The following is a 57012-nucleotide window of genomic DNA, read 5'->3' on the forward strand; positions in this document are numbered from 1 at the left end:
TTTATCCGATGTGTGGTTTTCAAGGGGCAAACAATTCCCATATGCACTCATATAGGATTGTTGAAATCTCCTTGCCGTTGTTCCTCGATAGCTCAACGGTAGAGCAACCGGCTGTTAACCGGTAGGTTGTAGGTTCGAATCCTACTCGAGGAGCCATTGTCGCGGGGTGGAGCAGTTGGTAGCTCGTCGGGCTCATAACCCGAAGGTCGCAGGTTCAAGTCCTGCCCCCGCAACCAAGACGTTATGACGCCTTCAGGAAATTCCTGAAGGCGTTTTTCAATGCTTGTTTCACTCTTCACGTCAAGGTAAAATATGATGCGAGCCCGATTCCGATTGAAGTATAGAAGCGCAAAGTTTAAAAGATGATGGCAGAGACAGGGACATTAGGCTTAAAACATAGGGATAAAACAATAGGCTTAGAAAAACAGAAGAAAAACGTGAGAGCAAGGAAACGTCGGGGTGTGATTCGATGCGTATCGCGGTGATTGACGGACAAGGCGGAGGCATAGGCAGGCATATCGTCGAACGGCTCCGGCAGGAACTGCCTGATCATATCGAGATATTAGGACTAGGCACCAATGCGATGGCGACAGCGGCCATGCTGAAGGCCGGCGCCAATGACGGGGCGACGGGAGAAAACGCGATGGTGCAGAACCTTCCGGAAGTCGACATCATCGCCGGTTCTGTCGCCATTGTGATGGCCCACAGTATGCTCGGCGAGTTGACCCCAGTCATGGCGGAAGCCGTCGGGAGGGCCAAGGCAAAAAAAATCCTGATTCCATTAAACAGAAGCCGCATCGAAATTGCCGGGGCAAAATCGGACCCGCTGCCTCATCAGGTGCTGGGCTTGGTTCGTCGCATCAAGGAACTTGTGGAGGAGGAGCGTCATGTGTGAGGCTAACGCCTATATCCGGAGAAACGGACAGGATCAACTGATCCTGGAGGCAGTCGATAAATTGATCCCCCAAGCCGGTCAGGTATCGATGATCAACATCTTTGGCCAGCAAAAGACGATCAAGGCGCGCATCATCGAACTGGCGCTGGTCGATCACAAGATTATACTAGAAGAGTTACAGGAGGAAAGATAGTCACATGGCTGGACATTCCAAGTGGGCGAACATCAAACACCGGAAAGCGAAGGTAGACGCTCAGAAGGGCAAGATCTTCACCAAAATCGGACGCGAATTGATTGTAGCGGCACGCCAGGGCGGGGCTGATCCGAACAGCAACTTCCGCCTGAAAATCGCCATCCAAAAAGCGAAAGAAAACAATATGCCCAATGACAACATCAACCGGGCGATCCAACGGGGCGCCGGCGGCGCCGAAGGGGCCAACTATGAAGAACTGACATATGAAGGATATGGTCCTGGCGGCGTGGCCATCATGATTGAAGCGATGACAGACAACCGCAACCGCACTGCCGGTGAGATCCGCCACCTCTTTTCCAAAAGCGGGGGCAACCTCGGCGAGACCGGTTGCGTCTCCTGGATTTTTGAGCCAAAGGGCGTCATCCGGTTGGCAGTCTCCCCCGAAGCAGGCGGGAAGGTCGTCGACGAGGACGAACTGATGCTGGTCGCCCTGGAATCGGGCGCCCTGGACATCGCCGTGGAAGAGGACGAAGCGGAAGTGTTCACGCTGCCGGAGGAATTGGAGGGCGTCCGCCAAGCTTTGGTAGACGCCGGTTATACCGTGCTGTCAGCGGAGGCGACCCTGGTTCCCCAAAACACCATGGAGGTCACCGATAAAGACATTGCCGCCAAGTTGATCAAGCTGATGGATGCACTTGAGGATCATGACGATGTGCAAAACGCCTACGCCAATTTTGACATTGATGACGCGGTGATGGAGCAAATCGGCTGATCTTGACCCGATTGTCATAAACTAAAAAACGTTCACGCCCTGTCGGTTCACAAGCGATGAAGAAAAAGGCTTCTCATAAAACATGAAACATCGCAAACGAAAGATGGCAAAGAAAATAAGAAACAGAAAAGGAGTCCCTAAACAGGGACTCCTTTTTGCTGCATTTTTTATCGCTTGAGGCGTCTGCTTCCTTTAAGAGGCATTGTCGATAGGACCCACTTAAAAAGTTTATATGATACCCATCTCAAAAACAAAGAGTTCAGTCCGATTGTTCTTCCGTAGGAAGGGGTAAAACCGTCTCCTCTTTGGGGGTGGCCAGGGCGATGGAGGTGCGCGTATGGCTGACACCGGGCAAGGACAGGATCTGAGTCGTCAAAATCTGTTCCAGTTCCATCGTGTCTTTGACGCGGATTTTCAAGAGAAAGCCATCTTCGCCGGTGACCCGGTGACACTCCAGTATGTAGGGGCAACCCACGATCTGTTCGACAAACTGCTGATAGGAGTTAGGATGGTCCAACCGGAGGGAGATGAATGCGGTCAGACCCAGGTCGAGGGCTTTCGGATTCAGACGAGCCTGAAACCCTTGAATAACCCCTTTTTCCTCCAACTTTTTAATGCGTTCTGCGACAGCAGGAGACGAGAGGCCGACAAGCGATGCCAGTTCGGTCTGTGTTACTCGTCCGTTGCGTTGGAGGTGCTGAAGTATTCGGCAATCTACGGCATCATACATAAATTTTTGGCCTCCTTGCCTAAAACCACCAACCATTTGATAAGAATATATAAAAAATTAGAGGGGAAGTCAAGGAAAACCGTATTTTTGTTCGAAAAACCTTGGAATGACTCTCTGTTTTCCCTGTTGGTTAGAATATCTACTGCGAAATAGAAAATATTTTACAAGCAATCAGTAGTAAGTTCTTACCAATGAGGAAACGGGGTTACTTCAGTGTTATTCCCGATAAAAACCCTCGCCACAGGAAAAACGGTGGCGACAGCAAGCGCGCCTTCTTTGGAATGGTCAGCAATGCGGACGGTCTTCTTGGCAGTTTTTATCGTCTCCTTCAGCTTGACGGTCTTGTCTGTTTTCGCCTATGATTTGATGGTCGTCAAAAGTGACGGCGCTTGGGCGAACCGGTACGGCGAGGACATGCTGGATCGCCCTATCGCGCCGGGCGTCGTCATCACGATTGAAAAGAGCTACAGCATCTGCGGCCATCAGGTTGAGGAAAACTTGGAACGGCCGGAAGACTGGACTGGCCGACCTTTTCGTGAATTGCTGCAACGGTATCCAGAAGGGGACGGATGGCGCTGGGAACTTCGCCCAGGCCAAATCCGCTTGCATCGAAACGACCATAGCCTTTGTCCGGAAGACGCTGCGAAACGTCATCTCGGCGTTGTCGGCGGGGTCGTGGCGGTCATCGTCGGTCCGCCGGGTGTCTTTGGCGGGATTGACCGGTTGACTGACCTGCCCGCCGACCGTTTCCCTGCGCCGTTATTCCGGTTGGCGGAACAGGGGTGGCTGGATATGATGACACTGGAAGAGCTCTCCCTGCTTCTGGATGGCATGGACGAATCTAACGGTCATAAAGAAAAGGATTCAACCGAAGGGCGTCGAAAACCTTAAAACGTATCGAATCAGGGAGGTGGCGGGTTGGTTATCCTGGGGATCGACCCGGGAACAGCCATTTGCGGATACGGTCTGATTGAGGCGCAGGGCAACCGGCTCTCTGCCATTGCCTATGGCGCTGTGCGCACACCGGCCCACACATCCCAGGCTTCCCGGTTACAAACGATTTTTACCGATCTGGAGGCGATCATCGCCACCTATCAGCCAAACCATGTTGCCGTAGAGGAGCTTTTTTTCAATCGCAATGTCACCACGGCCCTCACTGTCGCGCAAGCCAGGGGCGTCGCTCTGCTGGCTGCGGCCCGGGCCGGTCTGTCTGTCCACGAATACAAACCGTCCCAGGTCAAACAGGCCGTTGTCGGTTACGGAAGGGCGGAAAAACAACAGGTGCAACAGATGGTGCGCGTCCTCCTGGCGCTGGAGGAGACTCCAAAGCCCGATGACGTGGCCGACGCGCTGGCCGTGGCCATCTGTTGCGCCCATAGCCTGACCTGGGGGGTGGCCTGCCGGTGATCGCTTTTTTGCGCGGGCGCCTCGCCGGCTTGGGCGACGATTGTCTGCTCTTGGACGTGGCTGGCGTAGGCTACCGAGTCTTCGTTCCGGCGACGATGCTATCCGCGTTGCCCCGAGCGGGTCGGGAGATATTGATCCATACCTTTTATCATACACGGGAGGATCAGGTCAGCCTCTATGGCTTTTTGACGGAGGAGGAGTTAGAGTTCTTCCGCCTCCTTTTGGAGGTCAGCGGCGTCGGGCCAAAGGTGGGTCTGGCGATCCTTTCCGCTTATTCAGCCGTGGAGGTCCAGCGGGCCATCATCGCCGAAGATGTGCTCGCCTTGACGCGGATCCCGGGCATCGGGCGCAAGACGGCCCAACGTCTCGTGATCGAGTTGCGGGACAAACTGCTCAAACAGGGGCTCCGCGTTGTACGTGTCCAACCGTCATCACAGGAGCAGAACGGGCAAGATCATTTGCAGCGAGAAACATCGCCTGAATCGCTAGAGGAGCTATCGCCGGAAAGGGCGTCCTTACAGGATCATTCGCTGAAGGAACCCTCCCCGGACCAGCGCGCCTCCGAAGGGACAGCGCAACCGGCGCGCAGGCGGAAAAAAGCGGTCCCTGCCGAAGCGGGCCGGATGTGGAAGACTCTCCCCCGCGACGAGGCCTTTTCGGCCCTGCAGGTCTTGGGGTACACGGCCAACGAAGCCAGGGACGCCCTGGTGGAGGCGGCCGCCCACGTTTCGCCAGACGCTGACGTGGAGGCCTGGATCAAGGGAGCGCTTCGCTTCCTTGGGTCGCAGTGAGGGGGTGAGTCCGCGTGGATGAACGGATGATGACCTCGGCCAAGCGGCCTGAGGATCGGGAGGCCGAATGGAGCCTGCGGCCGCGAACGCTGCGGGAATACATCGGCCAGGACAAGTTGAAAGAGAATCTGACCGTCTTCATACAGGCGGCTCTGGGACGGCGGGAACCGCTGGATCACGTCCTGCTCTACGGACCGCCCGGTTTAGGAAAAACGACGCTGGCCCAGATCATCGCCCAGGAGTTAGGTGTCCAGTTACGGGTCACCTCCGGGCCGGCGATTGAACGGCCGGGCGATCTGGCCGCCATTTTAACGAATCTGCAGCCGATGGACGTCCTTTTTATCGACGAGATCCATCGTCTCAACCGGGCCGTCGAGGAAGTGCTCTACCCGGCTATGGAGGACTTTTGTCTGGACATCGTCATCGGGAAGGGACCGGCTGCCCGGTCAATCCGCATCGACCTGCCCCGGTTTACCCTGGTGGGCGCCACGACGCGGGCGGGGATGCTCACGTCTCCCCTCCGGGACCGCTTCGGCGTCATCCACCGCCTGGAATACTACCGGCCCGACGAGTTGGAGTTTATCATCCTGCGGGCCGCCACCATCCTCGGCGTCACTGCCGAGCCAGAAGGCGCCCGGGAGATCGCGCTCCGTTCGCGGGGAACGCCCCGCATCGCCAACCGGCTGCTCAAGCGGGTCCGCGATTATGCTCAGGTGCTTTCGGACGGTGTGGTCACGGCGGAGGTGGCGCGGGAAGCCTTGCGGCGTTTGGAGGTCGATCCGCGCGGCCTCGATACGACAGACCAGCGGCTGCTAGAGGCGCTGATCCGCAAATTTGCCGGCGGGCCGGTCGGCGTGGAGACCCTGGCGGCTTCGGTCAGTGAGTCGGTGGATACGGTCGAGGATGTCGTCGAACCCTACCTGATGCAACTCGGATTCTTGAACCGGACGCCCCGCGGCCGGATGGCCACCATCGCTGCCTGTGAGCATCTGGGGTTGCCTGTGCCCGCAGGATTGCTGGCGCTCCAGGATGGGCGCCCGGCCGTTTTGCCGGCGGGAACAGGCGAGACGGCCTCAACGGCTGCCGGCTTATCGGCGGAACAGGCGGCCTTATCCTTTGACGAGTAGGTGACCGTGATGCGGCTACTCTTGCACACCTGCTGCGCCCCTTGCGGCATTGTCCCCTTCGATGTCCTGCGCGAGGAAGGGCATGCAGTGACAGCCTATTACTACAACCCGAATATCCACCCCTACAAGGAGTTTCTCCGGCGCAAAGAGACGTTGGAAGGCTATGCCGCATCGATCCGCTTGCCCTTGATCGTGGAAGAGGAGTATGCGCTGGAGGACTTCCTGGGGCGGGTGGCCGCCGATCCGGCGGGCCGCTGTCCCCACTGTTACGACCTGCGCCTTCGCAAGACGGCGCAAAAGGCGCGGGAACTTGGTATGGAAGGCTTCAGCACCACCCTGCTGATCAGCCCATATCAGGACCATGAGACCCTGCGCCGCGCCGGTGAGGCAGCCGGCCGCGAGGCGGGCGTGCCCTTCGTCTATGCCGACTTCCGGCCCCGTTTCCGAGAAGGCCAGCAGCGGGCGCGAGAACTGGAACTCTACCGGCAGCCCTACTGCGGCTGCATCTATAGCGAGAAGGACCGGTACTACAAGCCCAAAGGAGGGTCAAAGCGGTGATCGACGGAGGTTCCTTCGGCAAATGGCTCATGGTGGCCGGCGCCGGACTGCTGCTGCTGGGCGGATTGTTCTGGCTGCTCAGCCAGTTCGTCTCCCTTGGGAGACTGCCCGGCGACATCTCTTGGCAGAAGGGGAACTTCAGCTTCCACTTCCCCTTGGCCAGCAGCCTCCTGATCAGCCTGTTGTTGACGATCCTGTTGAACCTGTTTTTTCGCAGATAGGATAATTTACCCCTAGAAAAATTGTCCTGGACCCGAACAAATATAATAAAGAAGGTGACACCTTGGCATCCCTGTTTGGCAGCAGCGTCTTCGCATCGAGGAATCAGGAGCCTGAGAACCTTCTTGTTCGAGCCCGGGAGGGGGACGAGTGTTCCCGCAACGCCTTGATCCGGAAGTTTACCCCTTTTGTGCTGAGGGTCACCTCCCAGACGAGCGGACGGTATGTTCGCTTGGGCAGCGATGACGAGGCAAGCATCGCTCTGATTGCGTTTAACGAAGCAATCACAAGCTACCGGGAAGAGAAGGGTGTTTCCTTTTTGTCCTTTGCTGAGACGGTGATCCGTCGTCGCTTGATCGATTATTTTCGCAAGTCGACGCGGAGCCAGAAGGAGATCCCGCTGTCGGCCTTCGATTATGAATCGGAGGATGACACGGGGGAGGAAGGGAACAACCGGATGGAGATCAGGCAGGCGACGGCGGCCTATATGGCTGAGTCGGAAGCGAACGACCGCAGGACCGAGATCCTCTATTACAACAAACTGCTGCTGGAATACGGCATCCGGTTCAGCGATCTGGTCGAACTGGCGCCGAAGCATGAAGATGCCCGCAGGCGGGCGATTCAGGTGGCCCGGCAAGTCGCCGAAACACCGGCGTACCGCGAATACCTGAAACTCAAAGGCTCGCTGCCCCTGAAGGAACTGGAGCGGGATGTCGATGTGAGCCGAAAAACGCTGGAGCGACAGCGGAAATACATCATCGCCGTCGCCATTATTTTCATGGAGAAACTGGAGCATTTAAAGGAATACATAGACAAGGAGTGATTCCCGGCAAGGGACGGAGAACGTCCACCGGGATACACCGTGTCTGATGATTCCAACGACAGGAGGTCGGCCGCCAAGTGGATCAACGCGGCGTGGTGCTGGAGATTGAGGGGGATGAGGCGATTGTCCTCACCCCCAGCGGCGAATTCCGGCGCCAGCGCATTTCCCATCCCAAGCCGGAGATTGGCGATGAAATCCCCCTGTCTTCGGGAAAGAAGAATCATGTTCACACAAAGGGGCGGTGGTCCAGCGCGCCCTGGCACTGGATGACGACAGCTGTCGCCGCTGCAGTGCTTCTAATGGTCAACCTGACTGGTTTCGGCGGGCTTGGCAGTCAGCCCCTTCAGGAACCTGCCACAGACGGTGAGGCAGGCGCCGTCCTCCTTGTGACGGATCAAGCGCCGCCGCAAGGACTGGCCGTCAAGTTCGTCACTGTCGACATCAACCCGTCCATTGAACTGGCATTGAATGAAGAAAACAGGGTTATCGTCTCCCGTCCCCTCAATGATGACGGAAAAAAACTGCTCCAGGCGGAAACGCTGGACGGGCTTGACGCGGAAGAAGCGGTTTCCCGGATCACCAATGAGGCGATCCAGCAGGGGTTCCTGTCTCCTTCTCGCGATAACGCTGTAGTCATCGCCGTCGCCGGAGAGGATCGTCCCGTTGAAGGGAAGGGCAGCCTGGAATCCCGGTTGCGTGATTCGACGCTGCGCCTGCTGCCGCAAGACACGTCATCAACCAAGCGGGTTCAGGTCGTCCGGGCGCCTGCCGACGCCAGGGAAAAAGCGAGGCAAATCGGTTTGTCTGTCGGCAAGTACGCTGTTTTCTTGGAAGCCCTCGATCGCGGGCTGGATGTGCAAGCAGCCGATTTGAAAAAGGCGTCCATCACCAATGTCATTGCTGCTGCCGGCGGGGATCCCCTGGATGTCCTGCAAGGCGCTGCCGTGGAACAGGACCTGGCAGGCAAGGAGGCAAGGCATCAGGAACGTCTCAAGGAAGCCCTTCAGGAAGAGGCCGAGAGTGCAACGACCGGTGTCAGCGTGAATTTACCGCCGGCCCCATCATTGCCAGGCGCTTCTCAATCCGCCCCCATCGCCGCTGGAGCGAAGACGCCCGAAGAGACTGCGCCTTCGAGTGAGCCGGCGATTGAACCCCCGACTGAAACTCCAGTCGACTCCCCGATTGATCCCCCAGCTAACCTCCCGAGTGAACCTCCGTCTGCCCCCCCGGCTGAACTTCCAGTTGATCCTTATAACACCCATTTGCCCGAAGTTACTGCTCCCGAGCCTGGCGCTCCCCTTTCTGGCCCCGAATCAAGTCCTGGGCAAACCGATCAGGCGCACCAGGCCGGAATGTCCGGTCTTCCACCGGAAGAGTCCACTGCGCCTCCCCCTGTTCCCGATGATAAGCCTCCAGAATTTTCGGGGGTTGCAGGTTCTCGGGAAACGCATCAACAAATAAAGAGAAAAGTCATGTAGGTTCCCCATCGTTTCCAAAATGGCCAATTATTCCATTGGAAGGACTGCTGAGCGATTCGGCAGTTCTTTCTTTTTTGATGAAAAAGGCGGGCGGACAGGAAAGTGCCGCCAATTTGTCGAAAGCAAAGGAGGGTGATTCTGCCGAAAGGAGACCAGTGACGAATGAGCGTCAACAAAAGAACAGCATTGGCGATACTTCTGGCCCTTTTTTCCGTTTTCTCCCTGTCAACCGGCCTAGGTCCCGCCGTCGCAGCCGACAGGGAGGACAGGTTCGAACTCCGCGTGCTGATCGATCAGCGCTCTTCCGTCGATATCAGAGTGTTGTCCGGTACATATCAGTGGTATGATGAGGACTTGAAAACCCAGGTGGAAACCGTCTCTCCCTCCGATGGATGGCGCGCTTCCGCTGCCGGCTCGACCGTCCGATTGGAGAAAAACGGCCGTTCGCTGGCCAAGGCCTATGGCGGTCCCTTGTTGCTTCAAGCCATGGGCGCCGGCGAGAATAAGATCGAAGTGAACGGTAAAAAATACCGGGGTAGTTTGCGTCTCTATCACCTCCGCTCCCAGGGCGCCAACAGCATGGCGCTGATCAATGTAATCGATGTGGAATCCTATCTCTGCGGCGTGGTCGGGCAGGAAATCGGAATGAACGCCCCGGAAGAGGCGATGAAGGCCCAGGCTGTTGTCTCTCGCACCTACGCCTTGCAGCAGCGGGAGCGTCGAAGGCAGACCGGCGAGTATTACGACCTGCGCGCCGACCAGGGGAGCCAGGTGTATAAGGGTGTCGATGGAGAACAGGCAAATGTCCTCAAGGCTGTTGATGACACGCGCGGACAGGTGATCACCTTCGATGGAACCATCATTGAAGCCGTTTTTCATTCCAACAGCGGAGGGTATACGGAAGACGCCCGCTTGGTCTGGAACAGCGACGTGCCTTACCTGCGCGGCGTCCCTGCTCCGGAAGACCGGTATGCCGAAGAGTGGGGCGGAACAGCGGCGCTCGCCTACCACTGGCGGAAAAACCTCACGCCGGCCGAGATTGCCCGGAAGACCCAATCCCTGACCGGGAGGGATCCGGGAGAGGTTCAGCGCTTGCGCATCGTTGAGACAAGCCGCTCCGGCCGTGTAACCCGCCTGGAGGTCGTGGGAACGCGAGGAACCATCTCAATCGACCGGACGAAAGTTCGCCAACTGTTGGATACGCCGTCCACCAAGTTTACCCTCGCCGATGACAGTGGCAACTATGTAGCCCTGGGCTACGGCGCCGAAGGCATGAAAAAGAACGCCCTCCCCGCAGGCGGGACCTACGCGATCAACTCGTCGGGAGTGGCGGCGGTGAGTGGTGACTTTTATGTCATCACCCCTGATGGAATCGGTCCGGCGCCCAAAGCGCAGTCGACGACGGCTGCGGGGACCATTGTCATCGACGGTTACGGTTACGGTCATGGCGTGGGCATGAGCCAGTGGGGCGCCATGGGGCTGGCCCGCAACGGCAAAAGATACACGGAAATCATCGAGCATTATTACAACGCTGATCGCCGCGACGGAAGGCTGCTGATCACAAGCAACTGGGGGAAATGATGGAAGTCGCGCTTTATGATTACGAACTGCCCAAGGAAGCGATCGCCCAAACGCCGGTGGAGCCGAGGGACGCTTCTCGCTTGATGGTCCTCCAACGGCGGACCGGCGCCGTTGACCACCGGATCTTTCGAGATCTCGTCCATATCCTGCACCCCGGAGACCTGTTGGTGGTCAACCGCACCCGGGTGATTCCTGCCCGCCTGTATGGGAAAAAACGCGACAGCGACGTGACCGTCGAGATCGTCTTGCTGACGCCCAGAGGCGATGATCGCTGGGAGGTGCTTGTACGGCCGGGGCGGCGGCTGAAACCGGGGGTTTTTGTCGACTTTGGAGAAGGCCGCTTGGCCGCTGAGATTCTGGAGACGACTGATTTTGGCGGACGGGTCGTCCGCTTTCATTACAAGGGGGACTTCGATACCCTCATCGATGAGATCGGCCAGATGCCGTTGCCGCCGTACATCGAAACCGCCTTGCCCCAGCAAGAGGCGGAACGCTATCAGACAGTGTACAGCCAGGAACGGGGCTCCGCAGCGGCCCCCACAGCAGGGCTCCACTTCACCCCGCAACTGCTGGAGGATCTGAAAATGCGGGGGATAGAAACCACCTCGGTGCTGCTTCACGTGGGGCTCGGCACCTTCCGGCCGGTGCAAGTCGACCGGATTGAGGAGCACAAGATGCACTCCGAGTTCTTTCAGGTCGACCCTGAGGCCGCCGAGGCTATCGCAAAGGCCAAGCAGGAAGGGCGCCGCGTCATCGCCGTCGGCACCACCGTCGCCCGCACCCTCGAAACCGCCGCCGGCCTTAACAACGGAACCGTCGCCGCTGGAGCCGGCTGGACAGACATCTTCATCTATCCCGGCTACAAGTTCCAGTGCATCGACGGCCTGATCACCAACTTCCACCTCCCCCGTTCCACCCTGCTCATGCTCGTCTCCGCCTTCGCCGGCCGCGAGCACATCCTGGCCGCCTACCAGGAGGCATTGGAGAAGGGATACCGTTTCTTCAGTTTTGGAGACGCGATGCTGATCATTTAAAATAACGAGGAGGATGCACTTGACCGCCGCAGTCCGCTACGAACTGATCAAAGAATGCACCCGCACAAGCGCCCGGGCGGGGATCCTACATACCCCCCACGGTTCCTTCGAAACGCCCATTTTCATGCCCGTCGGCACCCAGGCGACCGTCAAGACCATGACGCCGGAAGAGGTGCGCGAACTGGGCGCCGGCATCATCCTGTCGAACACCTACCACCTCTACCTGCGTCCCGGCTCCGACCTGGTCCGCGAAGCCGGCGGCCTGCACAAATTCATGAACTGGCCTCACGGCATCCTGACCGACTCCGGGGGATTCCAGGTCTTCAGTCTCGGCCCGCTGCGCAAGATCACCGAGGAAGGGGTCCGTTTCAAGAGTCACATCGACGGTTCGGAACACTTCTTCACCCCCGAAAAATCGATCCAGATCCAGATGGACCTGGGCGCCGACATCATCATGGCCTTTGATGAGTGCCCGCCCTATCCAGCGGAACGGGAGTACGCCCAAAAATCGCTGGAGATGACGACCCGGTGGGCGAAACGCTGCCGCGCCGCCCATACCCGGGAGGATCAGGCGCTCTTCGCCATCACCCAAGGCGGCATGTACGCCGACCTGCGCAAGGAAAGCGCCGCCCGCCTGGTCGAACTCGACTTCCCCGGCTACGGCATCGGCGGTTTGAGTGTCGGCGAGCCGAAGCCCCTCATGTACGAGATGCTCGACGCCACGGTCCCTGAACTGCCGAAGAACAAGGCCCGTTACCTGATGGGGGTTGGCAGCCCGGACTGCCTCTGGGAAGGTGTCGAGCGAGGCGTCGATATGTTCGACTGTGTGTTGCCCACCCGGGTGGCCCGCAACGGGCTTGCTTTCACGTCCCATGGCAAGGTGGTCATTCGCAACGCTGAACATGCCCGCGATTTTGAGCGCCTTGACCCCGAGTGCAGTTGCTACACATGCCGCCATTACAGCCGCGCCTACCTGCGCCATCTCTACAAGGCGGAGGAGATCCTCGTCTACCGCCTGTTGACCATTCACAACCTGCACATGCTCCTCAACCTGATGCGCAACATCCGGCAGTCCATCCTGGAGAACCGTTTTCAGGAAGCCAAAAAAGCCTTCTTTGACAAATACGGGGAGGAAAAGGGGCAGTAAGTCACGAACAAAAAGGCGTCAAAACCCCTGGAAGCATGGTTATCTAAGAACATCCTAGGAAGGAGGGTTTGCCGCCATGATGGATTCGTCGCTCCTGCTGGTCTACCTGGCAGCCATGTTCGGCCTCTTCTACTACCTCTTCATCCGTCCCCAGAAGAAGGCGCAAAAAGAACACAAGGAAATGATCGACAAGCTGAGGGTGCATGAAAGAGTCTTGACCGCAGCCGGCATCTACGGCGTCATCACGGAAGTGGGCGAAGATACGGTCACCGTGAAGATCGCCGAAGGTGTTCAGGTCGATTTTGCCAAGACAGCCATCCTGCGTGTCGTGGATAATAATTGAAATAATTCCTCGCCTTTGACAAATTACTGCAAAAAGTTTACATTATTAACAGGAATTCTGGAATCTAGGTCGAATATGGATCGACAGAAAAGGAATCCGTTATTATGTGACTGTTTTGCAGTGTTGATCTGTCGAAGGGAGGAGGAAACATGGACACTTCGGTGCTTTTGCGCCGAATTCAGCGTAAGCGCAAGGAATTGGATCGATTGGCCCGAAAATTCGATAGCCGCAACCTGACGAGTGGTGATGTGTATCGAAAGTCCTGCGAACTCGACCGGCTGATTGTCGAATACATGCGCACCAACCGTCAGTTGGAACTCGATTTTCCGGATTTTCTTCCTGGCCGCTGAGCAAACTACTCAGCGGCTTATTTTACGTCCTTCCCCCAAGGGGAAGGCGAATGTCAAGAGGGAGATATCCATGACAGTCGACATCCAGGCGATTCGAGAAAATCCTGAAGTCAGGGCTTACATCGAAAAAGGCGATGAGCGCCTCAGCGTGCTCGGATTCACCGAACATGGTTTGCGACACTCCGCTCATGTGAGCGCCCAGGCGGAAGAGATCCTTTCCCACCTGAACTACCCGCAACGGTTTGCCGAACTGGCGGCCATCGCCGGCTACATGCACGACATCGGCAACGCCGTCAGCCGGGACAGCCACGCCCAGATCGGCGCCTTGCTGGCCCGCAGCATCCTGCGGGACATGAAGATGGACTTTCGGGAAATCGCTGAAGTGATGGCTGCCATCGGCAACCATGACGAGACGGTGGGACAGGTGATGAACGTCGCAGGCGCCGCCCTCATCCTGGCCGACAAGAGCGACGTCCACTACCGCCGGGTCCGGAATAAGGAACGTGTCGCTTTTGATATCCATGATCGCGTCAACTACGCCGTCCGGGATTCAAAACTCGTCCTGGAGGGGGCAGATATCTCCTTGACCCTGAGAACAGACCCTGACATCAGCCCTGTCCTCGACTACTTCGAGATTTTCTTGCCGCGGATGGTCATGTGCCGGCGGGCAGCGGCTTTCTTGAACTGCCGCTTTCACTTAATCATCAATGATGCAAAGATGCTCTAGTTAATTTTTGTAACCCTAGCGCTTCCGTTTGACATTCTTTGAGATTTGGGAGTATAATTCGAATTGTTTCGTATTCCCTGGCAATCATCCGTAGAAAAAAAGCAAACCTTTGCAAGGAGGCAGCGGGCAAAAAATGAATGCACGCAAACTGCTCCAACTGGTGGCCCTGATTTTGGTTGTGGCCATCGCTGCCGCGCTCAGTTACAACCCGATTGTGAAGAACACGAAGCTCGGGTTGGACCTGCAAGGCGGTCTACATGTGGTCCTTCAGGCGGTAGAGACGCCGGACCACAAGGTAACCCAGGAAGAGATGCAGCAGGTTCATGCGATCATGGAGCAACGGATCAATGGCTTGGGTGTCGCCGAACCGTTGATCCAGTTGGAAGGCGCCAATCGCCTGATCATTGAACTCGCAGGGATCCAGGATCCCGATAAAGCCGTCGACCTGATCGGCAAAACGGCCGTGTTGACCTTTCGGACAGCCGACGGTCAAACAGTCATTGAGGGCAAGGACCTCAAAGAAGCGAAAGAGGCCTTGGAACCGGGAAGCAAAATGGCCACTGTTCAGCTGACCCTCAACAGCGAAGGCGCCAAGAAGTTCGCTGATGTCACCCGCGTAAACGTGGGCAAACCGATCGGAATCTATCTCGACGAAGACCTCCTGCAAAACCCAACTGTTACTGAAGCGATTACAGGCGGACAAGCCCGCATCACCGGCTACGGGTCGTTGGAAGACGCGCGACGCATCGCCCTGCTCCTAAATTCGGGCGCCCTGCCCGTCAAGATGGAGATGGTCGAAAAGCGCACCGTCGGTCCCACCCTGGGCGCTGAAAGCTTGGAGAAGAGCAAGGCAGCAGCCATGATCGGCGTCGGTCTCATCTTCGCCTTTATGTTCCTGTACTATCGCGTTCCCGGCTTTGTGGCCATCGTGTCCCTGATCCTCTACTCGGTGATCGTCATCGGCATCCTAACTATGCTGAACGCCACATGGACGTTGCCAGGCATCGCCGGTTTTCTCCTGTCCCTTGGCGTAGCCGTTGATGCTAACGTGATTATTTACGAGCGGCTGAAAGAGGAGCTTCGGGACGGCAAAACCTTGCGCACGGCCATTGAAGACGGCTTCCAGCGCGCCTTCACCACCATTCTTGATTCCAACGTGACTACCCTGATCTCCATCGCCATCCTCTACTATCTTGGCACCGGTCCCCTTCGCGGCTTTGCCGTCACCCTGGGCATCGGTATCCTCACCAGCATGTTCACGGCGCTTAGCTTCACCCGGGTGCTGTTGCGTTCTGCTGGCGGAAGCGGCCTCTTCAACAACAAAAAACTCTACGGAGCCTGATAGGAGGGAGACCCGGACATGGAAATCATCGGTCGCCGCAAAATCTGGTACGCCCTATCCCTGCTGATCCTGATCCCTGGGTTGATCTCCCTGATGCTCCAAGGGTTGAACCTCGGGATCGATTTCAAAGGCGGTTCCATGCTGCAAATGCAATTTGAAAAAGCAGTCACCGTCGAACAGGTCCGCGCCGTTCTGGACAAGGCGGAAATCGCTTCCGCTTCCATCCAGTTGGCAGAAGGGAACAATGTCATCGTCCGGACGCATACGATGGAACAAGGTAAACGGAACGAACTGGTCAGTTCGATGAAAGCCCAACTGGGTAATTTGACGGTTGAACGGGACGAAAACGTGGGTCCCATCATCGGCAAGGAACTGACCCGCAACGCCCTGCTGGCTTTGTTGCTCGCTATCATCGGCATGGTCGCCTATATCTCTGTCCGCTTTGAATTTAAATTCGCTATCGCCGCCATCATCGCACTGCTCCATGACATCATGGTGGTGACAGGCCTCTTCTCCATCTTCCAAATCGAAGTGGATAGTTCCTTTGTGGCTGCCATCCTCACCGTCTTCGGTTACTCCATCAATGACACCATCGTCATCTTTGACCGCATCCGGGAGAACCTGCGCAAGAAGAAAAAAGACGAGAACCTGGACGCCCTTGTCAACCGCTCTGTAAAAGAAACGTTGACCCGTTCCATCAACACGGTCCTCACCGTTGTCTTTGTGCTCGTAGCCCTGCTCTTCTGGGGCGGCGATACGACCAAGGTCTTCACCCTGGCCATGTTGCTCGGCGTGATCGCCGGCGCCTATTCGTCCATCTTCAACGCCAGCCCTATCTGGTATGATCTGAAGCATTGGGAACGGGCGCAGCGGCGGGCGAAAGCGAAAGCGGCGTAAAAACCGCGGCGGCGCATCGTTCTTTGCCTATCATCAGCGCTAAATCCTAGAAAATCGCGATACGCCGGAAGTCATGAAGAGATTCTGAAAAGCACTCCAGGCAACTGGGGTGCTTTCTGCTTGCGCAAACTGTGCTACAATAGGTGACGGGAGTGTTTTCGGCTTCCGATTGTTGAAAGGACTGGAGAAAAAGGGGAATGGGATCGTGGATGAGCGACTGCGGGTAGCGCAGTTATCGGTCTTTTCCAATTCATTGCTGGTCATCGGCAAGCTTGCCGTCGGCTGGCTGATCGGTTCTGTCAGCGTCATCTCCGAAGGGATTCACTCGGGGATTGACTTAGTGGCGGCGCTGATCGCCTTTTTCAGCGTTCGGGAAGCCAGTCGTCCCGCCGACGACAGCCACCAGTTCGGACACGGCAAAATCGAAAACGTGGCGGGGACCATCGAAGCGCTGTTGATCTTCGTGGCCGCCATCTGGATCATCTACGAGGCGGTTGAGAAGCTCAGCAATGGGGGAACGGCCCCTGAGGCGGGCTGGGGTGTGCTGATCATGGCCATCTCTGCCGGCGTCAACTACTATGTGTCTTCGCGGCTGATGGCGGTAGCGCGCAAGACCGACTCGGTCGCCCTGGAAGCAGACGCGCTGCACCTGCGCACCGATGTGTACACCTCGCTGGGCGTCCTGGTCGGCCTCATCTTGCTCAAGCTGACCGGCTGGTGGATCCTCGACCCGCTGGTGGCCATCGGGGTGGCGCTTCTGATCATCAAAGCGTCCTGGGACCTGCTGCAAGAGGCCTTTATGCCGCTCTTGGACCAGCGGCTTCCCGAAGAGGAAGAGAGCCAGATTCAGGAGCGGATCCAGCGCCATGCTGAGAAGTATGTCAACGTCCATGCCATCCGCACACGCCGTTCCGGCGCTGAGCGCCACATCGACATGCACATGGTCTTTTGCAAACAGACATCGATTCAGGAGACCCATGAGATCTCCGACCGGGTGGAGGCAGAAATCCAGGAAATCTTCCCCCGGAGCACCGTCCTCGTCCACCAGGAACCATGCGATGAACGTTGTGGCGAGTGCCAGTTTGCTCACAAACGAGGGAAACAATGATCCACCCCCCCGGGATCCCGGGGGTTTTCTGCTATACCCGGCGAGACCGCCTATGATTCGCTACGATATCCGCAGGTTATCTGCCGCTATCGCAGGGATCATTTTTATACCGACGGAACGCGATTTTCATTCATGAGAATAGTGTATAGTAAAATCTGGAACAATGAAGGCAACCTTTCGCGATAGAAGAGGATTTCGATTCCTTTTGGAGGATTTCCGCAGCGCGAAGAGAAAATAGTAATGTCTTTGCCCTTTTTTGCGTTTTTCGAAGAAATCATAGACTTGCCGTTAAGGCCTTCCCGGGAGGTGAGCAGATGCAGGTAACCTTGGGACAGTTGTTAAAGCGTGTCCAGAGCTATACGCAGAACCCGACCGATCTCGAATTCGTCCGCCGGGCCTTTGAATATGCCGATGCAGCCCACACCGGCCAATTGCGCAAGTCCGGGGAACCCTACATCTACCATCCCATGGCCGTTGCCTATATCCTGGCCGACCTGGAACTGGACGTGGCGACGATCGCCGCCGGTCTGCTCCATGACGTGGTGGAGGATACGCCGATCACCCAGGAGCAGTTGGAAAAGGATTTCGGTCCCGAAGTGGCCCTCATGGTCGACGGTGTGACCAAATTGAGCCGTTTGGAATTTCACTCCAAGCAGGAGCAGCAGGTCGAGAGCCTGCGCAAGATGTTCCTGGCCATGGCCAAGGACATCCGCGTCATCCTGATCAAACTGGCCGACCGGTTGCACAACATGCGCACCCTCAAACACCAGACGCCGGAAAAACAGCGGGAGATCGCCATTGAGACGATCGAGCTTTTCGCCCCGCTGGCCAACCGGCTCGGGATTTCACGCATCAAGTGGGAACTGGAAGACCTGGCCCTCCGCTACATGGAGCCCGAGACCTACTACGACCTGGTGACGCGCATCGCCACCAAGCGGGCCGAGCGGGAGGAACGGATCAACGAGATCATCGCCGTCTTGCGAGAAAAGCTGGACGCCGTCGGCATCCAGGCGGAGATCTCGGGTCGGCCGAAGCACTTCTATTCCATCTACCGCAAGATGACGTCGCAGAAGAAGGACCTTTCCGAGATTTACGACCTGATCGCCGTCCGCGTCCTCGTCGATTCTGTGAAGGATTGCTACGGCGCCCTGGGGATCATCCATACCATCTGGAAGCCGATCCCCATGCGCTTCAAGGATTACATCGCCACGCCGAAGACGAACATGTACCAGTCGCTGCACACCACCCTCGTCGGACCCCTTGGCGAGCCCTTCGAGGTGCAGATCCGCACCGCCGAGATGCACCGGACTGCCGAATACGGCATCGCCGCCCACTGGAAGTACAAAGAGGGAGGCAAGGTACAGGGACGCAGCTTCGAGGAGAAGCTGGCCTGGTTGCGCCAACTGCTCGAATGGCAGTCCGATCAGAAGGATACGCAGACCTTCATGGAGACCCTGAAGATCGAGTTTTTCTCTGACGCCGTCTTCGTCTTCACCCCCAAAGGGGATGTGATCGAACTGCCGGCCGGGTCGACGCCCATCGACTTCGCCTACCGCATCCACTCCAATGTGGGCCACCGCTGCATGGGCGCCAAGGTGAACGGGCGCATCGTCCCTCTCGATTACCAACTGAACAACGGGGAGATCATTGAGGTATTGACGAAAACGACGGCGGGTCCCTCTCGGGACTGGCTGAATGTCGTCAAGACCTCGAACGCTCGCAACCGCATCCGCCAGTGGTTTAAGAAGGAGAAGCGGGAAGAATTCGTCGAGCGGGGCAAAGAAGCCCTGGAAGCGGAACTGAAAAGACTCAAGTTCGACCCGAATGATGTATTGAAGGCCGAGCGGATGCTGGACATCAGCAAGCGTTTCAATTATCAGACGGTAGACGATGTTTACTTCGCCATCGGCGACGGCGTCTTGACGGTCAACCAGATCATCCTGCGCCTTAAAGATGAATTGAAAAAAGAAAAACGCCTGGAAGAGGACCTGGCGCCGCCGCCGGAGGTGAAGCCTTTCTCCGGTTTCGGCAAGCCCTCTCAGGGCGTGCGGGTGCGCGGCGTCGACAATGTGCTGATCCGCTTTTCCCGTTGCTGCAACCCCTTGCCGGGCGACGAGATCATCGGCTATATCACCAAGGGGCGCGGCGTCTCCATCCACCGCGTCGACTGCACCAATATGGTCAACATGTCGGAAGAGGAGCGGGAACGGATCGTCGAGGTCGCCTGGGACACCACCTCCCAAGCCACCTACCAGGTGGAGATGGAGGTCATCGCCATGGACCGCGAGCGACTGACGACCGATGTGATGCTGTCGGTGGCTGACGCGAAGACGTCGATCAACTCCATCTACTCGCGAGCCACAAAGAATAAGATGGCCCAGATCAACATGGTTGTCGAGATCCGCGATCTCGGACATCTAAAATTCCTGATGGACAAGGTCTCCAAGGTGCGCGATGTCCTCGAAGTTCGCCGCCTGACACCCAACACCCGGCCGGATAAAGAGGGAGAATCCCTTTTGGGCTAAATGGGGCGGCTTGTTTCGAATCGGCCTGCGGGAAGCAAGCGATAAGATAGGGGGATGCCTTTTTGCGCGCCTTGATCCAGCGGGTGTTGCGCGGGCGGGTGACCGTCGAGGGGAATGAGGTCGGCGCCATCGGACCGGGACTGGTTGTCCTCGTCGGCGCCGGTCAGGGTGATGGGGAAGCCGATGCCCGCTATGTGGCCGAAAAAATCGCCCACCTGCGTATTTTCGAAGATGAACAGGGAAAGATGAACCGCTCTGTCTCCGATGTGGGCGGCGAGGTCCTCGTCGTCAGCCAGTTCACCCTCTATGGCGACTGCCGCAAAGGTCGCCGGCCCGGCTTTTCCCAAGCGGCGCCGCCCGATGAGGCGCGTCGCCTCGTGGAAACGGTCGTCGAGGAATTAAGGAAGTTTAACCTGACGGTGGCCACGGGACAGTTCCAGGCCCATATGGTCGTCGAGATCATTAACGACGGCCCCGTTACGCTGATGGTGGAAGGAAGAGGAAGCGAATCATGAACATCCGCCGTTGGGAAGCAGGCATGCTCGCCGCCAACTGCTATCTCGTTCAGTGTCCTGAAACGGGCGAGGCCGCCCTCATCGATCCCGGCGGTGACGGAGAGATGCTCCTGCGCCGCGCCGGGGAAGCCAAAGCCAAGATCGTGGCCATCATCAACACCCACGGCCACGGCGACCATATCGCCGCCAATGGCGACATTAAAAAAGCGACCGGGGCGCCGCTCCTCTGCCATGAAGCAGAGGCGGCGGCCATCATCTCGCCAGGCAAGAACCTTTCCCTTTACACCGGTGTACCGATTACCAGCCCGGCGGCAGACCGGTTGCTTGAGGACGGAGACGTGATCACCATCGGGAAAACGGTCCGGTTAGAGGTGCTTCACACGCCAGGCCATACGGTCGGGGGCATCTGCCTGAAGGGAGAGGGCGTCGTCTTTACCGGGGACACCCTCTTTTATGGATCCATCGGGCGAACGGACTTTCCCGGCGGCTCCTACAGTCAGATTCTCCATTCCATCCGGGAGAAACTGCTCACCCTGCCTGACGACACGGTCGTCTACCCCGGCCACGGACCGGAGAGCACCATCGGTTTCGAGCGGGTGAACAATCCCTTTTTGGCTGATTAAATATTTGACATTGATTGCTGACGGCTTGGAGGTTATCCCATGGATGTCTGCTTGCGGGGGATGCCCCCGGGGTATGGGGTCACCCTGCAAGAAATCCTCTGGATCCATTTCCCCGGCGCCCAGTTTGTCGAGAATGACGACCTTTCGCCGGAAGGCGATTGTTTTGCCGCCACGGAGATTGAAAAAGATACAGCAGAGGTTCGCTTTCGTGAGGAAGCCGGAGGGGAAGGGCTGCCGGTGATCACGGCCCGGTTCTGCCATGCCGGCAGAGAAGGAGTGGGGCAGGCCACGCTGTCGCCCAATGGGGAGAAGGAGAGTGGCGATAGCGACACTGTTTACGACGACAACCGGCGAGAAGGGGAGAACGCCCGCCGGCGTGCCGCAAAACTCGCCCTCTTGCGGGCATTGGAGGACTACTGCGGCGCTCCGCCCAACACCTGGGGGATCCTGACGGGCGTGCGCCCGGCGAAGATCGTCCATCGCCGCCTCGACCAGGGGAAAGACCGGGAATCCATCCGGGCGGAACTGCTTCGCGATTACGCCCTCCAGCCGGAAAAGGCGGATTTGCTCCTGGAGATCGCTCTTCGGCAGCGCCCCTTTTTCTACGCCGGCCCCGATGATCGCCACAAGGCCGGCGTCTACATCGGCATCCCTTTTTGCCCCACCCGGTGCCTATACTGCTCCTTTCCCGGCTATGACGTCAAGAAATTCAAAGGCTGGCTGGAGCCCTTTCTTCATTCGTTGCGGAGGGAGATCGAGGCGGTCGGTTCGGCGCTCCGCCAGGCGGGGCGGCAGGTGCAGCATATCTACATCGGCGGCGGTACGCCGACGGCGCTGACTGCGGATCAACTGGAAGAATTGCTCCGTTGGGTCAATCAGCACCTGCGCGGTCCCGAGACGGTGGAGTTCACCCTGGAAGGCGGCCGTCCGGACACGCTGGACCGTGACAAACTGGAACGCGCCTTCGCCGGCGGCGTCAACCGGTTGAGCATCAACCCCCAGTCGATGAACGCCGATACGCTGGAACGGATCGGCCGCTGCCACCGGCCTGGCGAAGTGGTGGAGGCTGTTGAACTGGCCCGCGCCATCGGCTTTCCCGTCATCAACATGGACATGATCATCGGCCTGCCAGGCGAGGACGCCAACGCTGTCCGCAACACCTTGGATCAAATCGCCCCGCTCCGCCCCGAGAACCTGACGGTCCACACGATGGCCATCAAGCGGGCTTCGCGGCTGACGGCAGAGAGGGAACAGTGGATCCTGCCCACGGCGGATGAGGTGGAGGCCATGCTGGCCGTCACCCGCGAAGGCGCGCGCGACTTGGGGCTCGTCCCCTATTACCTGTACCGGCAGAAGCGCATCCTGGCCAATCAGGAGAATGTGGGCTACACATTGCCGGGACAGGAGTGCATCTATAACATTCATGTCATGGAGGAGCGCCAGACCATCTGGGGGCTCGGCGCCGGCGCAGCGACGAAAATCGTCCGCGCTGAAGACGGCGAGATCCTCGACTCCTGGCACAACCCGAAGGATCCCATGAACTACGTGGAGCGCCTCGACGGAATCATCGGGCGCAAACTGAAAAAACTGGAGGGAACCCTATGCTGACCGGCGCTCCGCGCGGCACCAAGGACATCCTGCCCGCCCAGTCGCGGCACTGGCAGACCCTGGAGGACACCATCCGGCGCCTCTGCCGCGAATACGGCTATGAAGAGATCCGCACCCCCATCTTTGAACACAGCGAGGTCTTCCACCGCGGCGTGGGGGAGACCACGGACATCGTCCAGAAGGAAACCTACGACTTTCAGGACCGCGGCGGCCGCGACCTGACGTTGCGCCCTGAGGGCACCGCTCCGACTGTGCGCGCCCTGCTCGAACATAAGCTCTACGCCGGCCCGTTGCCGGTGAAGGTCTACTATACAGGTCCCATGTTCCGCTTCGGCCGTCCCCAGGCAGGACGGCTGCGCCAGTTTCACCAGTTCGGCATCGAGGTCTTCGGCGCTACCGGCCCCCGCGTCGACGCCGAGGTCATCGCCATGGCCATGGACTTCTACAGCCGGCTGGGCTTGAAAAACCTGGAACTGCTCCTAAACTCCATCGGTTGCCAAGCATGCCGCCCGGCCCACCGCGAGGCCTTGCACCAGTTCTTGAGCCCGAAAGCGGGCGAACTCTGCGAGGACTGCAAAAAGCGGATGGACCGCAACCCCTTGCGGGTATTGGACTGCAAGAACCAGCGTTGCCAGGAGCTTTCCCAGGGCGCGCCGACGACGGTGAACCACCTCTGTGACGATTGCGCCAACCACTTCGCCGACGTGAAAGAACTCCTCGACGCCGCCGGCGTCGCCTACACCCTCGACGACCGCCTCGTCCGCGGCCTCGACTACTACACGAAAACAGCCTTTGAGATCGTCTCGACGGACATCGGCGCCCAGTCCTCCATCGGCGGCGGCGGCCGCTACGACCACCTCGTCGAGGCCCTCGGCGGTCCGCCCGTGCCGGGCATCGGCTTCGGCCTCGGCCTGGAGCGGGTGCTCTTGACCATGGAGAATCAGGGGCTGCTTGCCGCCGACAGCCGCGAGCAGCGGGACCTCTTCATCGCCCTGGCCGGAGAAGGCACCGCCCCAGTCGCCTTCGGCCTCGCCCAGACGCTGCGCCGGCGCGGCGTTGCAGTGGAGATGGACTACCTGGAACGCTCCCTGAAAGCCCAGATGAAAACAGCCGACCGCTTCCATGTTCCCCATGTCGTCATCGTCGGCGAAGGGGAATTGAAAGAGGGGAAGATCACCCTGCGCACAATGGCGACAGGGGAGCAGCAGCAGATTCCCCTCGACGGAGCGACGGAATATCTATATAACCTCTTGGCAAACCGGGAAAACTAGTGATCATTGCGATCATGAATGTATTTTTAGAGAGAATAGGCGCGGCGGAATGTTCCCCTTGCGCTACATAGAAGAAAGGACGATTCACCAGATTATGAGCGATATGTTCACAGGCCTGAAACGATCCCACCAGGGCGGAGACCTGCGCATCGACCATGCCGGCCAGACGGTGACCCTCATGGGCTGGGTCCAGCGCCGCCGCGACCACGGCGGACTCATCTTTGTCGACCTGCGGGACCGCTCCGGTCTCGTCCAGGTTGTCTTCAGCCTGGAAGTGGGCAAAGAGGCCTTTACCAAAGCCGAAGGCGTCCGCAACGAGTACGTCCTCGCCGTCATGGGCGACGTGCGGCCCCGTCCCGAGGGCACCGTCAACGCCAACCTGCCCAGCGGGCAGATCGAGGTCTACGCCCGCCAGCTTTGGGTTTTAAACGGCGCCAAGACGCCGCCTTTTTACATCGAAGACGACGTGGAAGTCGATGAGACGGTGCGCCTCAAGTACCGCTACCTGGACCTGCGCCGCCCGGAGATGCAACGCAACCTGATCATCCGCCACAAGACGGCCAAAGCCATGCGCGACTTCCTTGACCGCAACGGCTTTTTGGAGATCGAAACGCCCATGCTGACCAAGTCCACGCCGGAGGGCGCCCGCGAGTTCATGGTGCCGAGCCGCATCCACCCGGGCGAGTTTTTCGTCCTGCCCCAGTCGCCCCAGCTCTATAAGCAAATCCTGATGGTGGCCGGCATGGAGCGCTACTTCCAGATCGTCCGCTGCTTCCGCGACGAGGACCTGCGGGCGGATCGCCAGCCCGAGTTCACCCAACTCGATATCGAGATGTCCTTCACCCAGATGGACGACCTGCTGGCCCTCATGGAGGAGATGGTCGCCCACATCTTCAAAGAAGCCCTGGGCAAGGACATCCCCACGCCCTTCCGCCGCATCCCCTACGCAGAGGCGATGGGCCGCTACGGCTCGGACAAGCCGGACCTGCGCTTCGGCCTCGAACTGATCGATCTGACTGAAACGGTCAAAGACGTGGAGTTCAAGGTCTTCGCCAGCGTCGTCAAGGGCGGCGGCGAGGTGAAGGCCATCAACGCCAAAGGCTGCGCCCACTTCTCCCGCAAAGAGATCGACGAACTGACGAAGGGCGTCGCCGTATACGGCGCCAAGGGCCTCGCCTATATCCAGATGACCGAGGATGGACCCAAGTCGCCCATCGCCAAGTTCTTCACCGACGAACAGTTCAACGCCGTCCTGGAACGGCTCGGCGCCGAAAAAGGCGACCTGCTCCTCTTCGTGGCCGACAAGCCCTCTGTCGTGGCCGCCGCCCTCGGCTTCCTGCGCCAGGAACTGGCCCGCCGCCTCAACCTGATCGACCCGGAAAAACTGGAGTTTGCCTGGGTCGTCGACTTCCCCCTCGTCGAATATGATCCGGAAGAAAAGCGCTACAACGCCATTCACCACCCCTTCACCGCGCCGAAAGACGAGGACCTGGACCTGCTCGACAAGGAACCGGGCAAGGTGCGGGCCAAGGCCTATGACCTGGTCCTCAACGGCGTCGAACTGGGCGGCGGCTCCCTGCGCATCTACCGCCGCGACATCCAGGAAAAGATGTTCGCCACCCTCGGCATGACCCCCGAAGAAGCCTACGAGAAGTTCGGCTTCCTCCTGGACGCCTTCGATTACGGCACACCGCCCCACGGCGGCATCGCCTTCGGCCTTGACCGCATGATCATGCTGATGACCGGCCGCGACACCATACGCGACGTCATCGCCTTCCCCAAAACCCAGTCCGCCTCTGACATGATGGTCGATGCGCCGAGCGTCGTCACCCCCCGGCAGTTGAAAGACCTGCACATCAAGCTGGACCTCCCCGTCAAAGCGCCGAAAGCCGAGCCGGCCAAGAAGTGAGACAACACGCCTTTGCCAGAACGGAACTGATCATCGGCGACAAGGGGATCGAACGCCTGGCCAGCGCCACCGTGGCCGTCTTCGGGGTGGGCGGCGTCGGCTCCTTCACGGTCGAGGCCCTGGCGAGAAGCGGCGTAGGCCATCTGGTGCTGGTTGATCATGACGAGATCTGCCTGACCAATGTGAACCGGCAACTGCACGCCCTCCACTCCACCGTGGGTCGGCCCAAGGTCGAGGTCATGGCCGAGCGGGTCATGGACATCAACCCGCAGGCGAAAGTGACCTGCCACCGGCGCTTTTACGGCGTCGAGGCGGGGGAGGAGATCATCACGCCTGAACTGGACTACGTCGTCGACGCCATCGATACGGTGAAGGGGAAACTGACGATCATCGAAAAGGCCAAAGCGGTGGGCGTCCCTGTCGTCAGCGCCCTCGGCGCCGGGAACAAGCTCGATCCGACCCGCTTCCAGGTGGCCGACATCTACGAGACGACGATGGATCCGCTGGCCAAGGTGATGCGCAAGGAACTGCGCAAGCGCGGCGTTGACAAACTGAAAGTGGTCTATTCGACGGAGGCGCCGCGTCCCCTCAAAGGGGAGGCGGCCTGCGCCGACAACTGCATCTGCCCGCATCCGGAGGGTCCCTTCGGCGCATCATGTAAGCAGAAGCGCCAGATACCGGGAAGCATCTCTTTTGTCCCTTCCGTGGCCGGTTTGATCCTCGCCTCCGTCGTCGTCCGCGATATCCTTGAAGCTTCCGGTCTGTTGACAGCGGCGAAATAACCTTTTATAATGAATATGGATACGGGGTATGGGTATCCCCTGGGGGTGGCGGATCTGGAATGTACCCAATCGAAAGAGGCGCTGATCCGGCGATTAAAGAAAATTGAAGGCCAGATCAAAGGCATTCAAAAAATGATCGCTGACGACAAAGCCTGCCTCGACCTACTCGTCCAAGTCGCTGCGGCCCGGGCGGCCATCAACCGGGTTGGCACATTGATCATCATGAATCATACCCGCCGGTGCCTTTCCAACGTGCCACTCTCGGGAGAACAGGAAAAAGCGTTGGAGGAACTCGTCGACGTCCTCACCAAGTTTACCAAGTAAAATGAAAATAGTCTGAAGGAGATGGTAGACCCATGGCTAGCGCAAACGTGGTCGCCCTGACGGACGACAATTTCCGCACTCAGGTTCTGGAGTCCAGCAAACCGGTGCTTGTCGATTTCTGGGCCGCCTGGTGCGGACCCTGCAAAATGATCGCCCCCATCATCGACGAAGTCGCTGATGCTACGGCCGGCAAAGCCGTCGTCGGCAAGCTGAACGTGGACGAAAACCGCGCCATCGCCGCCGAGTATGGCATCATGTCCATCCCGACCCTGCTGGTCTTCAAAGGCGGCCAGGTCGTCGACAAGGCCATCGGGTTCAAGCCGAAGGAAGAACTGGTCAAACTGCTGAACAAACACATCTAAGGTAAAACAACTGAGGTAAAGTCCAAACCCATTTTACAGGTAGGCCGGGGCACAGCTCCGGCTTTTTGTTTTTTTACGGCGGCACAAGTCCTTTTCAGAGCTTCCACACCTGCTTGACACTGCCGGGGCATCGCTCGATAATATGAATAATGAGGGCGCAAATGTCTTTTACGGAAGTGATGGAAAGGAACGCAGGATGACAGAGTTGTGTTTAAAAAAACCCCTCATCCTGGTCGCCGATGATGATCGCGCTATGCGGCTCATGGTGCGGCGCGCCTTGGAAAAAGACGGCTACGCTGTTTTGGAAGCCGAGGATGGCGCGGCGGCCCTGGAAGCCTATGAACAGGCAGAGCCAGACATCGTCTTGATGGATGTCCTCATGCCGGTGATGGACGGATTTGCCGTTTGCGCGCAGTTGCAGACGTTCCCCCGCCACCGGCGTGTTCCCGTGCTGATGATCACCGGCCTTGACGACGACGCCTCCGTAGAAAAGGCCTACCAGTCAGGCGCAACCGACTATATCACCAAACCGATCCACTGGGCCGTGCTCCGGCAGCGGGTGCGCCGGTTGTTGCAGGCGCAGCATACGGAAAAGGCGCTGAAGGCCCGAGAAACACAACTCAGCGCCGTCGCTTCGGCGCTCGGGGAAGGCCTCATCGTCCTCGATGCGGAGGGGCGCTTGACCTTTATGAACCCGGAAGCGGAGCGGCTCCTGGGTTGGAACCTGCCCGAACTGCTGGGGAAAAACATTCATCCCATCATCCACAACCGTCGTGTGGAAGGCTTGCCTATCGCTGAAGCGGATTGCCCCGTCTTACAAACGATCGGCGTCGGCGAAACCTACCGCAGCGACGAAGATTACTTTTCCCGCAAGGATGGCGCTCTCTTTCCCGTATCACTCGTTTCTACCCCGCTGCGTGTCAATGACCGGATCACCGGGGCTGTGGCCGCCTTCCGCGACATCAGTGATCGGAAAAAGGTCGAGGAAAGGCTGCTGCTGGCCGCCAAGGTCATTGAGAATACGACAGAAGGCATCATGATCACCGACGCGGGCGGCGTCATTCAGTCGGTAAACCCGGCCTTTTGCCGATCCACAGGCTACGGCGAATCCGAGGCAATCGGCAACACCCCGCGCATCTTGAAATCAGGGCGCCATGACGGGGAATTCTACCGTAAGATGTGGAACGCCTTGCGGGAAACGGGCCAGTGGCAGGGGGAGATCTGGAACCGCCGCAAGAGCGGGGAACTGTACGCCGCCTGGCTGACGATCAGCGCTATCAAAGACAGCCACGGCCGGACCACCCAGTATGCCGCCGTTTTCAGCGACATCACCGAAGACAAGCGCAACCAGGAACGGATCAAACACCAGGCTTACCATGACGCCTTGACCGATTTGCCCAACCGGCTGCTCTTCATCGACCGTCTGACACAGGCGCTTGCCCAGGCGACGCGGAACCGTCACATGCTCGCCGTCCTCTTTCTCGACCTGGATCGGTTCAAGCAGATCAACGACACCTACGGCCATGCGTTGGGAGACTTGCTGCTGCAAGGTGTGGCGGGACGCCTGCGGCGGGCTGTCCGCGACAGCGACACGGTGGCGCGCCTCGGCGGCGACGAGTTTACGATCCTGCTGCCGCAGATCGGCAGCGTAGAAGACGCCGCCAAGGTGGCCCAGAAGATCCTGGCGTCCCTCCGCCAGCCATGGTCATTCGAAGGTATACCGCCCTTCTGCACCACCACCAGCATCGGCATCGCCGTCTGCCCGACCGACGGGGAAGAGGCGGAGACATTGATGCACAACGCCGACGCGGCCATGTACCGAGCCAAGGAGCAGGGGCGCAACCATTATCAACTCTATACACCCGAACTGAATGCCTGGGCCTTTGAACGGCTGGCTATGGAAACCCGCCTTCGCCGCGCTTTGGACCAGGGCGAATTCGTATTGTACTACCAGCCAAAGGTGGAAGCGGCCACGGGGAACCGGTGCGCTGTCGAGGCATTGATCCGCTGGCAGCACCCCGATCTGGGGCTGGTCTCGCCGATGGAGTTCCTGCGCCTGGCCGAGGATACGGGGCTGATCGTGCCTATCGGCGAATGGTGCCTGGAGGAAGCCTGCGTCCGCAACAAGGCTTGGCAGGATGCAGGCTTGCCGCCCGTGCGGATGGCCGTCAACCTGTCGGCGCGCCAGTTTCAACATCCGAATCTGCTCGCCACGGTGAAAAAGGCGCTGCAAAAGAGCGGCTTGCCACCTGCCTGGCTGGAACTCGAAATCAGCGAGGAAGTCATCCTGTGTTTCGCTGATTTATCCCCCATTGTGCTGGGCGATTTGAAATCGCTCGGCGTAAGCCTGACTATGGATCAGTACGGAAAACGCAACAGCCGCATTACGCTATTGCAGAAGTTGCCCATCGACAGGGTGAAAATCGCTGCGCCCCAGGTCGTCGATCTGAGCGCCTGCCATGATGCCCGGGAGAGCGTCAAGGCATTGATCGCCCTTGCCCGCAGCCTCGGTCTGCGTGTAGCCGCCGACGGCGTCGGGACGAGAGAACAGTGCGATTTTCTGACGGCAGCCGGTTGTGACGAGATACAGGGACATCTCTTCAGCGACCCTTTATCGGCTGAGGAGATGGGCCTGAAATTGGGCGACGAAGCAAATCGGGAGAAGTCACATGAATCATAAACTCAAGATTGCAACATCTGCTATGATCATCCTATTGCTAGGCCTGTCTGGCTGCGCAGCCAATCCCGCTACGAAATTAAGTCCTAAAGAAAACCGCGTTGCCCAAGGCGAAATCAATACATTGCTGAGATACAAAGGCGCTTACGTGGGGGATAATAGCGCAGTAGGCAACATCATTTCCATCCTGCCTGCCAACATGTATAACGCAGGATTTCGTTTGGATACAGACAGAGAGCCCTATGGAATTACCGTCAACTATCAAGCAAATCAAAGATTAGGCCCAGAGGATTATCATCATTTTTGGAGCCAAAACAAACCGGAGGCAGTATTAGAAAAGAACGCAGTTGTATTATTATCTCTTATCCATAATGCAAGCTTCGTTCAGTTCAATGTACAAGATATAGCGGAGAAATCATGCCGTTTTACTAGAACGGATTTGGAACAAAAATACGGAGGGGCGTTACCGGAGTTATTTAAAGATGAGGTTTCGTTAAAAAAACTTTTAAGTGAGTCATAAGAAAAAGGTATCCATATGAAAAAAAGATGGAACCCCGTGCTGTCGTCAGCAACGGGGTTCCGTTTTTTCATGAAAAATCTTCGATAACCTGCTTCAACCGCTCTGCCAGATAGGCTGTCCCTTGGGCGATCTCCTGCTGGCTCAATGACAGGCGGATCCGGGTTTCATCCATGTCGGCCGCCTCCAGCAACAATCCTGACAGGCCGCGGGCCTTGCGATCGATCTCCAAAAGAAGGTCGATCCCGCCAGATTCGGGGAGATAGGCCACTTCCAGTTCATCAAGGCTGCGCTGGAAGTGGCGCGTTGGCTTGTATTCAAAGTTTTGAATGAAGGGGACGCCTCGTCCCGCCCGGGACGCCTCGTTTTTGACTTTGTAAAGGCGGAAGCCCAGTTGATCGATCGCTTCCATCACAGCGGCCATGTTCGGGTGGGGCTGCACCTGCAGGTGGTCTGTATCGGAGGGATCGATGGCCATGTCTACTTCCAGTTCCGTCTGCACCCAGACAGGGGTGTGACCGATCGAGACTGGGGTGTAGGGGGAGAGGCAGAAGGAGAAGGGGATCTCCCGTTCGTCGCCTGGCTGCAGGTCGATGCGCAGGTTGATGTCCACCTTCTGCACCAGGGCGTTCACCGTCACCTTGCGGTCATCGGACTCTGTTTCATATTGAGTCATCACCATCAGGCCGATTTTTTCAATCTGCTGCGCCACGCCGCCGCCCTTGATCTGGATGACGCCGCTCACGTCAGAACCGGCCGTCACCGTCTGCTGATGGAAAATGGCATTGACCTTGGCGCCGCCAATTCCGATGCTGGCCAGAGCTTTTTTGAAAAAACTCATCTGCGGTCCTCCTTTTTCATCAAAATGGAACTCCCAACCATGTCCTAAATCCAGTGTAACCGGAATAGGCCTGTCTATCAACGCTGAAGTAGACAGTGAAGAAAAAATCAAGGCAAAGAAAATATGAACCCTATTGCATGATCCGGTTGCTTGTGGGAAGCCAATCCGTTATGATAAAAATGATATCGAATTGGAACACTTGTACCAATCGACGCTTCTTTCTGAGTCAGTCGTTTGCGTCCTGCATTCTGCGTATCTGGAGAGTCCAAAATGTAACATATCAAACAATTTACCGTATCATTACATTTTTTCGACGGGCGATGATGGCGATGAACTTAAGCGAAAAACTGCAGATCTTATCGACGGCGGCTAAATACGATGTCTCCTGTTCCTCCAGCGGCAGCAACCGGGGGAGGAAGGCGGGCGCCATCGGCAGCACCGCTTCTTCCGGCATCTGCCACAGCTGGTCTGACGATGGACGCTGCATCTCCCTGCTCAAAGTCCTCTTCTCCAACGTCTGCTGTTATGACTGCTCCTTCTGTGTCAACCGCGTCTCCAACGACGTTCCCCGGGCTTCCTTTACGCCCGACGAATTGGCCGATCTGACGATCAACTTTTACCGCCGCAACTACATCGAAGGGCTCTTCCTCAGTTCCGCCATCGAGAAGGGGCCGGACCACACGATGGAGCAACTGGTGCGGACCGTCCGCAAGTTGCGTAACGAATACCGCTTTAACGGATACATCCACTTAAAGGCCATTCCTGGCGCAGACAGCCGGCTCATTGCCGAGGCCGGTTCCCTCGTCGACCGCATGAGCGTCAACATCGAACTGCCCACCAGTGAAGGCTTGCGACGCCTCGCTCCCCAGAAAAAAAAGGAAAACATCCTTAGGCCGATGGGGCAGATCACCGGCGCCATCACTCAGAACCGGGAGGAGCGACGGCAGTTTCGCCGGACGCCCGCCTTCGTCCCGGCAGGCCAGAGCACCCAACTGATCATCGGGGCGACCCCCGAATCAGACAGGCAGATTTTCACCCTCGCCGAGGGCCTCTACCGCAAGTTCCAACTGAAGCGCGTCTACTACTCGGCCTATGTCCCTGTCAGCGTCGATCCGCGCCTGCCTTCGCTGCCGGCGCCGCCCCTGTTGCGGGAGCACCGGCTCTACCAGGCCGACTGGCTGCTGCGCTTTTACGACTTTCAGGCCGATGAGATTGTCGACGCCGACAACCCAAACCTGGACCTGGAATTGGACCCCAAGACCGGCTGGGCGCTGCGCCACCTCGGCTTTTTCCCCGTCGAGATCAACCGCGCCGACTACCGCACCCTCCTGCGTGTGCCTGGCATCGGCGTCAAGTCGGCCAAGCGCATCCTCGCGGCCCGGCGGGTGGGACGGATCCAGTTTGAGCACCTAGGGCGGATGGGCGTCGTCATGAAGCGGGCGCGCTACTTCGTCACCTGCAACGGCAGGTATTACGGCGAAATCGGGCCGGATGCGGCCAGCCTCCGGCAGCAGTTGGTGATGCCGGAGCGGGGGGCGATTAAAGGAATGGCTGGCGGGGAACAGTTGACGTTATTTGGAGAAGAGATGGGGGCGGGATTGGCGATGCCGGCGCTGGAGACTCCGACTACGCTGATGCTTCCGGCAAGTCCAAAAGTCACTGCCGACACGTCATTATCACCAGGTCTTGCCTACCCGGCGCTGTTTTTGCCCGCTCCCGTTGAGGATCAGTGGTCGATGGTGACGGGGGATTTATAGGGGCCGTCGGATAAGGGGACGGCGGCCTTCGAAAAAGGGGGCGGCCATGAAGGAATTGTCCTCTTCATCGCGAACATACTAACCTGTAAACCGAATATGTCTGGGAACAGGTCACCTGTCCGGAGGACAGGTGTGAAAAGGGAAGCCGGTGCAATACCGGCGCGGTCCCGCCACTGTGAGAGGGAGGCCCCCCGTGCGATGTCACTGGCGCGATGCCGGGAAGACGCGGAGGCGGCTCATGATCTCGAGCCAGGAGACCTGCCTGTTCTGACACTGCCAGTGTACCTACGCGGATAGGGAGGTGGTCTGCTTTGCCGTTCATGCATTGCCGTCTTGGGATGCGTCACGGCCCGAGTGAACCATGACCTTAGCCGAAAGGCTGAGGTTTTTTGCGTTCCAAGGGCGGATAAGGCATTTTTTCTGTTCCTTCCTCATAGGAAAGGAATGACAACTGAATCATGCGAACAGGTCGCCGCCCGAAGGGCAGGCGTGAAAAGGGAAGTCCGGTGCAATGCCGGCGCGGTCCCGCCACTGTAAGGGTGTGATGAGGCTCTTCCATGTCACTGGCAGCATGCTGCCGGGAAGACAGAGCCCCAGATGACCCCGAGCCAGGAGACCTGCCTGTTCGTGATCACCGGTCGAACCTACGGAGGATAGGGAGGTGATGAAGGCGAAAGGCGCATTCGCAGGCGCTTGGCGTGCTGTTCATCATTCTGCCCCCAGTCGATCGGCTGGGGGTTTTTGCATGTCCGATTCATTCCATTTGTCGACTAGGCGATTTCGATCTAACTGCGCAATTCTCGCGCAACCGCCAGCGACACACAAAAGGAGGACACACCATGTTATACCCTGGCGTCACTACCGGGATTGGAAGTCTGCCTCATGGTGATGTAGAAAGCGCCATGGCGGTCATCCGCCACTTTTGCCCGGAGCTGCCCCATTGGCCCCAACTGCATCTAAAGTATGCCGGCGACAGTCTACTGGCTGCCGCGCTATCGCCTTTGCAACGGGTAGAGCTGATCACAGGAAAAACCAACGGCTATCCGGTGATCGACACAAGAGCCGATAGCTTCCCCGATGCCTTGTCCGCTTTCTATGAGGCTTACGAGAACGAGGCGGCCTGTTGGATCCACCTCCATGAAGAGTCTCCCTTTCATATCGATCAAGATAGTTACCTGGCCTTCAAATCGACGATCACCGATGCGCCTCGCCAGTGGCCTGACGTGGCCGCCCTCCAAGGTGAGATCCTCGGCCCGCTCACGCTGGCTTTGAATGTCGTCGATGGCAAAGGGCGCGCCGTGATGCATGAGCGTCTCTTATGGGATGTTCTCTGCAAGAACTGCGCCATGAACGCCGCCTGGCAGGTCAAGGACCTGCGCAGAACGGGGCATCCCGTGCTGTTGATGATCGATGAGCCGGCGATGATCGGATTTGACGATTGTGATCAGGATTCGTTAACGGCGCATGACCTGCAAAGAGGCATGGAGGAAATCATCGTGGCCATCAAACGCATGGGCGGCCTGGCCGGCATCCATGTCTGCGGGCCTGCCGATGGATCCATCCTCTTCGCCAGCGGCGCTGATGTGGTGGGATTTGACGCCTATCGCTCCATCGATACCCTTACCCGTCATATCCCGGAACTGATCGCCTTTCTCGAACGGGGCGGCTGGCTGGCCTGGGGGATCGTGCCGGTCACCGGCGCCTTTGCCCATGAAACCGCCCTTTCCCTGACGCAGCGGCTCCACCAGCAGATCGATGAGTTGACGCGCTTGGGCGTTCCGGAGGCGTTGCTCCTGCGGCAGACGGCGCTCACCCCGGCTTGCGGCGCAGGAAGTCTATCCGAGGAAGAGGCGGAAGCGGTGTACGGTCGGCTGCGCGAGGTGTCGACGCTCTGGGGTTGGTATTAATGATACCGGTGACGCCGGCGCCGGGAAGCTGGCGTGCCCTCCTCCCTGGACTGCGCGGTCGCCTCGAAAAAGAGTGCATCCTCATCGCCGCCGATACATCCTGGCGCTGTGTCAGTTCAGGCATCCTCGGCGGGGGGATCAACGAAAAACGGTTTTTTGTCAACCGGCAGGTGCACAAAGATTATGATGACCGCCAGCCGCAACGCGAGATGATCGCTTTTCTCACGGGCGCTTTCCCCGATTGCCCCATCGACCAAACGACTGCGTTGATGACAGCCGCCTGGGTCTCCCAGGCGGCTTGGATGCAGAACCGCTGCGGCGACATCGGCCTCTCCGTGGTGGTGACAGCCGGTGTGAGCAACGCCTGCGCCGCCGGTGTCACCCCCTGCTGGGAAGGGACGCCAGGAACCGGGACGATCAACATCATGGCTTTTCTGGATCATCACCTCACAGACGGGGCGCTGATCAACGCCGTGCAGACCATCACAGAAGCCAAAAGCCGGGTACTACGGGAATTGCGTATCTGTTGCGCCCAGACAGGCGACTGGGCGACCGGGACAGGGACCGACGCTGTGGTGGTGGCCGCCCGGCCTGGCGGTGAGCCGCTGGAGTATGCCGGGCCGACGACACGGCTTGGCGCCTTGCTAGCCGTCACCGCCGGCGCAGCCGTGCGGCAGGCTGTTCAAGCCTACTTGAGCGCAACAGGCCGCCGCGAGCCGAAAGCGAAGGAAGCGAAGCAAACGAAGGAAAGGACATAAACGGGATTCAGGCAAAAACACAGGGTCGAAAACACAGCTAGATGAACGAAAGGATGGATGGTTTTGCATCCCTTTTATCGCGCCAACCAGAGCAGCCGAAAAACAGCGGCGCTGGTGATGGCTTTCCTGCTCCTTTGGAGCTTTTGCCTACCCCTTTTCACAGCCCATGCGGCGTCAGGAGATCCGTCCGTCCAGGCCGGTCAGTTGGCCGGCAAGGCCGTCGATTTCATCCACAATAAGGCGAGTAGCGGAGAACCTGTTGACGGTTATACGGCTGCCGCGCTAATCGCGGCAAAGGAGGATCTGAGCGCAGCCAAATGGACGCCGCCTTATTCCTTATCTGTGCAAAAACAAAGGATTGCCGAGGCCGATGCCCTCACGATCGGGTCTGAACTGGGAAGCAAAAACAACCTGATTACATACCTTTTGGCCAACCAAAATGCCGACGGCAGTTTCGGTCCTTTTGCCAACGAGTATGGGTCCAAGGTCAGCCTGGAAGCCTTGGCCCGGCTCAAAAGCGATGTCCCCGCCGGTCCCCTGAAGGAACGGGTCGAACAGGCGATCGCCAAAGGGGTCGCCTTTCTGCGGGAGCGCTATGTCCAGAGCGTTGAAACCTATTCGAACGCCGGTTTCGCTTCCTTTGACGCCCGCTTCGTCTCCGCGCTGGCCCTTGCCGGCGAGGATTTGACACAGGCCCACTGGCTGAAAAACGGAAAAACGCTGCGGGAGCAGGCCGTCGCCGATGCCGTCTATGCTGCGGACCATCCCGGTGGGAAGAGCGTCACCGAGTTGTCCAAGCACCTGACAGCCCTGTCTCAACTAGACCCGAGTCATGCAAAGATAAGTGTTCTGGCGGAAGCCATTCGCAATCAGAAGCAAACCGTCGGCGACAGCGTCTACTTTGGCGCGTCTCTCTACGAAGATACGGCCGTATTACAGGCGCTGGGACAGTGCAACCAAATGGGGGACGTTGACCCGGCCAAGGCACTCTCCTATATCAACCGGTTCCGCGCGGCCCACAGTGATGACTGGGGAGCGCCGGCAGGGTTCGCCTACGGCAGTTACAGCCCCAAGGAACCGGAATTGACAGCCCAGGTATTGGCAGCCCTTTCCGGATTTACGGCGGGAGCGGGCATCAGCGGGGCCATTCATGACATCCAGACCTACCTCAAATCGATCCAGCACAAGGATACGGCGGCCATCCCAGTATCCGGCGACAGCACCACCGCCACCGCCGAAACACTGATCGCCTTGAAGCGGCTCGGCCTCACCTATACGCAATACGGGGGAGACGAGGGGGAATGGTCAAAAGCCCCCCGCGTCAAACCGATGGCGCTCTCCCTCCTGGCCATGCAAGCATTGCAGGAGCAAAATCGCGCCAACAAGCTGGCAGACCTGCTCCTGGCGCGTCACACAGCGCAAGCCGGCTTTTCCAACAGCATCTACAGCGACAGTTGGGCCTATCTGGCCCTGGAGGAAACCGGAAAAATCGCTGCGATCAAGGAAGACGCCCGCGCCTGTCTGTTGAGCAAGCAACAACAGAACGCCCCAAACAAAGGCGCTTGGGGCGAGTCTTTCGACGGTGTCTTCTATGCCGACTTCCTGGCCACAGCCCAAGCGATCCGAGCGATGAAAGGGTTGCCCAGAATGGATGGCGACGCCGCTGTTCAACAGGCGATTACTGACGGGCTGGCCTACTTGAAAAGTAAACAACAGGCAGACGGCGGTTTCGGCGGTGTCTTTGACGACCCGGTCGTCGACACGGCGGAAATGATCGTCACCATGAAAAAGCTGGGCCTGAATCCGGCTGAACTGAAAAACAGCAACCAACAGAGTCCTGTCGATTGGATGTTGACGAAGGCCCTCAACGATGACGGCAGCTTCGGCGGCAGCAAGAACGTCTTCGGCGCTACGGAAGCCTTAACCGCCTACCAAGCGTTGGGCAGTCCGCCTTCCGGCAGCGGATCGTCGGCCGGCGGGTCATCAGGTGGCGGGACGCCGGCGCAAGATGACGCAGCACAGGTGTCTCTCGCCGTGATCGGCAAGTCCGGCGAAAAACTCTTCGGTCCTGCCACCGTCACCGCGCGCAGGGATGGGCGCTGGGGGATAACCGCCCTGGGAACGCTGGAAGGCGCCGGCTTGAGCTACTCCGAGGGAAGCGGCTTCGTGACGTCTATCGCCGGCCAAGCCAATCAGGGAATGGCCGGTTGGATGTATAAGGTGAACGATGTCACCCCGATGGCGCCTGCCAAAGACCAGGCGGTGAAATCGGGAGACAAGGTGATCTGGTGGTACAGCGTGGACATGAACAATCCCGGACCGACCTGGTCGGACGTGATCAGCGGCAAATCGCTGGCAAGCGGAGCGCAGTCGGCGAATACCGTCCCAAGCGGTGTCACTGAACAAAACAGTCGTTTCCCCAAAGCGTTGCAGGCATCTGATCAAGCGATAAAGGCATTAGAGCGCTTGAAAAAAGAGGTTGCCTCGACCGCCCTGGCGCAGGAAAATCCTATCGACGCGCTCGGCAACGATGGGTTAGCCCTGGTGGTGTCAGGCGAGTTTCAGCCGCTCACCGAAGCGGCCTATCAACAACAGCAACGCGAACTGGCCGACAATCGCGTGTCCTTGCAGCAGGAGGTAAAGGCCGATCAAGGGGCGGTCATCACCGACGCCAAGGGAGAAGTCGCCCTGGCGGCGCCAGCCAAGGCGTTGAGCAGGGACATGAAACTGACCATCCAGGAAACGGCGCACCCTCCTGCTACAGAGCAATCGGCTCAACAGGCGCCGGCAGGGTTTCAGTTCCTATCGTCCCTCTACCGGTTCGGTCCTGACGGAACGACCTTTGCCGAACCGGTCACCATCGCTCTGCGCGTGGCGCTGCCACCACTGGTAAGCCCCGAGGATGTGACGCTGGCAGTCTTCGATACGAAAGCAAAGGGTTGGGTAACGGTGCCTGCCGTCTATGACGCTGCCAAAGGCGTGTTTCTGACGCAACTTCGTCATTTTTCCGATTATGCCGTCTTGGCAAGAGAGATGCCCGAGGCGCTTCCGGCCATGGCGAAAGTCCAAGATTCCTTTGCCGATCTGGCGGGATTCGATTGGGCCGCCGAGAGCATCCGGCGGTTGTCTGAGGTCGATATCCTCCGCGGTGTTGCGCCGGGCCGGTTTGAACCGAGCCGGACCGTCACACGGGCCGAGTTCGCCGCATTGCTGGTTCGCAGCCGGCAACTGCCGGCATCAGGAAAGGCGAATTTCCGCGATGTGCAAGCGGGGGATTGGTTCGCCCCGATAGTGGCCGCCGCAGCCGAGGCCGGCATCGTCAACGGTGATCCTGATGGCGCCTTCCGGCCCAATGAACCGGATCACCCGGGAAGAGATGGCCGTCATGTTAGGCAAATCGCTCCGGTGGCAGCAGGCAGATATGGAAGGGGCGCCCTTCACCGATCAGGAAGCGATTTCAACTTGGGCGCGCCCCTGGGTCGCCCAAGCGGTCAAGAAAGGCCTGCTGCGCGGATATGAAGACGGCAGCTTCCGGCCCCAGGCGGAGGCCAACCGGGCCGAGGCGGCGGCGCTCATCGACAAGTTGATGCAGTAGTTCTAGGGAGGTGAGGGTGATGGGCAAGCGAATCGGCTGGCACTGGGGATTTTTGCTGATCCTCCTGGCCCTGTTGTTTGGCGCAGTCTCTCTTTCCGGACGAAGCGGCGCGCCGGAGAACGCGCAGGCTGCGCCGATCACGTCTGCTGATAAGGCTGCTTTCAATAAAGCGCAAGGGGCGGTCGCAAAAGAGCCACCTGTTCTTCAAAGCACTCCAACTCAATCGAGTGAGGAAGGAACGCAAAAGAGCGAACCTTCCTCACCTGCGCCCACGGAGCCGACGAAAGGCATAGAAAAGGCCGCCTCAGTGATGAGCAAGCCAGCCGAGGTGCCTACGGCGACAGGCGGCGAACAGCAGGCGAGTGAAGGGCAGGCAAGCGGAGGGAAAGAGGCCTTTACGGACAGAGAGAGCCCCAAAGGTCTCTCTGTCTCGATTGCCGTCGTCGGCCAAAAGGGGGAACTGCTCTTCGGACCGGAGAGCGTCCTGATTAAAGACGATAACCGTTGGGGAAAGACGCCCCTGGGAGCGCTCGACGCCACAGGATTGCGTTATGGCATGGGCGCCGGCTTCGGAAGCTTTGTCACCAGCATCAACGGTCAGGCCAACCGGGGGATGCGCGGCTGGATGTACAAGGTGAATGACGAGACGCCCATGGTGGCCGCCAACGAAAAAACAGTGCAAAGCGATGACCGGATCGTCTGGTGGTACAGCAATGAGATGGATGCGCCGAGCCCCGATTGGAAGGCGTTGCTTCAACAAAAACAAGGAGGAAGGCCATGAACGACGTGGGCACAGAAGACGCCGCTCAGGACCCGAATCAGGGTGGCCATGTGCAGGCAAGCGCCTCGATTCTGACAGGTCTGCACCCCGTGGCTGCTTTGAGCTACGCGGTTGCGCTGCTCTTTCTGCTCATGTTTATCGACCACCCTCTCTTTCTCGCCGGCGTCTTTGCGGTTCAAGCCGTTACGATTGCGGCTTTAGGAAGGTGGGCGCGGTGGAACGAAGCCATGGGCTTTGCCTTGCCGATGAGCGCCCTGATCCTGCTCATCAACCCGCTCCTGGTGCGGGCCGGGGAGACGGTCCTCTGGATCGGTCCGACGATACCGCTTCTGGGGCCGCTGTTCATCACCGTGGAAGCCGTGGCCTACGGCGCGGCCATGGCCTTGAAACTGCTCAATGTTCTCAGCCTCTTCTTCATCTATAGCGGCATGGTCTCCCCTGACGACCTGCTGCGTCTCTTCTCCAGGTTGGCCTTTCGCTCGACCCTGGTGATCTCCCTGGCGACGCGGCTCTTTCCGACGATGCGCCGGCGGCTGGAACGGATCCGCGAGATCCAGGAACTGCGCGGCATCCGTTTTGATGAGGGGACCATCCGGGAGCGGGTGGGCAAGTATGCCGGACTGGTGGAAGCGCTGCTTCTGTCGTCACTGGAAGATTCGTGGGAAACGGCGGAGGCGATGGAGGCGCGCGCCTTTGGCGTCGGCCCCCGTACGAGCCACCGCCGGAAGCTCTGGCGGCGGAGGGACAGCATCTGCCTGAGCGGCGCGCTCCTGTCCCTCTTCACCGCTGTCGCGGGCGCCTGGGAAGGAATGCTGCTCTACGCCTACTACCCGGCACTCGATCCCCTTCACGGCGATGTCAAGACGCTTACGGCTTTGGCATGTGTCCTGGCGGGGCTGCTGATCCCGGTAATCCTGCATTGGGGGTGGCGCAAATGGACCTTTATTCGCTCCGCGATCTAACCTACTTCTATCCTGAAAAAAGGCAGCCTGCCCTGCGCATTGACGGCTTGCGCATCGAAGACGGGGAGTTTGTCCTGGTGTCCGGTCAATCCGGATCAGGAAAGTCAACGCTGGCCCGGGCCTTGGCGGGGCTCGTTCCCCGTTTTTACGGCGGCCGGTTCAGCGGTGAACTGCGTTATCGAGGCCGTCCGCTGCTCGATCTGCCTCGCCGGGACCTCGCCCGGGAGGTGGGCATCGTCTTTCAAGACCCGGAAAAGCAACTGGTCATGACAGAGCCGGAAGCGGAAATCGCCTTCGGATTAGAGAATCTGGGCCTTTCCCCAGCCGATATGGCGGCGCGGATCGCCGAGGTGATGAACTTCTTTCAAATATCTGCGTTGAAGGGACGGGAAATCTGGACACTGTCCGGCGGACAGCAGCAAAAGGTGGCCCTCGCGTCGGCGCTGGCCATGCAGCCGCGGGTCCTCATCCTCGATGAGCCCACATCCCAACTGGACCCGGTTGCTGCCGAGGAAATCCTCGGTCTTGTCAAGCGGCTGAATGAGGACCTGGCGATGACCATCGTGCTGGTGGAGCAGCGCTTGGACCGGTGCTTTCATCTGGCCGACCGTGTCTTGTACATGGAAGAAGGGACTATCGCTTTTGATGGTTCGCCTGGGGAGATGGCCCAGTGGGGCGCCTGTCGATCAAGCTCCCTTGTACCGCCGGTAGCGCGTTTTTTCGCCGGGATGGGTCTGGCGCCCGTCCCGATCACTGTAAAAGCAGGGCGAAAGGCCCTTTCGGCGCTGCTTCCCCGGGAAAGCGATCAGGAACATGCGCTCCCCACATCACCCCCCACAACGATCCCCCCAGACCCTCCTCGCGACGCCTCGTTATTACTGGATAGGGTCTGGTTCACCTACCCAGATGGGTGGGCGGCGTTGCAGGATGTCAGCCTGAGCGCAGCGCCGGGAGATTTTTTGGCTCTCCTGGGACCGAACGGCGCCGGCAAGTCGACACTCTTGCGGCTCATCGCCGGGCTATTAAAACCGGGGCGGGGCCGTTGTTCCCTGTCGTTGGCAAAGCAAGAGGTCCGCTCCGTCCATTCCGGCGGGCGGATCGGCTATCTGGCCCAAAATCCGAACGACTACCTGCTCCAGGACACGGTGGAAGCGGAAGTCGCCTTCGGGCGGCGCAATTTCGGCCTCCCCGACAATGGAACGGTGGAGAGGCTCTTGCAAGAGCTTCGCCTCGAAGCATACCGGGGCGTCCATCCCCGCGATTTGAGCGGCGGAGAACGGCAACGGGTGGCCATCGCCGCTGTCTTGGCCACCGATCCGGAACTCCTCCTGCTCGATGAACCGACGCGGGGAATGGATGAGCGGCTGAAAGACGAACTGGGCGAACTGTTGCGCCGGCGGATCGACGGCGGGGCTTCTGTGATCCTGGTCAGCCATGATGTGGAGTTCGTCGCCCGCTACGCGACGCGTGTGGCGCTCCTTGACGGCGGCAGGGTGGTCAGAGAGGGCGACCTGTTGCCGGTGCTGGGGGAATCCCTCTTTTACTCGACCCAGATCGGCCGCTTGTTCCGCCATGCAGCGCCCCATCTCCTGACGCCGGAAGCCGCCTGGTCAGCCTTTCGGGATGTGGGCCGGCGAAAAAAAGCGGAGGGAAGGGAGACGAGCGCCCATGTGGCCCGCTTGGCCTAAGTTGCAAGTCCCGCTCATCTTGGCGCTGGCCGCCGGTTCCCTCTTTGCCAGCCTGATCGGGAGAAACATCGTTGGGCGGCAGGGTTGGGGGTTGTTGGCCCTGGAGATGGTCTTCCTGGCGCTGTTATTGCTCTTCTGGGCTTTTGAGCGAAAAGAGATCTGTTCCCGCGAACTATCCATGATCGCCGTCCTGGGCGCGCTGGCGGCAGTGGGAAGGGTCCCTTTTTCCGCATTGATGGGCATTCAGCCGGTCACTTTTTTGACGATCCTGTCAGGCGCGGTCTTCGGTCCCCGGGCAGGGTTCATGGTCGGGGCAACGGCAGCGATCGTGTCCAATTTTTTTCTCGGCCAGGGACCCTGGACACCATGGCAGATGTTCAGTTGGGGCATGGCCGGGGTGTCGGCGGGATTGCTGACCCGCTATTATCCGGACATCGGGCGGCTTTGGATGCTCGCCTTTCTCTTTGCCTGGGGTTATCTCTACGGGTGGATCATGAACTTCTGGCACTGGAGCGCCTTTGTCCATCCTCATACAGGGCAGTCCTTTTTGCTCACCTATCTGGCCAGCCTGTCCTTTGACACGGTCCATGCCATCGGCAACTGCCTCTTTTACGCCCTTTTTGGCAAACGATTTACGATGATACTCCAGCGTTTTCGCAACAAGTTGCGGGTGGCGGTGACATAAAAAGGGACTCGCTGAAAGTCAAATCTTTATAAGGTCCCATCCTGTCAAGATACAACACGTCCATTTTCTGTAACAGATGTAGTGTGGCCTGAGTATCCTGTTAATGGATAAAATTACCATACAGCTCAAAAAGGAGGGTTCCATATGGGCAATGCATACGGCTTCTTTGGCGGCGGCTTCGGTGTTGTGGCCGGCCTCGTCATCACGCTGATCATTATCGGCGCTTTCTATCCCCACATCGTTGGCTTCGGGTACGGCGCTCAATAACGTAATTGAAAGGAGGAGGCATTATGGGAGCCGTTTGTGGCGGAGGTTATTTCGGTAACAACATTGTGGCTTTGGCCATTCTCATCATTATTATCGCGATCTTGGGTACAGGATTCGGATTCGGGTACGGCGGAGGTTTCTAATCGAAAAACGAAAAAAAAAGCGTGAGCGGCGAGCCGCCCACGCTTTTTTTTTCGTTGTATTTGCAATGTGACCGGTTTCAATGATAAGTTAAAACGATAAGGTCACATTTGCAGGTCACTTCTGCCGGTCACGTGAACACAAGACAGAGGCGTAAACGTTACAGAAGACATCTTTCAAACACTGCATAACATAGGAGGCTAAAACCGATTGATTCACCGTGAACGTATCCGTCACCTCACCAGTGCGCCCCCACGTCCGGGGCGATATGTGCTTTATTGGATGCAGGCCAGCCAGCGGGCCGAATGGAACCATGCCCTGGAGTACGCCATCCGGGAGGCCAACAAACTGGGCCTCCCGTTGCTCGTCTTTTTCGGCGTCACAGGCGGCGTTCCCGGCGCGAAGGCGCGCCATTACCGTTTCATGCTGGAGGGGCTCTGTGATGTCCGGGAGACACTGCGCCGCCGGGGCATCGCTATGATCGTCCGGCGCATTCCCCCGGTCGATGGCGTCATTGCGCTGGCTCAAAAAGCCGCCCTCGTCGTCACGGACCGGGGATACCTGCGCTACCAGCGACAGTGGCGGGAGGCTGTCGCCGCCCGGATCGACGGCCCCTTTGTTCAGGTGGAAAGCGATGTCATCGTCCCGGTTGAGACGGCGTCGCCGAAAGAGGAGTATGCGGCAGCCACGTTCCGGCCCAAGATCAAAAGGCTACTGGACACTTTCCTGGTCCCATTGGAGGAGCGGGATACGGACTGCCCGGCCCCGGATGCGGAAGCATTGCTCGATGAGGAGCTTCCCGGAGAGCCGGTTTTTGCCGCCTCCGCTGATTCCCTGTCCTCGATCCTGGCCGCCTTGTCCGTCGACTCCTCCATCCCCCCGGCCTTGGGCTGGCGGGGCGGTTCCCAGGAGGCCCACCGTCGCCTCGACGACTTCCTACGCAGGAAGCTCTCCCGCTACCATGAAGACAAAAACGACCCCTCCCTCGACAGCCTCTCCGAGTTGAGCCCGTACCTGCATTTCGGCCAGATCTCGCCGCTGGAGGTGGCATTGAAGGCCCGGCAGGCCATTGGAACTGGCACATCCCTCGATAGGACAGGCCCAGCCCTCGACGGGGTCGGCGCATTCCCCACTGCAACAGACGCGAACCCCGGCCTGGCCGCCTTTTTAGAAGAACTGATCGTCCGCCGCGAACTGGCCATGAACTTCGTTTTCTACAACCCCGCCTACGACCAATTCGCCGCCCTGCCCGCCTGGGCGCAGGCGACGTTGCATACGCACCGGTCCGATAGCAGAGAATTCAACTATACAAAGACGGAATTGGCCGAGGCCCGCACCCATGACCGCTACTGGAACGCCGCCCAGAAAGAACTCGTCCTGCGTGGCAAGATGCACGGCTACATGCGCATGTACTGGGGCAAGAAGATCCTCGAATGGACGGTCGATCCGGAGACGGCCTACCGGATCGCCGTCGAACTGAACGACACCTACGCCCTCGACGGTCGCGACCCCAACGGCTACACCGGCATCGCCTGGTGCTTCGGCAAGCATGACCGGCCCTGGGGCGAGCGGGCCATCTTCGGCAAAGTCCGTTACATGAACGCCGCCGGCCTGCGCCGTAAATTCGACATCGAGGCCTATGTCCGGCGTGTCGAAAACCTGGTCGATAGAAACGAAAAATCGCAAAATCCGGGGTTTGACAAATCCCGAGTGCCATGGTAAACTATGCCCCAAGAAATCCTATTAAATTAGTAGGGTATGTACGGGGCCTGTCCCCGATAGCGTTACAGTGTAAGACAGCGTTATGACCGAGAGGTGGTGCCATGAAACTCTCGACTAAGGGACAATACGGAGTGCGGGCGATGTTCGAACTGGCCATGCAGTACGGTCAGGGGCCCGTCTCCTTGAAGCTCGTCGCCGAGCGCCAGGACATATCGGAGCATTACCTCGAACAGATCATCGCCGGATTGCGCAAAGCCGGCCTCGTCAACAGCATCCGGGGCGCCCAGGGGGGCTATGTCCTCGCCAGGGAGCCCGCCGAGATCACCGTCGGCGACATCATCCGCGTCCTCGAAGGACCGGTGGCCCCCGTCGACTGTGTCAACGACGACATCCCCGAGCGCTGCACCCGCGCCAGCCAGTGCATCTCCAAGCGGGTCTGGGCAAAGGTGCGCGACTCGATCGAACAGGTCATCGATTCCATCACACTGGCGGACATGTGCAAAGACGCCGAAAAGATGAAGTATGACGAGGGCGCCTTCATGTACCACATCTAGCGAAACAGACAGTCTTTCGCTGCGCCCATTTGAAAATCGGAGGAGAGAGAGCCATGCGACGTGTATACCTCGATCACAGCGCGACCACGCCCGTCCATCCCGGAGTCATCGAAGCCATGGTCGACTGTATGCAGAACCACTTCGGCAACCCGTCGAGCGTCCATTCCTTCGGCCGGGAAGCGAAAAAGCTCCTGGAAGAGGCGCGGGCGAATGTGGCCCACCTGATCGGCGCCCGTCCCGAAGAGATCATCTTCACCAGCGGCGGCACCGAGGCCGACAACCTGACCATCTTCGGCGTCGCCCGGGCGATGCGTAAAAAGGGCAACCACGTCATCACCTCGGCGACGGAGCACCACGCCGTGCTCGACGCCTGCCAGGCGCTGACCAAAGAAGGCTTTGAAGTCACCGTGCTGCCTGTCGACGAAACCGGCATGGTCCGCGTCGAGGACGTGAAAGCGGCCCTCAAGCCGGAGACTGTCCTGGTCACGATCATGCACGCCAACAACGAGGTCGGCACGATCAACCCGATCAAAGAGATCACCCAACTCGTCAAGGCCCATGGCGCCATCATGCACACCGACGCCGTCCAGACCGTCGGCAAAATCCCCGTTGACGTGAACGACCTCGGCGTGGACCTCATGTCCCTCTCCTCCCACAAAATCTACGGCCCCAAAGGGGTCGGCGCCCTTTATATCCGCAAGGGGACCAAGCTATTCCCCCTCTCCCACGGCGGCGGCCAGGAGCGCAAGCGCCGCCCCGGCACGGAAAACCTGCCCGGCATCGTCGGCTTCGGCAAAGCGGCCGAGATCATGGCCCGCGAACTGCCCGAAGAGATGGGCCGCATGGGCCGGCTGCGCCAGCGCCTGATCGAGGGTCTGCTGGCCATCCCTGAGGTGCAACTGAACGGCCACCCCACCGAGCGCATCCCCATCAACGTGAACGTGTCGATCAAATACATCGAAGGCGAATCGCTGCTGTTGATGCTGGACATGAAAGGCATCGCCGCCTCCTCCGGCTCTGCCTGCACCTCCGGCTCCCTGGATCCGTCCCACGTCCTGCTTGCCATGGGCATCTGCCATGAGGTGGCCCACGGCTCGCTGCGGTTGACGCTGGGCCGGGACAACACTGAGGAAGATATTGAATATGTGCTGGACGTGCTGCCGCAGATCGTCGAACGGTTGCGGGCCATGTCCCCGCTCTATGCCAACAAGGAGGGCTGAGCATGTATACCGATAAAGTGATGGACCACTTCATGAACCCCCGCAACGTCGGCGAGATCGACAACGCCAGCGGCGTCGGCGAAGTCGGCAACGCCTCTTGCGGCGACATCATGCGTATTTACCTCGACGTCGAGGACAACATTATCAAAGACGTCAAGTTCAAAACCTTCGGCTGTGGCGCCGCCATCGCCACCAGCTCCATGGCGACGGAACTAATCAAGGGCAAGACCATCGACGAGGCGCTGGAACTGACGAACAAAGCCGTCGCCGACGCCCTCGGCGGCCTGCCGCCCCAAAAGATGCACTGCAGCAACCTGGCTGCCGACGCGCTCCACAAGGCCATCGCCGATTACAAGGCGAAGCAGGACGCGAAGAAGTAGCAACATGCTCCTTGCGCAGCGGCGCTTCTGAGAGCGAATGCGGCTGGATGTAACCGAGTGCGCCTTGACTAAATAGCACCGAATTCAGAAAAAATACATCCCGGATGGGCGTTGCCTGTCCGGGATGTCGCTGTACTGCCCGTAACTGCTGAAGAGAAGATAATTGAAAGAACGGGATTCAAGTGAAAGAGACCGTAGTAGTGGCAATGAGCGGCGGCGTCGATTCTTCTGTGACGGCCGCTCTTTTGTTGGAACAAGGTTATGACGTCATCGGCGTGACCTTGCAGATCTGGCCGAAAGACGCGCCGGAAGGCGCCGAAGGGGGCTGTTGCTCCTTATCGGCCGTCGAGGACGCCAAGCGGGTCGCCTTCAAACTGGGCATCCCCCACTATGTGATGAACTTCCGCGACTACTTCGAAGCGGAGGTCATCGACTACTTCGGCCGCGAGTACCTGGCCGGTCAGACGCCCAACCCCTGCATCCGCTGCAACCGGGTGATCAAATTCGAGGGCCTCCTACAAAAATCGCTTGCCCTCGGCGCTGCCAAAGTGGCCACGGGCCATTACGCCCGCATCGAACAGGACAGCGCCACAGGCCGCTACCGCCTGGGCCGGGGCATTGACGCGAACAAAGACCAGTCCTACGCCCTCTTTAACATGACCCAGGAGCAACTCTCCCGAACGCTCTTCCCGCTGGGCGGCTTCACCAAGCCGGAGATCCGAGAAAAGGCGGCCCAACTGGGCCTGGCCGTCGCCTCCAAACCGGACAGCCAGGAGATCTGCTTCATCCCCGACAACGACTACCGGCGCTTTTTAGAGGAACGCTACCCCGGCCATCGCTTCCAGCCCGGCCCCTTCGTCGACCAGGAGGGCAACGTCATCGGCGCCCACCGGGGGCTGCCCTTTTACACGGTGGGCCAGCGCAAGGGCCTGGGCGTCGCCTTTGGCTACCCGGCCTACGTGATCGCCCTCGATGTGGAACACAACGCCGTCGTCATCGGCCCTGATGAGGCGGTGAGAGGCCGGCGGCTCCTGGCCGACGACCTCAACTGGATCGACATCACAGGCCTGAAAGAGCCGATGGAAGTGGAGGCCAAGATCCGCTACAGCGCCCCGCCGGCGAAAGCGGTCATCTCCCCCGCAGAGGATGGAGCCTCGACCGCCGTCGTCATCGAATTCGCCGCGCCCCAGCGGGCGATCACGCCGGGACAGGCCGTCGTCTTTTACCGGGGCGACTGGGTCGTCGGCGGTGGCACCATCGTCCGCAACCTGGATGTGAAACTGCCGGAGATCCGCTATCCCGAGCCAAAGCCGGTGAAACGCGCGAAGGCGAAAGGGCGAGTATAAAAGGCATCCGCTACCGTCAACAATAGATCATGGAAAAGTTCCCAAAACCGGCGCCAACGCGAACAATGAGGGGAGACCGCCACAGGAGTGCTAAAAGGAAGAGATGTCATCCACCTGCCTGTGGTTCACCCTGCGACGGGCAAAACCATCGGACGGGTCACCGATCTAATGGTCGACACCAAGGAAGGCCGGGTGACGGGGCTGTTGCTGGCAGCAGAAGGGGAGAGCGCCAACCGGCGCATCGACTGGACACAGGCCGTCTACGACCGGGACGTGATCCGGACCGAAGCGGAGCCGGCGCCTCATGAGCAGCAAGCGTCGGACGATCCGGCGCAAGAGCCGGCAGCCTCCGGTGAACCCTCGCCGGCGGCTCCGATCCTTCTCTGCCTGTCCCGTTGTGAAGGCCATCCCGTGCGGACACAGGCCGGCCGTCCCTTGGGGCAGGTGGGCGACATCCTCTTTGAGCCCGCCCAGGGCCAACTCACGGCGGTAGAGGTTTCCGACGGTCTGATGCAGGACCTGCTTACGGGGCGGCTCCAGCTTCCCTGGCCGGACGTGACAGAATGGCGGACCGACACGGTCATCGTGGCGGATCACTGGCAGGACGCGTGGCAGCGGGAGCGGGAATAGCAAACGGAGGGATTTCCATGAGCTGCCCTGTCTGCGGCGGGAAGCAGGTTGGCAAGGTCGGCGTGAACCAGTTCTACTGCTGGAATTGCTTTATCGAGTTTAACGAGCGGAACGAGATTTTCGAAGTGGCTGAAGACGGCAGCCTGATGGCCCTCGAACCGGATCCGCCGCTGATGGAACTCGAGGGGGCGAACGCTGCGCCGATATAAGAAGCAGAAAAAGCCCGCGTCATAGGCGGGCTTTTTGGATTCTCCGGCGAAAAACACGTGGAGGTGGAGGCGGCGTTGCCGAAAGGCCGTTGGCGCATCCTGCTTGTGGCCGGATTCTGGGCGATAGTGCTGCTGCTGGCGTACCTGTTGCGGCAGACCTTGGTTCCCTTTGCGGTGGCTTTCGTGCTGGCGTACCTGCTCTATCCCGGCGTGATCTGGCTGGAAAAGCGGGGGCTTGGGCGCACATTGAGCATCCTCGCCGTCTTCGCCGTCGTCTTCGGCGGCTTTGCCAGCCTGATCGCCTTCGGCATGCCGCGCATCTTCGGCGAATTGAACCGTTTCAGCGTCCAACTGCCTCAGTACAGCCAAGAACTGCAGGCATGGCTCACCCGCATCCAGCAGGATATGATCCAGGCCGGCTTCCCGCCAGGCATCCAGCAGGTCTGGAGCGACACCCTCGCCCGGGGGGAAGCGACGATTCTGGCGACGGTGCGCTGGGTCTTGGAAAGCGCCGTCAGCCTCGCCGAAAACGCCCTCGACATCGTCCTGATCCCGGTGATGAGCTTTTACTTCCTTCGCGACTGGGAAGCTATCGGCAAGGGGAGCCTGAACCTCGTCCCTCAAAACCTGCGCGCCCATGTGCAAATCGTCGGCGGGGAAGTGAACCGGATATTGCGGGCCGTCGTCCGCTGCAACTTCCTCATGGCCCTCGTCGTCGGCGTGCTGACCACCGTTGGCCTCACCCTGATTGGCCTCGAATACAGCCTGCTCATCGGCATCATCGCCGGCATCGCCGACCTGATCCCCTACTTCGGTCCCCTCATCGGCATGGTCCCCGCCGTCATCGTCGGCCTCCTCGAATCGCCGCGGCTCGCCCTCTATGCCGTCCTGATCATGGTCGTCGTCCAGCAGATCGAAGCAAACCTGCTCTCGCCGAAGCTCTTGGGCGACTCAGTGGGACTCCATCCGCTGGCCGTCATCTTCGCCCTCCTCGCCGGCGGACACCTCTTTGGCATCGTCGGCCTGCTCCTGGCCGTGCCGGTGGCGGCGGTGGGAAAGGTGGTGGGGAGGTATGTGCTGTTGAAGGTGCTGGTGTGAAAGGATCACCAAGCTAGTTTCCGGACAACTGAATCGAATATTATTTAGCGCTGCGACCATACTATCCTCGCTGCAAAAGAACAGCCGCGTTCTGCAAAACCGCTGAAGTCGCATCAATGTTTTCGGCGGTTTTTTATTGCCCGCTCATCGGTGAAAGCCAACCGTAGAAGCACCAAGGCGGCATTGAAATGTAAAACATAATTGACAGTTTGCCCGGAGCTATGCTATCTTTGAAAAAGTAAAACATGTTTTACATTCAGCTCGACAGACGGGTGGGGTTATGCAAAATCGAATCCGGGAACTGCGAAAGTTAAAAAAGATGTCTCAAGAAGACCTGGCGATCGCCTGTAACGTATCGCGTCAGACCATCAATGCCATCGAGAACAACAAGTATGACCCCAGTCTCGTCTTGGCCTTTCAACTAGCCCGTGAGCTAGAGGTCTCGATCGAAGAGTTATTCTGTTACTCACCGAAGTAAGCGGGGGAGGTCTTCATCACATGAAAAGCAAGCCGGCATACACGCTCGATTGCCGTCGATAGAGTTTTTGATAGGAGTGTCTTCTCATATGGCAAATGAAAAATTGAAAGCCGATAAGCCAGCCATTCTCCTCGTCGCCTTCGGCACGAGTGTGCCTGAAGGGCGGGTAGCCCTGGATAATATTGAGGCCAAGGTCAAAGCGGCCTTCCCCGGCGTGGAGGTGCGCTGGTCCTATACCTCCTCCATGATCCGCAAAAAAATCGCTAGGGAACAAAAGATTGTCATCGACAGCCCGCTGACGGCGCTGGCGAAACTGAGAGATGACGGCTACAACCAGGTGGTCGTTCACTCCCTACATATCTTCCCCGGCCGGGAGTACTGTGATCTTGAGGATATCGTCAGAAGCCTTCAAGTGATGAAGACCAGTGACGGCCCTGTCTTTGACAGACTGGTCCTCACCGACTCGCTCCTTCATGGATTTAGCGACTACCAGCAAGCCTGCGAAGCCATCGCCAGCCTCATCCCGGAAAACAGCGATGAGGAAGCGCTGCTGCTCATGGGCCATGGGACCGACCACCGGGCCTTGAGCGCCTTTGGCTGCTTCAATGATCTCCTGCGCCACCAGTACCGGGGCAAGAACGTGATGCTCGCCACCGTCGAGGGCTATCCCGAACTGCAACATGCCCTGCGTGACCTGGTCGCCAGCGGCGTGAAGAAGGTCAAACTCGCGCCGTTTCTGGTCGTGGCCGGCGGCCATGCCCAAAAGGACATGGCCGGAGATGAGCCGCATTCATGGAAAAGCCAGTTGGAAGCCAAGGGGTATGAGGTCAGCGTCCACATGCAAGGGTTGGGTGAGAACGATGCCATCGTCAACATGATGGTGGACCATCTCAAAAAGGCACGGAATCAAGGATAATTCGGTAAACCTTCATCAACGGTGAACACGCCCAAAGCGCAACGATTGCGTTTTGGGCGTGTTTTTTGCTTCGGTGATGGGGGGGCAGCCCGACCCATATGCGTCACTCAGTAAATGTTGGTTCTTTTGATAGAAATAAAAATAGGATATAATTATATATATCTTTAAGGTTTTAAATACATAGTTTTAAGGGGATATCCATTATGATGTCTTTTCGAAATGAAAAGCTGGAGAAAGCGTCTTGGCCCAATTCCATCATATCGTTGCTGACTCGGATTGCCGAGTATAAAGGGAAGCAGGCGCTGTTTGAGCGGCAAATCCCGGAGATTTTAAAGGCGATGAAAGAAACGGCAGTGATCCAGAGCACGGAAGCATCTAACCGGATTGAAGGCATCCATGTATCGACTCGCCGGATTACCGCGCTGGTCCAGGAGAAGTCGGAACCGAAAAACCGGTCAGAAGCAGAGGTGGCCGGTTATCGTGACGTGCTGAAACTGATCCATGAATCGGCCCAATATATCCCGGTGAATGAAAACGTGATTCTCCAGTTCCACAGGGATCTCTTGAACTACGCCACTGGCGCGGGTGGTTCATGGAAAGCTTCAGAAAATTATATCCGAGAGACGCTTCCGTCAGGAGAAACACGAGTTCGGTTCCAAACTGTCCCGGCAGTGATGACCCCGGATGCGATGAAGGAATTGACGGAGCGGTATGAACACGTAAAAAATCAGGGTACAGTCAATGAATTGCTGATCATGGCCGCCTACATCCTCGATTTTTTGTGCATCCATCCCTTTCCCGACGGGAGCGGGAGAATGGCCCGCCTGCTGACCCTGCTGCTCTTGTACCGGAGCGGTTATGAGGTCGGCCGCTACATCAGTCTGGAAAAGGTGATCGAGGAAGATAAAGAGCATTATTACGACGCATTGCATCGCTCGTCCCTTGGCTGGCACGAGGGAAAACATGTGCTGTTGCCATGGACGGAATTTTTCCTGACCATGCTGCTGAAAGCGTACCAGCGTTTCGAAGACCGGGTTGGCGTCGTTTCGGAAGCCAACCGCAAACGGGGCTGGAAGGAAGAAAAGGTCCAGGAAGTCGTCTTGTCCATGCTGGCTGACTTCAGTTTTTCCGATATTCAGGAACGCTGTCCGGGAATTAGCCGGCCGACGATACAGAAGGTGCTCAACCGATTGGCCCGGCAGGATATGATCGTCTGCATCGAGTATGGGAGGAATGCGCGGTGGAGGAAGATCATCCTGTAAACCTTTTTGCATTCATGTGGCAGGCATGTGCCTGGCCCTACTGAATGAATAGACGTTTATGATTCTACATTTCTTCGATCTTACTCGCGAATAGTAGAGATTGATGCTTCAACGGGAACCGTTCTTGGAATAGAAAAGGCTCCCTCTAGCGACTTTTAGCGAATAAGCCATTTTAAAGATCGACAGTGCTCACTCCGTCGAGCCGGAGCAGTCTGCTCGTGTCCTGCGTCGTAGCCCCAATAAGGCTGTAGGGGCTTCTGTCACCGGAAACAGAGATGGGGGAGCGGGGGGTATGATGATCGTCCGTAAATCTAACTGCCTACGCCTAAAGTGCTGATACATTCTCCTGTCATGGCGTCGATATATAAAAATCTCCTGTTGATTTTTCTCCTTCCGGCGAAAGCGGGTCCTTCTGGCGTTGTGGGTTCATTTATTTCATTGGCTTCATTCAGCCCTTGAAGGGTGACAAGCCAAACGGGTGTCTTATACAGGTAATCGGTTTCAGTGAGTTTTGGATTCTTCGCGGCGGCTATTTTTGAAATATTATTGGGAAACACACCGGTGTCGGTAACGAGGGTGTACTGGATATGGATGGACTTGGCGCTGGCAAAGGCATTTCCGGAATACGCTTTTGCTGCCTCTATCGCTTTTTCTCTGCTGATTTTCGGAGCATCGTCAGGCTCATCCAGTGTGATACCGAGATTGCCGATGCTCCTGAAATCATTCGTATCATATAAAGGTGATTCAGCAATTTTCGCTTCGATGTGTTTCTGGTCGAGATAAAACCATAACCCGAAAATGGATACTGTTACAACGAACATGAAAGCAAATATTAATCGTGGATTTCGATAAAGCCCGAACATAAAAGCGCCTCCAATCAGCCGGACAGCAGGGATAAATCGGGATTTTGTGGAACCAAAGGGGTTGTGAACTCAAAAAACACAACAGTTTCTAGATAGTATAGCACTTGCGTGGCTGTTTTCGTGGGATTACATGGGAGATGCGTTTTTCCAGAAACATGAGCGTAGCCGTTTTGGGAAGGTATCGATAAAAAGAGAAAAGACCAACGCTTTTACGACGTTGGTCTATCGTCAGTTACCGATCCGAGAGGCAGCAGGGAATGACAGTGGGAGCGATGTCATGATTCCGTAATGGGAGCCTAGCCCAGGGAAGGGCGACTCTCCGGACGATCCGCAGGTCGAGCGGTTGGAAAGGCCTGTTTGCTTGAGGAGCGCCGCAACATATAATCGCTGGGAGTCCCCCAGTTCTCAAACCGATGATAGTTGGGGTTTTTCGAGTCAAAATAAATCAGGATGGGTGCATGATCCAATTCGGGGTGCGCCATAAAAAATTGAGAGTCTCCGTATCGAATCGCCGCTAACGCCAGCGGCAATTCACGCCGGAAGATGCGATTGCGTCGATCTGATACGGGCGCAAACTGACCATTCACGTAAACATAGACATACAAAACGATAGCGCTGTCATACCATCGCCATTCAGCCAGGACTTCATCGCGCAGGTTGTTGATTTTCTCATAGGCGTAGGCGCGACCGATCGTGAGAAAAAGCTCTCCTGTGATATCGGAGTGTGTTAACGTATATTTTCGTCCGATGACAGGTTCCGCCGGGGTCACGCGATCTCTGTAATCGACAACCAGCTTTTCAGGATTTAGCTGTTTCATATACTCCACCTCGGAGCAGTATATGAGAGCCTTTTAGCGTTCGCGATTTCTCTCCTGCAAGACTTCCTTCAACACATTGGTCCCGTTGATCGCCGCAGGAAACCCCGCATAGACCGTCATCAACAACATGATCTCGATGATCTGCGCCGCTTCCAGGCCCACATTCAACCCCGCGTGGATATGAAACTTGAGTTGAGGCTGCGCATTGCCCAGTGCCGTCAACGCCGCGATCGTGGCGACTTGGCGGTATTTTTTATCGAGGTTGTCCCTGGCGTACACATCGGCATAGTTGCTCAGGATGAGCTTGACCAGGTGCGGGGAAAAGTCGGCATAGGCCTGTTCCAGCCGCGCCACCTGCTGATCGTCCAACAGCGAAAGCGCCTGGGCGCCCCGCGCATAGCGGTCTGCGTCCGAGCCCGCCGAATGGTCCGGGGTCGCGGCGTTACCGGGGCCTGCCGCATTCGTCGGGGCATCACCGACCGGATCGGCGATCCCTCGCGCGCTGCGTTCCTGGAGGACATCCCGCAAGGCGTTCATGGCATTGATGCAGGTGGGAAATCCGGAATAGGCCGACATCTGCAGGATGATCTCTTTCACTTCGTTGATGGTGCAGCCGACGTTCAAGGCGCCGTTAAGATGGACCTTCAATTGGGGCTGCGCGTTGCCCATCGCCGTCAACGCCGCGACGACTGCGATTTCCTTCGATTTCAGATCCAAGCCGTCTCGGCAATAGATGTCGCCGAAGGCGTACTCCACGATGTAGCGCACCAGATCGGGCGAGATCTCATTGAGGCTGTTCTTCACCGTTTCTCCGGCGTGTCCATCCACTTCGAGCAGTTTTTTATAACCTCGTTCCCAGCGGCTTTCCGCGTTCATTCAGCGTTTCCTCCATTTCGTTGTAGATCTCGATTTTGCCGGCCACGTACTCCCGGACTTCCAGCAGTTTGGCGATCTTGTCGTCCATCTATAGGATTGTAGTAAGAATTTTTCTCCTTCATCACGCTGAGGTAAACCTATGTGATCCTCGGTCGAGAATGAAATGAATTCCCCATTACTTCTCCTGCACGACGAATAAGAGATTGGTCACCGTGTGGCAAAAGAATATAGAAAAAATTGCAAAGCATTCTTTTGTCACGTTGACACCATAAGGGGCTAGTAAAATTATACCGAATGGACGGTTTTATAAGGATTTTATTACCCGTATGGATGAAAGAGATCTTCAGTCCTTTAACAGGCCGGGGTAACCTACGAAGCAACATAGCTATAAGCTACGTCTTGGCGTAAACGGATAAAGTCAAACGGATGGTGCTCAGTGTCAGAAAACTGCTGGTGAAATGCATTTGTTTTACGCTGGTGAAAGGATTGAAACCTTTTTGCGGTAAAGCAAATAAATAGTTAATCATGAATCCTAACCATTATAGGCTTTTATATTATTCATTTTCCAACCGAAACAGGACAACGCTTGGTTTGTGATAAGTTAAAATTATTTTGTTTTATAA

The 57012-nt window shown here is 58.1% G+C and carries 58 protein-coding genes, 2 tRNA genes and 2 riboswitches; of the genes, 54 read left to right on the top strand and 6 right to left on the bottom strand.

The features are described 5' to 3' along the window. Positions 1-81 precede the first annotated feature (81 nt). The 5 genes from GTO91_RS14545 to GTO91_RS14565 all read left to right on the top strand — a co-directional run bounded on the left by GTO91_RS14545 (position 82) and on the right by GTO91_RS14565 (position 1860). A tRNA-Asn gene (locus tag GTO91_RS14545) sits at positions 82-156 on the top strand. A 4-nt stretch (positions 157-160) separates the two neighbouring features. After that, a tRNA-Met gene (locus tag GTO91_RS14550) sits at positions 161-236 on the top strand. A 233-nt stretch (positions 237-469) separates the two neighbouring features. Then, a complete protein-coding gene (locus GTO91_RS14555; RefSeq protein ID WP_161259461.1) occupies positions 470-895 on the top strand; it encodes a DUF3842 family protein in 426 nt (141 codons plus the stop codon). Further along, entirely contained in the window at positions 888-1088 is a 201-nt protein-coding gene (locus GTO91_RS14560; protein WP_161259462.1) for a CooT family nickel-binding protein, read from the top strand. Before GTO91_RS14555 ends, GTO91_RS14560 begins: the two co-directional genes overlap by 8 nt. 4 nt (positions 1089-1092) lie before the next feature. Then, positions 1093-1860 (top strand): YebC/PmpR family DNA-binding transcriptional regulator, encoded by a 768-nt coding sequence (locus GTO91_RS14565; RefSeq protein WP_161259463.1) that lies wholly within the window; start codon positions 1093-1095, stop codon positions 1858-1860. 259 nt (positions 1861-2119) lie between these two features. On the opposite strand, the gene GTO91_RS14570 is transcribed toward GTO91_RS14565, so the two are convergent. After that, complete coding sequence (locus GTO91_RS14570; RefSeq protein WP_161259464.1) at positions 2120-2590, bottom strand: Lrp/AsnC family transcriptional regulator; 471 nt, start codon at positions 2588-2590, stop codon at positions 2120-2122. 306 nt (positions 2591-2896) lie between these two features. Here GTO91_RS14570 and GTO91_RS14575 point away from each other — a divergent pair, with 306 nt between their 5' ends. From GTO91_RS14575 to GTO91_RS14710, 28 genes are all read left to right on the top strand, one after another. Then, on the top strand, positions 2897-3481 hold the full coding sequence (locus GTO91_RS14575; protein ID WP_161259465.1) for a hypothetical protein: 585 nt from the start codon (positions 2897-2899) through the stop codon (positions 3479-3481). 27 nt (positions 3482-3508) lie between these two features. Then, positions 3509-3997, top strand: coding sequence for a crossover junction endodeoxyribonuclease RuvC (gene ruvC / locus GTO91_RS14580; protein WP_161259466.1), 489 nt, complete (start codon positions 3509-3511; stop codon positions 3995-3997). Continuing rightward, positions 3994-4788 (top strand): Holliday junction branch migration protein RuvA, encoded by a 795-nt coding sequence (gene ruvA, locus GTO91_RS14585; protein ID WP_161259467.1) that lies wholly within the window; start codon positions 3994-3996, stop codon positions 4786-4788. The genes ruvC and ruvA overlap by 4 nt, the downstream gene beginning before the upstream one ends. Positions 4789-4802: 14 nt before the next feature. After that, a complete protein-coding gene (ruvB, locus tag GTO91_RS14590; protein WP_161259468.1) occupies positions 4803-5915 on the top strand; it encodes a Holliday junction branch migration DNA helicase RuvB in 1113 nt (370 codons plus the stop codon). 9 nt (positions 5916-5924) lie between these two features. After that, positions 5925-6473 carry an epoxyqueuosine reductase QueH gene (locus GTO91_RS14595; RefSeq protein WP_161259514.1) on the top strand — a complete coding sequence of 183 codons (549 nt, stop codon included), beginning with the start codon at positions 5925-5927 and terminating at the stop codon, positions 6471-6473. Continuing rightward, complete coding sequence (locus GTO91_RS14600) at positions 6470-6694, top strand: DUF2905 domain-containing protein (RefSeq protein WP_161259469.1); 225 nt, start codon at positions 6470-6472, stop codon at positions 6692-6694. Before GTO91_RS14595 ends, GTO91_RS14600 begins: the two co-directional genes overlap by 4 nt. 62 nt (positions 6695-6756) lie before the next feature. Beyond that, entirely contained in the window at positions 6757-7515 is a 759-nt protein-coding gene (gene sigI / locus GTO91_RS14605) for an RNA polymerase sigma factor SigI (RefSeq protein WP_161259470.1), read from the top strand. A gap of 77 nt (positions 7516-7592) precedes the next feature. Then, on the top strand, positions 7593-8993 hold the full coding sequence (locus tag GTO91_RS14610) for an anti-sigma factor domain-containing protein (protein ID WP_161259471.1): 1401 nt from the start codon (positions 7593-7595) through the stop codon (positions 8991-8993). 162 nt (positions 8994-9155) lie between these two features. Next, positions 9156-10574, top strand: coding sequence for a SpoIID/LytB domain-containing protein (locus tag GTO91_RS14615; RefSeq protein ID WP_161259472.1), 1419 nt, complete (start codon positions 9156-9158; stop codon positions 10572-10574). Continuing rightward, entirely contained in the window at positions 10574-11608 is a 1035-nt protein-coding gene (queA, locus tag GTO91_RS14620; RefSeq protein ID WP_161259473.1) for a tRNA preQ1(34) S-adenosylmethionine ribosyltransferase-isomerase QueA, read from the top strand. Before GTO91_RS14615 ends, queA begins: the two co-directional genes overlap by 1 nt. A gap of 19 nt (positions 11609-11627) precedes the next feature. Continuing rightward, positions 11628-12755 carry a tRNA guanosine(34) transglycosylase Tgt gene (gene tgt / locus GTO91_RS14625; RefSeq protein ID WP_235919621.1) on the top strand — a complete coding sequence of 376 codons (1128 nt, stop codon included), beginning with the start codon at positions 11628-11630 and terminating at the stop codon, positions 12753-12755. A gap of 76 nt (positions 12756-12831) precedes the next feature. Then, entirely contained in the window at positions 12832-13098 is a 267-nt protein-coding gene (gene yajC / locus GTO91_RS14630; protein ID WP_161259475.1) for a preprotein translocase subunit YajC, read from the top strand. Between the two features lie 149 nt (positions 13099-13247). Further along, positions 13248-13448 carry an aspartyl-phosphate phosphatase Spo0E family protein gene (locus GTO91_RS14635; RefSeq protein ID WP_161259476.1) on the top strand — a complete coding sequence of 67 codons (201 nt, stop codon included), beginning with the start codon at positions 13248-13250 and terminating at the stop codon, positions 13446-13448. A 70-nt stretch (positions 13449-13518) separates the two neighbouring features. Further along, a complete protein-coding gene (locus tag GTO91_RS14640; protein ID WP_161259477.1) occupies positions 13519-14175 on the top strand; it encodes an HD domain-containing protein in 657 nt (218 codons plus the stop codon). A gap of 133 nt (positions 14176-14308) precedes the next feature. Next, complete coding sequence (gene secD / locus GTO91_RS14645; RefSeq protein ID WP_161259478.1) at positions 14309-15517, top strand: protein translocase subunit SecD; 1209 nt, start codon at positions 14309-14311, stop codon at positions 15515-15517. A gap of 18 nt (positions 15518-15535) precedes the next feature. Further along, positions 15536-16414, top strand: coding sequence for a protein translocase subunit SecF (gene secF, locus GTO91_RS14650; protein WP_161259479.1), 879 nt, complete (start codon positions 15536-15538; stop codon positions 16412-16414). A gap of 205 nt (positions 16415-16619) precedes the next feature. Then, positions 16620-17522: a cation diffusion facilitator family transporter gene (locus GTO91_RS14655; RefSeq protein WP_328793820.1), complete on the top strand. Its 903-nt coding sequence runs from the start codon at positions 16620-16622 to the stop codon at positions 17520-17522. 314 nt (positions 17523-17836) lie between these two features. After that, on the top strand, positions 17837-20047 hold the full coding sequence (locus GTO91_RS14660; RefSeq protein ID WP_161259480.1) for a RelA/SpoT family protein: 2211 nt from the start codon (positions 17837-17839) through the stop codon (positions 20045-20047). Between the two features lie 62 nt (positions 20048-20109). Beyond that, positions 20110-20562: a D-aminoacyl-tRNA deacylase gene (dtd, locus tag GTO91_RS14665; protein ID WP_161259481.1), complete on the top strand. Its 453-nt coding sequence runs from the start codon at positions 20110-20112 to the stop codon at positions 20560-20562. Then, positions 20559-21185 carry an MBL fold metallo-hydrolase gene (locus tag GTO91_RS14670; protein WP_161259482.1) on the top strand — a complete coding sequence of 209 codons (627 nt, stop codon included), beginning with the start codon at positions 20559-20561 and terminating at the stop codon, positions 21183-21185. Before dtd ends, GTO91_RS14670 begins: the two co-directional genes overlap by 4 nt. Before the next feature lie 39 nt (positions 21186-21224). Continuing rightward, a complete protein-coding gene (gene hemZ / locus GTO91_RS14675) occupies positions 21225-22793 on the top strand; it encodes a coproporphyrinogen dehydrogenase HemZ (protein WP_161259483.1) in 1569 nt (522 codons plus the stop codon). Beyond that, a complete protein-coding gene (hisS, locus tag GTO91_RS14680) occupies positions 22787-24064 on the top strand; it encodes a histidine--tRNA ligase (protein ID WP_161259484.1) in 1278 nt (425 codons plus the stop codon). The genes hemZ and hisS overlap by 7 nt, the downstream gene beginning before the upstream one ends. A gap of 94 nt (positions 24065-24158) precedes the next feature. After that, positions 24159-25973, top strand: a complete 1815-nt coding sequence (gene aspS / locus GTO91_RS14685) for an aspartate--tRNA ligase (protein WP_161259485.1) — start codon at positions 24159-24161, stop codon at positions 25971-25973. Continuing rightward, positions 25970-26755, top strand: coding sequence for a tRNA threonylcarbamoyladenosine dehydratase (locus tag GTO91_RS14690; protein ID WP_161259486.1), 786 nt, complete (start codon positions 25970-25972; stop codon positions 26753-26755). Before aspS ends, GTO91_RS14690 begins: the two co-directional genes overlap by 4 nt. A 9-nt stretch (positions 26756-26764) precedes the next feature. Then, positions 26765-27079, top strand: coding sequence for a metal-sensitive transcriptional regulator (locus tag GTO91_RS14695; RefSeq protein WP_207709037.1), 315 nt, complete (start codon positions 26765-26767; stop codon positions 27077-27079). 32 nt (positions 27080-27111) lie between these two features. After that, positions 27112-27441: a thioredoxin gene (gene trxA / locus GTO91_RS14700; RefSeq protein ID WP_161259487.1), complete on the top strand. Its 330-nt coding sequence runs from the start codon at positions 27112-27114 to the stop codon at positions 27439-27441. A gap of 205 nt (positions 27442-27646) precedes the next feature. Next, the gene (locus GTO91_RS14705; protein ID WP_161259488.1) at positions 27647-30121 is read left to right on the top strand and encodes a two-component system response regulator; all 2475 of its coding nucleotides are present in this window, start codon (positions 27647-27649) and stop codon (positions 30119-30121) included. Further along, a complete protein-coding gene (locus GTO91_RS14710) occupies positions 30111-30638 on the top strand; it encodes a DUF4825 domain-containing protein (RefSeq protein ID WP_161259489.1) in 528 nt (175 codons plus the stop codon). The genes GTO91_RS14705 and GTO91_RS14710 overlap by 11 nt, the downstream gene beginning before the upstream one ends. Before the next feature lie 67 nt (positions 30639-30705). On the opposite strand, the gene GTO91_RS14715 is transcribed toward GTO91_RS14710, so the two are convergent. Beyond that, positions 30706-31476, bottom strand: coding sequence for a sporulation protein (locus tag GTO91_RS14715; protein ID WP_161259490.1), 771 nt, complete (start codon positions 31474-31476; stop codon positions 30706-30708). Between the two features lie 329 nt (positions 31477-31805). Here GTO91_RS14715 and GTO91_RS14720 point away from each other — a divergent pair, with 329 nt between their 5' ends. The 21 genes from GTO91_RS14720 to GTO91_RS14815 all read left to right on the top strand — a co-directional run bounded on the left by GTO91_RS14720 (position 31806) and on the right by GTO91_RS14815 (position 53832). Continuing rightward, positions 31806-33233: a putative DNA modification/repair radical SAM protein gene (locus tag GTO91_RS14720; RefSeq protein ID WP_235919622.1), complete on the top strand. Its 1428-nt coding sequence runs from the start codon at positions 31806-31808 to the stop codon at positions 33231-33233. A gap of 91 nt (positions 33234-33324) precedes the next feature. Beyond that, positions 33325-33513, top strand: a riboswitch (cobalamin riboswitch). A 169-nt stretch (positions 33514-33682) separates the two neighbouring features. Then, positions 33683-33872: riboswitch (cobalamin riboswitch) on the top strand. 200 nt (positions 33873-34072) lie between these two features. Next, positions 34073-35140, top strand: a complete 1068-nt coding sequence (locus GTO91_RS14725; protein ID WP_161259492.1) for a uroporphyrinogen decarboxylase/cobalamine-independent methonine synthase family protein — start codon at positions 34073-34075, stop codon at positions 35138-35140. Then, entirely contained in the window at positions 35140-35898 is a 759-nt protein-coding gene (locus tag GTO91_RS14730; protein WP_161259493.1) for an adenosylcobinamide amidohydrolase, read from the top strand. Before GTO91_RS14725 ends, GTO91_RS14730 begins: the two co-directional genes overlap by 1 nt. Positions 35899-35961: 63 nt before the next feature. Further along, positions 35962-39417: an S-layer homology domain-containing protein gene (locus GTO91_RS14735; protein ID WP_161259494.1), complete on the top strand. Its 3456-nt coding sequence runs from the start codon at positions 35962-35964 to the stop codon at positions 39415-39417. Beyond that, positions 39353-39493 (top strand): S-layer homology domain-containing protein, encoded by a 141-nt coding sequence (locus GTO91_RS18790; RefSeq protein WP_407929534.1) that lies wholly within the window; start codon positions 39353-39355, stop codon positions 39491-39493. The genes GTO91_RS14735 and GTO91_RS18790 overlap by 65 nt, the downstream gene beginning before the upstream one ends. Positions 39494-39512: 19 nt before the next feature. Further along, the gene (locus GTO91_RS14745) at positions 39513-40274 is read left to right on the top strand and encodes a DUF4430 domain-containing protein (RefSeq protein WP_161259496.1); all 762 of its coding nucleotides are present in this window, start codon (positions 39513-39515) and stop codon (positions 40272-40274) included. Further along, positions 40271-41236, top strand: coding sequence for an energy-coupling factor transporter transmembrane component T family protein (locus GTO91_RS14750; RefSeq protein ID WP_161259497.1), 966 nt, complete (start codon positions 40271-40273; stop codon positions 41234-41236). Before GTO91_RS14745 ends, GTO91_RS14750 begins: the two co-directional genes overlap by 4 nt. Further along, on the top strand, positions 41209-42924 hold the full coding sequence (locus GTO91_RS14755) for an ABC transporter ATP-binding protein (RefSeq protein WP_161259498.1): 1716 nt from the start codon (positions 41209-41211) through the stop codon (positions 42922-42924). Before GTO91_RS14750 ends, GTO91_RS14755 begins: the two co-directional genes overlap by 28 nt. After that, positions 42905-43609, top strand: a complete 705-nt coding sequence (locus GTO91_RS14760; RefSeq protein WP_161259499.1) for an ECF transporter S component — start codon at positions 42905-42907, stop codon at positions 43607-43609. The genes GTO91_RS14755 and GTO91_RS14760 overlap by 20 nt, the downstream gene beginning before the upstream one ends. A 144-nt stretch (positions 43610-43753) precedes the next feature. After that, positions 43754-43876 (top strand): hypothetical protein, encoded by a 123-nt coding sequence (locus GTO91_RS18475; protein ID WP_268894888.1) that lies wholly within the window; start codon positions 43754-43756, stop codon positions 43874-43876. Between the two features lie 351 nt (positions 43877-44227). After that, on the top strand, positions 44228-45739 hold the full coding sequence (locus tag GTO91_RS14765; protein WP_161259500.1) for a deoxyribodipyrimidine photo-lyase: 1512 nt from the start codon (positions 44228-44230) through the stop codon (positions 45737-45739). 101 nt (positions 45740-45840) lie between these two features. Beyond that, complete coding sequence (locus tag GTO91_RS14770) at positions 45841-46293, top strand: RrF2 family transcriptional regulator (RefSeq protein ID WP_161259501.1); 453 nt, start codon at positions 45841-45843, stop codon at positions 46291-46293. A 53-nt stretch (positions 46294-46346) separates the two neighbouring features. Next, entirely contained in the window at positions 46347-47513 is a 1167-nt protein-coding gene (nifS, locus tag GTO91_RS14775; RefSeq protein ID WP_161259502.1) for a cysteine desulfurase NifS, read from the top strand. 2 nt (positions 47514-47515) lie between these two features. After that, positions 47516-47893, top strand: a complete 378-nt coding sequence (nifU, locus tag GTO91_RS14780; RefSeq protein WP_161259503.1) for a Fe-S cluster assembly scaffold protein NifU — start codon at positions 47516-47518, stop codon at positions 47891-47893. 182 nt (positions 47894-48075) lie between these two features. Next, on the top strand, positions 48076-49239 hold the full coding sequence (mnmA, locus tag GTO91_RS14785; RefSeq protein WP_161259504.1) for a tRNA 2-thiouridine(34) synthase MnmA: 1164 nt from the start codon (positions 48076-48078) through the stop codon (positions 49237-49239). 87 nt (positions 49240-49326) lie between these two features. Further along, the gene (locus tag GTO91_RS18715; RefSeq protein ID WP_161259505.1) at positions 49327-49869 is read left to right on the top strand and encodes a PRC-barrel domain-containing protein; all 543 of its coding nucleotides are present in this window, start codon (positions 49327-49329) and stop codon (positions 49867-49869) included. A 17-nt stretch (positions 49870-49886) separates the two neighbouring features. After that, positions 49887-50078, top strand: a complete 192-nt coding sequence (locus GTO91_RS14795) for a hypothetical protein (RefSeq protein WP_161259506.1) — start codon at positions 49887-49889, stop codon at positions 50076-50078. Between the two features lie 75 nt (positions 50079-50153). After that, entirely contained in the window at positions 50154-51176 is a 1023-nt protein-coding gene (locus GTO91_RS14800; RefSeq protein ID WP_161259507.1) for an AI-2E family transporter, read from the top strand. A gap of 280 nt (positions 51177-51456) precedes the next feature. Next, a complete protein-coding gene (locus GTO91_RS14805; RefSeq protein ID WP_161259508.1) occupies positions 51457-51654 on the top strand; it encodes a helix-turn-helix transcriptional regulator in 198 nt (65 codons plus the stop codon). Positions 51655-51742: 88 nt separating this feature from the next. Further along, positions 51743-52570 carry a sirohydrochlorin cobaltochelatase gene (locus GTO91_RS14810; protein ID WP_161259509.1) on the top strand — a complete coding sequence of 276 codons (828 nt, stop codon included), beginning with the start codon at positions 51743-51745 and terminating at the stop codon, positions 52568-52570. A 206-nt stretch (positions 52571-52776) separates the two neighbouring features. Then, positions 52777-53832, top strand: coding sequence for a Fic family protein (locus GTO91_RS14815; protein WP_235919623.1), 1056 nt, complete (start codon positions 52777-52779; stop codon positions 53830-53832). 311 nt (positions 53833-54143) lie between these two features. On the opposite strand, the gene GTO91_RS14820 is transcribed toward GTO91_RS14815, so the two are convergent. The 4 genes from GTO91_RS14820 to GTO91_RS18490 all read right to left on the bottom strand — a co-directional run bounded on the left by GTO91_RS14820 (position 54144) and on the right by GTO91_RS18490 (position 56477). Further along, positions 54144-54695: a hypothetical protein gene (locus GTO91_RS14820; protein WP_161259511.1), complete on the bottom strand. Its 552-nt coding sequence runs from the start codon at positions 54693-54695 to the stop codon at positions 54144-54146. Between the two features lie 296 nt (positions 54696-54991). Beyond that, a complete protein-coding gene (locus tag GTO91_RS14825) occupies positions 54992-55513 on the bottom strand; it encodes a staygreen family protein (protein WP_161259512.1) in 522 nt (173 codons plus the stop codon). Positions 55514-55546: 33 nt separating this feature from the next. Then, a complete protein-coding gene (locus GTO91_RS14830; protein WP_161259513.1) occupies positions 55547-56389 on the bottom strand; it encodes a carboxymuconolactone decarboxylase family protein in 843 nt (280 codons plus the stop codon). Beyond that, positions 56355-56477, bottom strand: a complete 123-nt coding sequence (locus GTO91_RS18490; RefSeq protein WP_268894889.1) for a hypothetical protein — start codon at positions 56475-56477, stop codon at positions 56355-56357. Before GTO91_RS18490 ends, GTO91_RS14830 begins: the two co-directional genes overlap by 35 nt. Between the last annotated feature and the right edge of the window lie 535 nt (positions 56478-57012).

This window comes from Heliomicrobium undosum (genome assembly GCF_009877425.1).
Taxonomy (GTDB): Bacteria; Bacillota; Desulfitobacteriia; order Heliobacteriales; family Heliobacteriaceae; genus Heliomicrobium; species Heliomicrobium undosum.

Bases quoted from the DNA above. Each gene is read 5' to 3' on its own strand.
- GTO91_RS14555 (WP_161259461.1), top strand. From the start codon at position 470: ATGCGTATCGCGGTGATTGACGGACAAGGCGGAGGCATAGGCAGGCAT.
- GTO91_RS14560 (WP_161259462.1), top strand. From the start codon at position 888: ATGTGTGAGGCTAACGCCTATATCCGGAGAAACGGACAGGATCAACTG.
- GTO91_RS14565 (WP_161259463.1), top strand. From the start codon at position 1,093: ATGGCTGGACATTCCAAGTGGGCGAACATCAAACACCGGAAAGCGAAG.
- GTO91_RS14570 (WP_161259464.1), bottom strand. From the start codon at position 2,590: ATGTATGATGCCGTAGATTGCCGAATACTTCAGCACCTCCAACGCAAC.
- GTO91_RS14595 (WP_161259514.1), top strand. From the start codon at position 5,925: ATGCGGCTACTCTTGCACACCTGCTGCGCCCCTTGCGGCATTGTCCCC.
- GTO91_RS14615 (WP_161259472.1), top strand. From the start codon at position 9,156: ATGAGCGTCAACAAAAGAACAGCATTGGCGATACTTCTGGCCCTTTTT.
- queA (WP_161259473.1), top strand. From the start codon at position 10,574: ATGGAAGTCGCGCTTTATGATTACGAACTGCCCAAGGAAGCGATCGCC.
- yajC (WP_161259475.1), top strand. From the start codon at position 12,832: ATGATGGATTCGTCGCTCCTGCTGGTCTACCTGGCAGCCATGTTCGGC.
- GTO91_RS14635 (WP_161259476.1), top strand. From the start codon at position 13,248: ATGGACACTTCGGTGCTTTTGCGCCGAATTCAGCGTAAGCGCAAGGAA.
- GTO91_RS14640 (WP_161259477.1), top strand. From the start codon at position 13,519: ATGACAGTCGACATCCAGGCGATTCGAGAAAATCCTGAAGTCAGGGCT.
- secD (WP_161259478.1), top strand. From the start codon at position 14,309: ATGAATGCACGCAAACTGCTCCAACTGGTGGCCCTGATTTTGGTTGTG.
- secF (WP_161259479.1), top strand. From the start codon at position 15,536: ATGGAAATCATCGGTCGCCGCAAAATCTGGTACGCCCTATCCCTGCTG.
- GTO91_RS14660 (WP_161259480.1), top strand. From the start codon at position 17,837: ATGCAGGTAACCTTGGGACAGTTGTTAAAGCGTGTCCAGAGCTATACG.
- GTO91_RS14670 (WP_161259482.1), top strand. From the start codon at position 20,559: ATGAACATCCGCCGTTGGGAAGCAGGCATGCTCGCCGCCAACTGCTAT.
- hemZ (WP_161259483.1), top strand. From the start codon at position 21,225: ATGGATGTCTGCTTGCGGGGGATGCCCCCGGGGTATGGGGTCACCCTG.
- hisS (WP_161259484.1), top strand. From the start codon at position 22,787: ATGCTGACCGGCGCTCCGCGCGGCACCAAGGACATCCTGCCCGCCCAG.
- aspS (WP_161259485.1), top strand. From the start codon at position 24,159: ATGAGCGATATGTTCACAGGCCTGAAACGATCCCACCAGGGCGGAGAC.
- GTO91_RS14695 (WP_207709037.1), top strand. From the start codon at position 26,765: ATGAATATGGATACGGGGTATGGGTATCCCCTGGGGGTGGCGGATCTG.
- trxA (WP_161259487.1), top strand. From the start codon at position 27,112: ATGGCTAGCGCAAACGTGGTCGCCCTGACGGACGACAATTTCCGCACT.
- GTO91_RS14710 (WP_161259489.1), top strand. From the start codon at position 30,111: ATGAATCATAAACTCAAGATTGCAACATCTGCTATGATCATCCTATTG.
- GTO91_RS14715 (WP_161259490.1), bottom strand. From the start codon at position 31,476: ATGAGTTTTTTCAAAAAAGCTCTGGCCAGCATCGGAATTGGCGGCGCC.
- GTO91_RS14720 (WP_235919622.1), top strand. From the start codon at position 31,806: ATGAACTTAAGCGAAAAACTGCAGATCTTATCGACGGCGGCTAAATAC.
- GTO91_RS14725 (WP_161259492.1), top strand. From the start codon at position 34,073: ATGTTATACCCTGGCGTCACTACCGGGATTGGAAGTCTGCCTCATGGT.
- GTO91_RS14730 (WP_161259493.1), top strand. From the start codon at position 35,140: ATGATACCGGTGACGCCGGCGCCGGGAAGCTGGCGTGCCCTCCTCCCT.
- GTO91_RS14745 (WP_161259496.1), top strand. From the start codon at position 39,513: ATGGGCAAGCGAATCGGCTGGCACTGGGGATTTTTGCTGATCCTCCTG.
- GTO91_RS14750 (WP_161259497.1), top strand. From the start codon at position 40,271: ATGAACGACGTGGGCACAGAAGACGCCGCTCAGGACCCGAATCAGGGT.
- GTO91_RS14755 (WP_161259498.1), top strand. From the start codon at position 41,209: ATGGACCTTTATTCGCTCCGCGATCTAACCTACTTCTATCCTGAAAAA.
- GTO91_RS14760 (WP_161259499.1), top strand. From the start codon at position 42,905: ATGTGGCCCGCTTGGCCTAAGTTGCAAGTCCCGCTCATCTTGGCGCTG.
- GTO91_RS18475 (WP_268894888.1), top strand. From the start codon at position 43,754: ATGGGCAATGCATACGGCTTCTTTGGCGGCGGCTTCGGTGTTGTGGCC.
- GTO91_RS14770 (WP_161259501.1), top strand. From the start codon at position 45,841: ATGAAACTCTCGACTAAGGGACAATACGGAGTGCGGGCGATGTTCGAA.
- nifS (WP_161259502.1), top strand. From the start codon at position 46,347: ATGCGACGTGTATACCTCGATCACAGCGCGACCACGCCCGTCCATCCC.
- nifU (WP_161259503.1), top strand. From the start codon at position 47,516: ATGTATACCGATAAAGTGATGGACCACTTCATGAACCCCCGCAACGTC.
- GTO91_RS14795 (WP_161259506.1), top strand. From the start codon at position 49,887: ATGAGCTGCCCTGTCTGCGGCGGGAAGCAGGTTGGCAAGGTCGGCGTG.
- GTO91_RS14805 (WP_161259508.1), top strand. From the start codon at position 51,457: ATGCAAAATCGAATCCGGGAACTGCGAAAGTTAAAAAAGATGTCTCAA.
- GTO91_RS14810 (WP_161259509.1), top strand. From the start codon at position 51,743: ATGGCAAATGAAAAATTGAAAGCCGATAAGCCAGCCATTCTCCTCGTC.
- GTO91_RS14815 (WP_235919623.1), top strand. From the start codon at position 52,777: ATGTCTTTTCGAAATGAAAAGCTGGAGAAAGCGTCTTGGCCCAATTCC.
- GTO91_RS14820 (WP_161259511.1), bottom strand. From the start codon at position 54,695: ATGTTCGGGCTTTATCGAAATCCACGATTAATATTTGCTTTCATGTTC.
- GTO91_RS14825 (WP_161259512.1), bottom strand. From the start codon at position 55,513: ATGAAACAGCTAAATCCTGAAAAGCTGGTTGTCGATTACAGAGATCGC.
- GTO91_RS14830 (WP_161259513.1), bottom strand. From the start codon at position 56,389: ATGAACGCGGAAAGCCGCTGGGAACGAGGTTATAAAAAACTGCTCGAA.
- GTO91_RS18490 (WP_268894889.1), bottom strand. From the start codon at position 56,477: ATGGACGACAAGATCGCCAAACTGCTGGAAGTCCGGGAGTACGTGGCC.